Source organism: Mycobacterium sp. 1245852.3, assembly GCF_001669335.1.
Lineage (GTDB): Bacteria > Actinomycetota > Actinomycetes > Mycobacteriales > Mycobacteriaceae > Mycobacterium > Mycobacterium europaeum_A.
This window is the reverse complement of record NZ_LZLL01000518.1, coordinates 57,672-103,226: the sequence shown is the minus strand read 5'-3', so window position 1 is coordinate 103,226 and position 45,555 is coordinate 57,672. Positions and strand designations below refer to the sequence as shown.

General features: G+C 69.8%; 49 protein-coding genes (1 of these 49 cut by a window edge). 25 read left to right on the top strand and 24 right to left on the bottom strand.

From position 1 onward, the window contains the following. The 4 genes from A9W96_RS23725 to A9W96_RS23710 form a co-directional block, all read right to left on the bottom strand. Positions 1–659 (bottom strand): DUF222 domain-containing protein (locus A9W96_RS23725; protein WP_156765384.1); only part of this gene is annotated, 659 nt, incomplete at its 3' end. Positions 660–787: 128 nt separating this feature from the next. Further along, positions 788–1,024 (bottom strand): hypothetical protein, encoded by a 237-nt coding sequence (locus A9W96_RS23720; RefSeq protein ID WP_067143534.1) that lies wholly within the window; start codon positions 1,022–1,024, stop codon positions 788–790. A 50-nt stretch (positions 1,025–1,074) separates the two neighbouring features. Further along, on the bottom strand, positions 1,075–1,695 hold the full coding sequence (locus A9W96_RS23715) for a TetR/AcrR family transcriptional regulator (protein WP_066867971.1): 621 nt from the start codon (positions 1,693–1,695) through the stop codon (positions 1,075–1,077). Positions 1,696–1,703: 8 nt separating this feature from the next. Then, complete coding sequence (locus tag A9W96_RS23710) at positions 1,704–2,474, bottom strand: SDR family NAD(P)-dependent oxidoreductase (RefSeq protein WP_067143531.1); 771 nt, start codon at positions 2,472–2,474, stop codon at positions 1,704–1,706. Positions 2,475–2,538: 64 nt separating this feature from the next. On the opposite strand from A9W96_RS23710, the gene A9W96_RS23705 reads away from it, so the two are divergent. From A9W96_RS23705 to A9W96_RS23690, 4 genes are read left to right on the top strand one after another with little or no spacing between them, the layout of a single operon-like run. Beyond that, positions 2,539–3,783, top strand: coding sequence for an alkyl sulfatase dimerization domain-containing protein (locus tag A9W96_RS23705; protein WP_067143527.1), 1,245 nt, complete (start codon positions 2,539–2,541; stop codon positions 3,781–3,783). Further along, positions 3,780–4,529, top strand: a complete 750-nt coding sequence (locus A9W96_RS23700) for an SDR family NAD(P)-dependent oxidoreductase (protein ID WP_066867897.1) — start codon at positions 3,780–3,782, stop codon at positions 4,527–4,529. The genes A9W96_RS23705 and A9W96_RS23700 overlap by 4 nt, the downstream gene beginning before the upstream one ends. A 4-nt stretch (positions 4,530–4,533) precedes the next feature. Further along, complete coding sequence (locus A9W96_RS23695; protein WP_067143525.1) at positions 4,534–5,718, top strand: sulfotransferase; 1,185 nt, start codon at positions 4,534–4,536, stop codon at positions 5,716–5,718. Continuing rightward, on the top strand, positions 5,715–6,725 hold the full coding sequence (locus tag A9W96_RS23690) for a zinc-binding dehydrogenase (protein WP_066877294.1): 1,011 nt from the start codon (positions 5,715–5,717) through the stop codon (positions 6,723–6,725). The genes A9W96_RS23695 and A9W96_RS23690 overlap by 4 nt, the downstream gene beginning before the upstream one ends. On the opposite strand, the gene A9W96_RS23685 is transcribed toward A9W96_RS23690, so the two are convergent. Together A9W96_RS23685 and A9W96_RS23680 are read right to left on the bottom strand one after the other, a co-directional pair. Next, on the bottom strand, positions 6,712–7,197 hold the full coding sequence (locus A9W96_RS23685; protein WP_067143524.1) for an aminoacyl-tRNA deacylase: 486 nt from the start codon (positions 7,195–7,197) through the stop codon (positions 6,712–6,714). The genes A9W96_RS23690 and A9W96_RS23685 overlap by 14 nt on opposite strands. A gap of 17 nt (positions 7,198–7,214) precedes the next feature. Continuing rightward, positions 7,215–8,063, bottom strand: coding sequence for an NAD(P)-dependent oxidoreductase (locus tag A9W96_RS23680; protein ID WP_066867909.1), 849 nt, complete (start codon positions 8,061–8,063; stop codon positions 7,215–7,217). Between the two features lie 311 nt (positions 8,064–8,374). Between A9W96_RS23680 and A9W96_RS23675 the strand changes: the two genes are divergently transcribed. Further along, complete coding sequence (locus A9W96_RS23675; protein WP_067024138.1) at positions 8,375–9,037, top strand: sigma-70 family RNA polymerase sigma factor; 663 nt, start codon at positions 8,375–8,377, stop codon at positions 9,035–9,037. Then, complete coding sequence (gene rsrA, locus A9W96_RS23670) at positions 9,034–9,348, top strand: mycothiol system anti-sigma-R factor (RefSeq protein WP_066867915.1); 315 nt, start codon at positions 9,034–9,036, stop codon at positions 9,346–9,348. The genes A9W96_RS23675 and rsrA overlap by 4 nt, the downstream gene beginning before the upstream one ends. Before the next feature lie 7 nt (positions 9,349–9,355). On the opposite strand, the gene A9W96_RS33455 is transcribed toward rsrA, so the two are convergent. Beyond that, a complete protein-coding gene (locus A9W96_RS33455; protein ID WP_011728008.1) occupies positions 9,356–9,430 on the bottom strand; it encodes a 50S ribosomal protein bL37 in 75 nt (24 codons plus the stop codon). A 238-nt stretch (positions 9,431–9,668) separates the two neighbouring features. Here A9W96_RS33455 and A9W96_RS23665 point away from each other — a divergent pair, with 238 nt between their 5' ends. Continuing rightward, the gene (locus tag A9W96_RS23665) at positions 9,669–9,884 is read left to right on the top strand and encodes a biotin/lipoyl-binding carrier protein (RefSeq protein WP_066867974.1); all 216 of its coding nucleotides are present in this window, start codon (positions 9,669–9,671) and stop codon (positions 9,882–9,884) included. 50 nt (positions 9,885–9,934) lie between these two features. Further along, complete coding sequence (locus A9W96_RS23660; protein ID WP_066867918.1) at positions 9,935–11,434, top strand: sensor histidine kinase; 1,500 nt, start codon at positions 9,935–9,937, stop codon at positions 11,432–11,434. A gap of 92 nt (positions 11,435–11,526) precedes the next feature. On the opposite strand, the gene whiB1 is transcribed toward A9W96_RS23660, so the two are convergent. Together whiB1 and A9W96_RS23650 are read right to left on the bottom strand one after the other, a co-directional pair. Next, entirely contained in the window at positions 11,527–11,781 is a 255-nt protein-coding gene (whiB1, locus tag A9W96_RS23655; RefSeq protein ID WP_003874607.1) for a transcriptional regulator WhiB1, read from the bottom strand. A 283-nt stretch (positions 11,782–12,064) separates the two neighbouring features. Next, a complete protein-coding gene (locus A9W96_RS23650; RefSeq protein ID WP_066867921.1) occupies positions 12,065–13,030 on the bottom strand; it encodes a diacylglycerol kinase family protein in 966 nt (321 codons plus the stop codon). A 75-nt stretch (positions 13,031–13,105) separates the two neighbouring features. Here A9W96_RS23650 and A9W96_RS23645 point away from each other — a divergent pair, with 75 nt between their 5' ends. Further along, a complete protein-coding gene (locus A9W96_RS23645; RefSeq protein WP_066867923.1) occupies positions 13,106–13,537 on the top strand; it encodes a hypothetical protein in 432 nt (143 codons plus the stop codon). On the opposite strand, the gene A9W96_RS23640 is transcribed toward A9W96_RS23645, so the two are convergent. The 3 genes from A9W96_RS23640 to A9W96_RS23630 form a co-directional block, all read right to left on the bottom strand. Next, positions 13,489–13,971: a GNAT family N-acetyltransferase gene (locus tag A9W96_RS23640; protein WP_066867926.1), complete on the bottom strand. Its 483-nt coding sequence runs from the start codon at positions 13,969–13,971 to the stop codon at positions 13,489–13,491. The genes A9W96_RS23645 and A9W96_RS23640 overlap by 49 nt on opposite strands. Next, the gene (locus tag A9W96_RS23635; RefSeq protein WP_067143557.1) at positions 13,968–15,041 is read right to left on the bottom strand and encodes an isochorismate synthase MenF; all 1,074 of its coding nucleotides are present in this window, start codon (positions 15,039–15,041) and stop codon (positions 13,968–13,970) included. The genes A9W96_RS23640 and A9W96_RS23635 overlap by 4 nt, the downstream gene beginning before the upstream one ends. Before the next feature lie 110 nt (positions 15,042–15,151). Then, complete coding sequence (locus tag A9W96_RS23630) at positions 15,152–15,742, bottom strand: acid phosphatase (protein WP_066881602.1); 591 nt, start codon at positions 15,740–15,742, stop codon at positions 15,152–15,154. A gap of 133 nt (positions 15,743–15,875) precedes the next feature. On the opposite strand from A9W96_RS23630, the gene A9W96_RS23625 reads away from it, so the two are divergent. After that, positions 15,876–16,676, top strand: coding sequence for a ParA family protein (locus tag A9W96_RS23625; RefSeq protein ID WP_067143554.1), 801 nt, complete (start codon positions 15,876–15,878; stop codon positions 16,674–16,676). A 146-nt stretch (positions 16,677–16,822) separates the two neighbouring features. On the opposite strand, the gene A9W96_RS23620 is transcribed toward A9W96_RS23625, so the two are convergent. Both A9W96_RS23620 and A9W96_RS23615 read right to left on the bottom strand, forming a co-directional pair. Further along, positions 16,823–18,049: a hypothetical protein gene (locus A9W96_RS23620; RefSeq protein WP_067024147.1), complete on the bottom strand. Its 1,227-nt coding sequence runs from the start codon at positions 18,047–18,049 to the stop codon at positions 16,823–16,825. A gap of 18 nt (positions 18,050–18,067) precedes the next feature. Next, the gene (locus A9W96_RS23615; RefSeq protein ID WP_067143521.1) at positions 18,068–19,615 is read right to left on the bottom strand and encodes a DEAD/DEAH box helicase; all 1,548 of its coding nucleotides are present in this window, start codon (positions 19,613–19,615) and stop codon (positions 18,068–18,070) included. Between the two features lie 280 nt (positions 19,616–19,895). On the opposite strand from A9W96_RS23615, the gene A9W96_RS23610 reads away from it, so the two are divergent. Beyond that, positions 19,896–20,615, top strand: a complete 720-nt coding sequence (locus A9W96_RS23610) for a ferritin-like fold-containing protein (protein ID WP_066867935.1) — start codon at positions 19,896–19,898, stop codon at positions 20,613–20,615. A 19-nt stretch (positions 20,616–20,634) separates the two neighbouring features. Here the strand turns inward: A9W96_RS23610 and A9W96_RS23605 are convergent, their stop codons facing one another. Next, positions 20,635–21,354: an MmpS family transport accessory protein gene (locus A9W96_RS23605; protein ID WP_066881609.1), complete on the bottom strand. Its 720-nt coding sequence runs from the start codon at positions 21,352–21,354 to the stop codon at positions 20,635–20,637. A gap of 218 nt (positions 21,355–21,572) precedes the next feature. On the opposite strand from A9W96_RS23605, the gene A9W96_RS23600 reads away from it, so the two are divergent. Next, positions 21,573–21,833, top strand: coding sequence for a DUF3107 domain-containing protein (locus A9W96_RS23600; RefSeq protein ID WP_156748803.1), 261 nt, complete (start codon positions 21,573–21,575; stop codon positions 21,831–21,833). Here the strand turns inward: A9W96_RS23600 and A9W96_RS23595 are convergent. Further along, entirely contained in the window at positions 21,830–22,513 is a 684-nt protein-coding gene (locus tag A9W96_RS23595; RefSeq protein ID WP_066867944.1) for a TetR/AcrR family transcriptional regulator, read from the bottom strand. The genes A9W96_RS23600 and A9W96_RS23595 overlap by 4 nt on opposite strands. Before the next feature lie 95 nt (positions 22,514–22,608). Between A9W96_RS23595 and A9W96_RS23590 the strand changes: the two genes are divergently transcribed. After that, positions 22,609–23,748 (top strand): DUF3152 domain-containing protein, encoded by a 1,140-nt coding sequence (locus A9W96_RS23590; protein WP_067143551.1) that lies wholly within the window; start codon positions 22,609–22,611, stop codon positions 23,746–23,748. Here A9W96_RS23590 and A9W96_RS23585 read toward each other — a convergent pair. Continuing rightward, positions 23,720–24,115, bottom strand: a complete 396-nt coding sequence (locus A9W96_RS23585; protein WP_067143517.1) for a helix-turn-helix domain-containing protein — start codon at positions 24,113–24,115, stop codon at positions 23,720–23,722. The genes A9W96_RS23590 and A9W96_RS23585 overlap by 29 nt on opposite strands. 105 nt (positions 24,116–24,220) lie before the next feature. Here A9W96_RS23585 and A9W96_RS23580 point away from each other — a divergent pair, with 105 nt between their 5' ends. From A9W96_RS23580 to A9W96_RS31710, 3 genes are all read left to right on the top strand, one after another. Then, on the top strand, positions 24,221–24,589 hold the full coding sequence (locus A9W96_RS23580; RefSeq protein WP_066867950.1) for a DoxX family protein: 369 nt from the start codon (positions 24,221–24,223) through the stop codon (positions 24,587–24,589). A gap of 89 nt (positions 24,590–24,678) precedes the next feature. Further along, complete coding sequence (moeZ, locus tag A9W96_RS31715) at positions 24,679–25,863, top strand: adenylyltransferase/sulfurtransferase MoeZ (protein WP_067143514.1); 1,185 nt, start codon at positions 24,679–24,681, stop codon at positions 25,861–25,863. Between the two features lie 36 nt (positions 25,864–25,899). Continuing rightward, positions 25,900–26,754 (top strand): TIGR02569 family protein, encoded by an 855-nt coding sequence (locus A9W96_RS31710; protein WP_066867956.1) that lies wholly within the window; start codon positions 25,900–25,902, stop codon positions 26,752–26,754. Here A9W96_RS31710 and A9W96_RS23565 read toward each other — a convergent pair. Genes A9W96_RS23565 through A9W96_RS23555 form a run of 3 tightly spaced genes read right to left on the bottom strand, consistent with a single transcriptional unit; the run spans position 26,751 to position 28,102 of the window. After that, positions 26,751–27,059 (bottom strand): MGMT family protein, encoded by a 309-nt coding sequence (locus A9W96_RS23565; protein WP_067143511.1) that lies wholly within the window; start codon positions 27,057–27,059, stop codon positions 26,751–26,753. The genes A9W96_RS31710 and A9W96_RS23565 overlap by 4 nt on opposite strands. Positions 27,060–27,061: 2 nt before the next feature. Further along, complete coding sequence (locus A9W96_RS23560; RefSeq protein ID WP_067143508.1) at positions 27,062–27,847, bottom strand: alpha/beta fold hydrolase; 786 nt, start codon at positions 27,845–27,847, stop codon at positions 27,062–27,064. A 45-nt stretch (positions 27,848–27,892) separates the two neighbouring features. Further along, positions 27,893–28,102 carry a hypothetical protein gene (locus A9W96_RS23555; RefSeq protein WP_066867965.1) on the bottom strand — a complete coding sequence of 70 codons (210 nt, stop codon included), beginning with the start codon at positions 28,100–28,102 and terminating at the stop codon, positions 27,893–27,895. A gap of 117 nt (positions 28,103–28,219) precedes the next feature. On the opposite strand from A9W96_RS23555, the gene A9W96_RS23550 reads away from it, so the two are divergent. The 5 genes from A9W96_RS23550 to nudC all read left to right on the top strand — a co-directional run bounded on the left by A9W96_RS23550 (position 28,220) and on the right by nudC (position 37,636). Continuing rightward, positions 28,220–29,062, top strand: coding sequence for a DUF6159 family protein (locus tag A9W96_RS23550; protein WP_067143505.1), 843 nt, complete (start codon positions 28,220–28,222; stop codon positions 29,060–29,062). Between the two features lie 31 nt (positions 29,063–29,093). Further along, entirely contained in the window at positions 29,094–32,231 is a 3,138-nt protein-coding gene (locus A9W96_RS23545; RefSeq protein WP_067143502.1) for an ATP-dependent DNA helicase, read from the top strand. Continuing rightward, complete coding sequence (locus A9W96_RS23540; RefSeq protein ID WP_067143499.1) at positions 32,228–35,539, top strand: ATP-dependent DNA helicase; 3,312 nt, start codon at positions 32,228–32,230, stop codon at positions 35,537–35,539. Before A9W96_RS23545 ends, A9W96_RS23540 begins: the two co-directional genes overlap by 4 nt. A 94-nt stretch (positions 35,540–35,633) precedes the next feature. Then, positions 35,634–36,704 (top strand): TrkA family potassium uptake protein, encoded by a 1,071-nt coding sequence (locus tag A9W96_RS23535; protein WP_067143496.1) that lies wholly within the window; start codon positions 35,634–35,636, stop codon positions 36,702–36,704. Then, positions 36,704–37,636 (top strand): NAD(+) diphosphatase, encoded by a 933-nt coding sequence (gene nudC / locus A9W96_RS23530; protein ID WP_066871169.1) that lies wholly within the window; start codon positions 36,704–36,706, stop codon positions 37,634–37,636. Before A9W96_RS23535 ends, nudC begins: the two co-directional genes overlap by 1 nt. Before the next feature lie 6 nt (positions 37,637–37,642). Here nudC and mrx1 read toward each other — a convergent pair whose 3' ends face one another. Continuing rightward, positions 37,643–37,897 (bottom strand): mycoredoxin Mrx1, encoded by a 255-nt coding sequence (gene mrx1 / locus A9W96_RS23525; RefSeq protein WP_066871166.1) that lies wholly within the window; start codon positions 37,895–37,897, stop codon positions 37,643–37,645. A 373-nt stretch (positions 37,898–38,270) separates the two neighbouring features. Here mrx1 and A9W96_RS23520 point away from each other — a divergent pair, with 373 nt between their 5' ends. The 3 genes from A9W96_RS23520 (at position 38,271) to A9W96_RS23515 (ending at position 41,064) form a co-directional block, all read left to right on the top strand. Then, the gene (locus tag A9W96_RS23520) at positions 38,271–40,382 is read left to right on the top strand and encodes an ATP-dependent DNA helicase UvrD2 (RefSeq protein WP_197499616.1); all 2,112 of its coding nucleotides are present in this window, start codon (positions 38,271–38,273) and stop codon (positions 40,380–40,382) included. A 114-nt stretch (positions 40,383–40,496) separates the two neighbouring features. Then, positions 40,497–40,655: a hypothetical protein gene (locus A9W96_RS32330; protein WP_197497901.1), complete on the top strand. Its 159-nt coding sequence runs from the start codon at positions 40,497–40,499 to the stop codon at positions 40,653–40,655. Between the two features lie 145 nt (positions 40,656–40,800). Then, complete coding sequence (locus A9W96_RS23515) at positions 40,801–41,064, top strand: WhiB family transcriptional regulator (RefSeq protein WP_066871160.1); 264 nt, start codon at positions 40,801–40,803, stop codon at positions 41,062–41,064. Between the two features lie 10 nt (positions 41,065–41,074). On the opposite strand, the gene A9W96_RS23510 is transcribed toward A9W96_RS23515, so the two are convergent. The 3 genes from A9W96_RS23510 to A9W96_RS23500 all read right to left on the bottom strand — a co-directional run bounded on the left by A9W96_RS23510 (position 41,075) and on the right by A9W96_RS23500 (position 44,851). After that, positions 41,075–42,418, bottom strand: coding sequence for an AarF/ABC1/UbiB kinase family protein (locus A9W96_RS23510; protein ID WP_067022215.1), 1,344 nt, complete (start codon positions 42,416–42,418; stop codon positions 41,075–41,077). A 129-nt stretch (positions 42,419–42,547) separates the two neighbouring features. Then, positions 42,548–43,414: a cyclodehydratase gene (locus A9W96_RS23505; protein ID WP_067143490.1), complete on the bottom strand. Its 867-nt coding sequence runs from the start codon at positions 43,412–43,414 to the stop codon at positions 42,548–42,550. 36 nt (positions 43,415–43,450) lie between these two features. Continuing rightward, complete coding sequence (locus tag A9W96_RS23500) at positions 43,451–44,851, bottom strand: zinc-dependent metalloprotease (protein WP_197497899.1); 1,401 nt, start codon at positions 44,849–44,851, stop codon at positions 43,451–43,453. Positions 44,852–44,955: 104 nt separating this feature from the next. Here A9W96_RS23500 and A9W96_RS23495 point away from each other — a divergent pair, with 104 nt between their 5' ends. Beyond that, a protein-coding gene (locus A9W96_RS23495) for a PDZ domain-containing protein (protein ID WP_066871152.1) crosses the window boundary here: on the top strand, positions 44,956–45,555 show its 5' portion. It continues 423 nt past the right edge of the window; only the first 600 of its 1,023 coding nucleotides appear in the window; the start codon lies at positions 44,956–44,958; the stop codon falls past the right edge of the window.

Sequence of the window (45,555 nt, the reverse complement as noted above, 5' to 3'; positions counted from 1 at the left end):
AGGGTGGCGCGGGCTTCGGGGGTGAGCCAGCCGCGCAGCGCCGACATGCCGTCGGCCTGCTGATTGCCCAGGGTCAGGCCGCGTTGGCGGGCCCGGTCGTCGTCGGTGTAGGTGCCGTCGGGGTTGAGGCAGTCGGCCAGGGTGCGGGCCAGCCCGGCGAGTTGTTCGGGGCGAAACCGGCTGCCCTCGGCGGCCAATCGCGCTTCGGCCCGCTCGCGGGTCGGCATGTCGATCCAGCCGGGCAGCTGGTGGTAGAACTTGCGGATCACCGCCACCTGACCCGCACCCAGGGCGCCGTCGCGTTGTCCGGCGGCGGTAGCGGGCAGCATCGGGCCCAGCGGTTCGCCGGTCAGGCCGTGGCGTGGGCCCAGATCGCGTGCCTCGTTGAGGCGGCGGGCGGCTTCAGCGCGGCTGATCAGCGTCGCCTCGGCGATGGCGTGGACCACCGTGGCGCCGAGTTCCGGGGAGGGTGCTTGACGGGCCAGGGAATTGATCACGGGGTGCTCGACGGCTGGGATGCGCCGGCGCTGCTTTTCGCAGCGCGCCAACACCGCCAACTGTTGCCGGGGCTTCAGCGCATCGAGGTTCAGCGCGCAGACCCGATCCCAGGCGGCATCGAGCGCGTCGAACGCCGCCTCGACATCCTGCTCATCACTCACACCGCCAAACTAGCGAGGACCACCGACAAAAATCGGCGCCCAGAGACTACTGAAACCACAGTGGCACAAGTGATTTCGATATGCGTTTCCAGTATCCGAAATCGATGGACTCGACAAACGGCGCCGAATCAGTTGCTGAGCACCAACTTCCAGTTGCCGTTGACGTTACGGTCCGGAATGCACCAGAAGTTGTTCCAGTTGCCCGGGGTCGTGGCCTTCACGCCCGGCCCGGCGTTCTGGCACGCCTCCCGCGTGGGGTAGTTCCCCTCCGTCTGGATCGTGTCGGCGCCGCTGACGCCCACACCGATCGTCAGCAGCCCGGCCATCGCCAGCAGAGTCGCGGCGGCTAAACGCTTGATGTCCATCGGGCAACGGTATGCGGATCGACGGGCCGGGGAGTGGTTTTCGCCGGAACTCAACTTCGCTGGGCCGCGAGCGCCACCGCGGTGGCCACGGCCTCCAGCAGCCGGCCGAGTTGCTCGGCGTCCCCGACATTGCGGTCGCCGGCGGCCAGCCGGGTGAAGACACCGGCGATGAACGTGGTGACGGCGGTGGTCTGCGCGTCGAGCAGCGCCGGGTCGCGGGTGTCGGGCTGCAGGTGCGCGATGGCGTCGTGGGCCATGGCGTTGATCCGCGCGACGAACACCTGCGACGTCTCGGCCAGACCGGGATCGCGGGCGGCCCCGAGCAGCAGTTCGTGGCGCGCCCTGTTGAGCATCAACCCGTCCCCGCTGGCCTGAATCATGGTGAGCCGCGCCAAATGAGCGAACGGCGACAGCGGATCGACCGGCTCGTCGATCACCGACTGCAGGTTGGCCACATCGATCTCCGCGACGCGCTTGCCGACGCCGCGCAGCAGGGCGGCGCGGGTGCGGTAGTAGTACGACGTGGTGCCCTCGGGGACGCCGGCGACGCGGTCCACCTGACCGTGCGTCAGCCCGCGCGAGCCGTGCTCGGCCAGCACCCGGATGGCGGCATCGCACAGGTCGCGACGGCGTGCGTCGCCGTTGCGTCTGCGCGATCTGTCGGTGGCCATCTCCATCCTCAGCGCAGCACCGTGCCGCCGTCGATGTTGACGACCTGACCGTTGATCCATTCACCCTCGTCGGACAGCAGGAACGCGACCAACGCGGCGACGTCGCCCGGCTCGCCGACGCGGGGGCCGCGGATGCGCTTGAGTGCGGCGGCCTGTAGGTCCGGCCATTGCGGCACCGCACGGATGGTCTCGGTTGCGGTGAACCCGGGCGCGACCGCGTTGCACCGGATGTTGTCCTTGCCCCACCGCGAGGCGACGTGGCGGGTGAGCGCGCCGATCCCGGCCTTGGCGGTGGCATAGGCCGGGCGTGCGGGCTCGCCCTGGAACGCCGCCGCCGAGGACATGTTGACGATCGCCCCGCCGCCGCGTTTGAGCATTTCCGGGATCGCGCATTTCATGGCCGCCACATATCCGCGCAGGTTCACCGCCATCACCCGGTCCCACACGGCGAAGTCGATGTCGACGACGTCGGTGTCGGCGCGGATGGTGCCCATGTCGGCGCCCACGTTGAACAGCAGATCCACTCCGCCGTAAGTCGTTGCGGCGCAGTCGATCAGGGCGGTGACCGACGCCGGGTCGGCCAGGTCGAACGCCACGGAGGTCGCCGCCCCGCCGGCGGCGGCGATGCGCGCGGCCGTGCGCTGCGCGGCGTCGACGGCGACGTCACCGATCACCACCAGGCAGCCCTCCTCGCCCAGCCGGGCGGCCGTGGCCGCACCGAGGCCGGTGGCACCGCCGACGACGACGGCCACCTTGTCGGCCAGCCCGCGCAATGCCATGAGCGCCTCCTTCCCGAGACGAGGTTATTGACTTTACCTCTAGAACTGTAGAGGATCGCCAGTCATGGCAGGGATTCATCGCGAGCGCCCCGGGGCGAGCGACCTTTCGGCGGCGACGGACACCCCCGCGCAGGCCCTGGGCGACGGCGTCTGGATGTCGCCGGGCGTCTCCAATTCGTATGCGGTGGCTACCGACGACGGACGGGTCATCGTCAACGGCGGGCTGGTCTTCGAAGGACCGTTGCACCGCAACGCCTTTGCCGACGTGGCCGGCCCGACCCGGGCGATCGTCGTCACCCAGGGCCACGCCGACCACTGGGGCGGGGTGAACACGCTGCGCGACGCGGACACCCAAGTGGTGATGCATCGCAACTACCGGTACTGGCGCGACGACAACATGCTGCTGATGGGTTACCGCATGCCCAAGACGTCGTTCGCCTTCGGAAAGTTCTCCGACGCGGTGCTCGAGCACTTCAAGACCATCGACCCCGCCACCATCGACTTCTCGTTTCCCGAGCCGACCACCACCTTCGACCAGCGTCACACCCTCACGGTCGGCGGGCGCACGTTCGAACTGGCGTGGACGCCCGGCGGCGAGACCACCGACGCGCTGGTGGTGTGGCTGCCCGAGGATCGAATCCTGTTCACCGGCAACCTGTTCGGGCCGCTGTTCGGTCATGTGCCGAACCTGATGACCATCCGCGGCGACCGGTACCGCGACCCGATCCTCTACATCGAATCGCTGAACACCGTGCTGGACTACGGGCCGCGGCGGCTGATCACCGGCCACTTCGACCCCATCGAGGGCGCCGATCGCATCGCCGAGGAGGTCACCGCGATGCGGGACGGGATGCAGGCCGTGCACGACCGCACCGCCGAGCTGATGAACTCCGGCGCCGACATTCACACCGCGATGCGCGAGGTCAAGGTCCCCGAGCACCTCGACATCGGCGAAGGCTACGGCAAGACCTCTTGGAACGTGCGGGCGATCTGGGAGATGTACACCGGATGGTTCCGGCACCGCTCGACCACCGAACTATACGGCGTGCCACCGGATTCGGTGGCCGCCGACGTGGTCAGCGCCGCCGGCGCCGACGTGCTGGTGGACGCGGCGCGGGCTCACCTGACCGCCGGACGGCCGGTGCAGGCCATCCACCTCACCGACCTGATCCTGGCCGCCCAGCCGCTGCATGCCGGTGCGCGGGCGGCTGCCGCCGACGCCCACGAGGCGCTGCTGGCCGGCACCGACAACTTCTGGGAAAAGGCCTGGCTCACCAAGTCGATCAACGAATTGAGGACGACCGAATGAACACCGTCAACTTCGATTTCACCGGCGCCCACGTGCTGGTGACCGGTGGCACCAGTGGCATCGGCAACGCGATCGCCGCCGCGTTCGCCGACGCCGGGGCCGCCGTCACCGTGACCGGGACCCGCGGGTCGGCCGCGGAGTATTCCGAGACGGAGCTGAGCGCATTCACCTACCGTCAGTGCCAGATCCAGGATCCGAAATCCGTTGACGCGCTCGCTGATTCGCTGGGCGACCTGGACATCCTGGTCAACAACGCGGGCGGCCCCTATCCCGCGGGCGACGAATACGATCCGGACGGGTACGTCGCGTCGGTGACGCAGAACATGTTGGGCCCGATGCGGCTGACCATGCGCTGTCATGAGCGCCTCAAGTCCAGCCAGGCCCCCGGCGGCGCGAGCGTCGTCAGCGTCGTCTCGATGTCCGCGTTCCGCTCGGCGGTCTTCGTTCCGGGCTACGCCTCGTCGAAGATGGGCCTGATCGCCCTGACGATGAACCTGTCGCGCCGATGGGCCAATGACGGCATCCGGGTCAACGCCATCGCGCCCGGGCTCATCGACACCCGAATGACCCACCCCGCCATGGGGATTCCCGAGGTGATGGACGTCGAGATCGGCTTCCACACCCCGCTGGGCAGGCCCGGCACGCCCCAGGACTGCGCGGGTGCGGCGCTGTTCTTGTGTACCGATGCCGCCTCCTACATCACCGGCAGCACCATCGCCGTCGACGGCGGATACCTGACGGTCTAGAGCCATGAGCGACTTCGACAACCTCGCGACCGCCGACGACGTCTTCAAGCTGGCGGCGGGGCGCACCGGCCTCACCGAAATCGACTCGGACTCATGGCGCGCGGGACTGCAGCTCATCCTCGACGAGGTCAACACCTCGCCGGTGTTCACCCCGTTCGGGCGCGAACGGGTGCTCGACGACGCCACCAACGCGCTGGGGCGGCGCATGCAGGTGCACGGCTACATCCAGGCGCACCCCGAAGTGCTGGACGCGCCCGTCGAGCGGCCCCTGATCGTGCTCGGCATGCCCCGCACCGGAACCACGGTCATCAGCTACCTGCTCGACCAGGACCCGGCCCGGCGATCGCTGTTGCACTGGCAGTGCGTGGATCCCATACCACCCGCCGGCGTCGACACGCTGCGCACCGATCCGCGCTGCCTGGCCCTGCTGGAGGAGCAGCGCAAGATCCTCGAACTGGTGACACAGGCGAAAATGCCGCTGCCGCACTGGGAAGACGCCGACGGCCCGACCGAGGACATGTTCATCCACAACCAGGATTTCAAGGGCCTGTCCTGGGACTCGTTCCTGCCGACGGGCCGTTACGCGCGCTGGCTGTTCGACGAGGCCGACATGAGCAGCACCTACGAATACCAGAAGCGCTACCTGCAGGTGCTGCAGTCCACCGCGCCGGGCAACTGGAGTCTGAAGATGCCGTCGCACTCGGTGCACATCGAGGCGCTGCTGAAGGTGTTTCCCGACGCCCGGCTGATCTGGGCGCACCGCGATCCGTACAAGGCGACCGGGTCGCTGTGCAACCTGTGGCGGTTGCCGCAGAGCCTGGTGATGAACACCGAGCTGCTGGACCAGACCGAGATGGGCCGGCTCGCGATGTGGCAGATGCGCTACCACGTCGACCGCCCGCTGCGGGCGCGCGACCGCATCGGCGACGAGCGGTTCTTCCACATGTACTACCACGAGATGATGCGCGACCCGATGGACGTGATGCGGCGCATCTACGAGTGGGCCGATGAACCCCTGACCGCCGAAACCGAAGCCCGCATGCGCAATTGGCTCGCCGCGCACCCGCAGGATCGGTTCGCGCTCAACGCCTATCGCCTCGATGAGTACGGGTTGAGCGTCGAAGCGCTGGCGCCGGTCTTCGCCGAGTATCTCGACACCTTCGACATCGAGCTGGAGGGCACACCGTGAAAGCATCCGTGGTCACCGGACCGGGCAAAGCGGAGGTCCTCGACACCGAACGGCCCACCGTCGGGCCCCGCGACGTCCTGGTGCGGATGCGCGCCTGCGGCATCTGCGGTTCGGACGCGTTCTACATCACCATCGGCGGCATCCCGCCGCGCCAGGGGCACACCCCGCTCGGGCACGAGCCGGCCGGTGAGGTCGTCGAGGTCGGTGCGCAGGTGAGTGGGCTTACCGTCGGCGATCACGTCGTCATCAACCCGATGGCCGCGCCCAGCGGCATCATCGGCAACGGCGGGGCCAGCGGGGCACTCGCCGACTACCTGTTGATCGAAAACGCGGTTCGCGGAACGAGTCTCGAGGTGATCCCGGATCACATCCCGTGGGAGGTGGCCGCGCTCAACGAACCCATGGCCGTCGCGCGCCACGGCGCCAACCGCTGCCGGCCCAAACCGACGGACAAGGTCGTCGTGTTCGGGGCCGGGCCCATCGGGCTGGGCGCCGTGCTTGCCTTCAAATCCCTTGGCGTCTACCACGTCGTCGTTGTGGACCTGATCCCCGGGCGGCTGGACAAGGCGCTGCGGATCGGCGCCGACGCCGTCATCAACTCGGCCGACGAGGACGTGGTGGCGCGCCTGATCGAACTGCACGGCGAGGGCGAATCGATGTTTCCAGGCAAGGCCGGGACCGACATCTACCTCGACGCCGCCGGTGTGCCCGCCGTCGTCAACACCGCGCTGGCCGCCGCCCAGCGGGGCGCGACGCTGGGAATCGTTGGCGTGCACAAGGAACCGGTACCCGTCGAGTTCGTCAACGTGATGAGCAACGAGATCACCATCCTCGGCTCCATGGGCTACCCCGACGAGATCTTCGAGGTGACCAAGGATCTCGTCGCGAACTGGGAGAAATACGCGCTGATCGTCAGCCACACCATCCCGTTCGACAACGTCGGCGAGGCGCTCGAACTGGCGCACACCCCGGGGGCCGCGGACAAGGTCGTCGTCACGTTCGGCTGATGTCGGCGGTGACCGCGCCGGTGAGGCGGATCAGGTCCTGCGGCGCCACCGCGACCTCCCAGCCCCGACGGCCGGCACTGCAGAACACCCGCTCCCAGCGCAGCGCGCTGGAGTCCACGACCGTCGGCAGTCGCCGGCGCTGGCCGAACGGCGAGACCGCACCGACGACGTAACCGGTGCTCCGCTCGGCGACCGCAGTCTCGGCCATGGCCGCCTTGGCGACCCCCAGCGCCGCGGCGGCCGCCTTCAGCGACAGGCGCGCGGTCGCGGGCACGATCGCGACCGCCAATCCGTTCGGCACCGTGATGACGAGGGTCTTGTAGATCTGTCCCGGTTCGATGCCGGCCGCCGCGGTGAGCGCTTCGACCGCCTCGGCGCCGAACGACTGCGCCCGCGGATCGTGATCGAAGGTCAGAACCTGGTGCGCCACACCGGCTTTCACCAAAGCGGCGATGCCCGGTGTGGCGGCCACCTAATGCCTCAGGGCTGCTAGGGGCCGGTGTATCCCGGCGGGTTGACGCCATCCACCCAGAAGTCGACGCCCAGCTTCGAGCCAGGGATGCAGTCGTAGACCGAAAGGTCGGTGACGCCGGAATCCACCAGCACGTCCTCGCACAACAGCATGTTGCCGGTGAACTCCTTGGACGGCTTGTTGAGGACGACGTAGGCCGCGTCGGAGTAGATCTCGGGCTTGCGGGCGCGTCCCATCGCCTCGTCGCCGCCCAGCAGGTTCTGCACCGCGGCGGTGGCCACCAGCGTGCGCGGCCACAGCGTGTTCGAGGCGATGCCCTCCTCGCGCATCTCCTGCGCGATGCCCAACGCGCACAGCGTCATACCGAACTTGGCCATCATGTACGCCGTCGGCTTCAGCCACTCCTGGCCCAGCAGCACCGGCGGCGACAGCGTCAGGATGTGCGGGTTCTCCCGGCCTTTCAGGTGCGGGATACACGCCTGGGAAACGGCGTAGGTGCCGCGCACCTGGATGCCGTTCATCAGGTCGAACCGCTTCATCGGCACCTCGGTGATGGATCCCAGGTTGATCGCCGACGCATTGTTGACGCAGATGTCGATGCCGCCGAACTGCTCGACGGTCTTGGCCACGGCCGCCTCCACCGACTCCGGGTCGCGGACGTCCCCGACGATCGGCAGGGCCTGTCCGCCGGCTTCCTCGAGCTCCTTGGCCGCGGTGAACACCGTTCCCGGCAGCTTCGGGTGCGGCTCGGCGGTCTTGGCGATCAGCGCGATGTTGGCACCGTCCTGTGCCGCACGCTTGGCGATGGCCAGGCCGATACCGCGGCTGGCGCCGGAGATGAACATGGTCTTGCCGTTCAGGGACATGGCGTCACACTAACGCCACGCCCGAATCGGCCGGATCGGGGTCCGATCGGGTCGGCCGGCACCGCCACCGGGCCGATCGCGCTGCGGAAATAGCGGGGTCGCGCACGCTGTTGATCCAATCGGTCTCACATGCGGTGCAGCGGACCCGGACGGACGGTGTCGGGGTCAGCCTTTAGATTGGGAGGAGCAGCGTGGTGTCAACGGCGACGAGCCTGTTAGGCGAGGAGCTGTTGGCTGGCTTCCTTGCGAGTCCGGTGGCGCCTTCGGTGGCCTCCGGTGACACCGCCGCAGAAGGGACCGGGTTTATCGACATGGCCGACTCTGACGATGGCCGCGATGGCGTGACGGGGCCCGAGATTCCCGAGCCCGCAGCGCACGAAGAGACGGACGCGGAATTAACGGCGCGATTCGAACGCGACGCGATTCCCCTGCTCGACCAGCTGTACGGCGGCGCGTTGCGCATGACGCGCAATCCCGCCGACGCCGAGGACCTGCTGCAAGAGACCATGGTGAAGGCCTATGCGGGCTTCCGCTCGTTTCGGGCCGGCACCAATCTCAAGGCGTGGCTGTACCGGATCTTGACCAACACCTATATCAACAGCTACCGCAAGAAGCAGCGCCAGCCCGCGGAGTATCCGACCGAGGAGATCACCGACTGGCAGCTGGCCTCCAACGCCGAGCACTCGTCGACTGGGCTGCGCTCGGCCGAGGTCGAGGCCCTCGAGGCGCTGCCTGACTCGGAGATCAAAGAGGCGCTGGCGGCATTGCCGGAGGAATTCCGGATGGCGGTCTATTACGCCGACGTCGAAGGTTTCCCGTACAAGGAAATCGCCGAGATCATGGATACGCCCATTGGAACGGTAATGTCACGGCTGCACCGCGGCCGACGGCAGCTGCGCGGCCTATTGGCCGACGTCGCCAAGGAGCGGGGCTTCAACCGCGGTCAGCAGACGCACGAGGAGGTGTCGTCATGAGCGAGTTCTCCGGCCAGGGCGGGGCTTCGCCCGACGCCTGCCCCAACGATGAGTCCCATGGCAGCGTCGGCTGCGCGGAGGTGATCCGCCAGGTCTGGCTGCTGCTCGACGGTGAATGCGGCCCGGACACCCGCGAGCAGTTACGCAAGCACCTCGAGGCGTGCCCCGGCTGCTTCAAGCACTATGGGCTCGAAGAGCGGATCAAGGCGTTGATCGCCACCAAGTGCAGGGGCGAGAAGGCCCCCGAGGGATTGCGTGAGCGGTTACGGCTCGAGATCCGCCGCACCACGATCATCCGGGGTTCGCAGTAGCGTCCCTTTAGGCGTTGGGCCGCTTGCCGTGGTTGGCCTTGCTGTGCTTGCGGTCGCGCTTCTTCCGGCCACGTTTGGCCATGATGGAAAACCTCCGTGATTGCTTGTCAAACCAGGCGCCCGGCGCCCGTTGGCTTGTCCACCATTCTCTCATGGAACGTCCTGTGCAGTGTCTTCGCCCTCGTCGGGGCCTGTCGGGGGGCCGTGTGCCGCGGTCCCGACGGGTCCTGTGGTTCGATGTATCCGAGCCTGATGGGCCCGAGAGAACCGTGATGAACCAGCAGCCAGCCTGCGCGAAGGCCGAGACGAGTGGGGTGAAGATGGCGGAGGATGTGCGCGCCGAGATCGTGGCCAGCGTGCTCGAAGTCGTTGTCAACGAGGGTGACCAGATCGGCAAAGGCGACGTCGTGGTGCTGCTGGAGTCGATGAAGATGGAGATCCCCGTCCTGGCCGAGGTCGGCGGCACCGTCAGCAAGGTCAGCGTGTCGGTGGGCGACGTCATTCAGGCGGGCGACCTCATCGCGGTCATCAGCTAGCCGTCCGGCCCCTTCGATCAGCCGCCGGGGAACGACCCGGGGAGTAAGCAATGTCAACTCTCGGTGATCTGCTCGCCGAACACACGATGCTGCCGGGCAACGCGGTGGACCATCTGCACGCCGTGGTCGGGGAGTGGCAGCTGCTGGCCGATTTGTCCTTCGCCGACTACCTGATGTGGGTGCGGCGCGACGATGGCGTGCTGGTGTGTGTGGCGCAGTGCCGGCCGAACACCGCACCCACGGCGCTACTGACGGATGCGGTGGGCACCGCCGTGGCCTCCGACCGGCTGGCGCTGGTGGCCGAGACGTTCGCGTCGGGCACCGCGAAGCGGAATGACGCTGCGGGACAGGAAGATTCGTGGCTGCCGGGCACCCATGTCGAGGCGTCGCCGGTGCGCTACGGCGGCAAGGTGGTGGCGGTGCTGACCCACCATCAAACCGCGCTGGCCGCCGACCGTGCGTCGGGTCAGCTGGAGATCGCCTACCGCGAGTGCGCGACCGATCTGGTCCACATGCTCGCCGAGGGGACCTTCCCCGACGTCGGGGACGTGGTGATGTCGCGCTCGACCCCGCGGGCCGGCGACGGCTTCATCCGCCTCGACGTGCACGGCGTCGTCGCCTACGCCAGCCCCAACGCGCTGTCGGCGTATCACCGGATGGGCCTGACCACCGAGCTGGAAGGGCACAACCTCATCGAGGTCACCCGCCCGCTGATCTCCGACCCGTTCGAGGCGCAGGAGGTGGCCGAGCACGTGCGCGATCTGGTCGCCGGCGGGCGCAGCATGCGCATGGAGGTCGACGCCGGGGGAGCCACCGTGCTGCTGCGCACGCTGCCGTTGATGGTCGACGGGGCCAGCGCCGGCGCGGCGGTGCTGATCCGGGACGTCACCGAGGTCAAGCGCCGCGACCGGGCCCTGATCTCCAAGGACGCCACCATCCGGGAAATCCACCACCGGGTGAAGAACAACCTGCAGACCGTGGCGGCGCTGTTGCGTCTGCAGGCCCGCCGGACGGTCAACGCCGAGGGGCGCGAGGCCCTGATCGAGTCGGTGCGCCGGGTGTCGTCCATCGCCTTGGTGCACGACGCGCTGTCGATGTCGGTGGACGAGCAGGTCAACCTCGACGAGGTGATCGACCGGATCCTGCCGATCATGAATGACGTTGCGTCCGTGGACCGGCCGATCCGCATCAACCGGGTCGGCGACCTGGGCGTGCTGGACTCCGACCGGGCCACCGCGCTGATCATGGTGATCACCGAACTCGTGCAGAACGCGATAGAACACGCCTTCGACCCGGCGGTCGAGGAGGGCTCGGTGACGATCCGCGCCGAGCGTTCGGCGCGCTGGCTCGACGTGGTGGTGCACGACGACGGTCGCGGGCTGCCGGAGGGATTCAGCCTGGAGACCTCCGACAGCCTGGGGCTGCAGATCGTGCGGACCCTGGTGTCGGCCGAGCTGGACGGCACCCTGGGCATGCGTCAGGCGCCCGCCCGTGGCACCGATGTGGTGCTGAGGGTGCCGATCGGCCGGCGCACCCGTTTGCTGTTGTAGGCGCGCGTTTGCTGTTGTAGGCGCGCGGCGCACCCGCACGCAAAGGTGCGGCCCCGACTTTCGTCGAGGCCGCACTGTTTGCGTTATCTGGGTTAAACCCCGCTGCGGGCCTTGGTCCGGGCGTTGCGACGCTTCAGTGCGCGCCGCTCGTCTTCGCTCATGCCGCCCCAGACGCCCGAGTCCTGGCCCGTGTTCAGGGCCCAACCGAGGCACTCTGTGGTCACCGGGCACCGATTACAGACCAGTTTCGCGTCAGCGATCTGCGCGAGCGCCGGGCCGCTGTTCCCTACCGGGAAGAACAGCTCCGGGTCTTCGTCACGACAGACCGCCTTGTGGCGCCAATCCATACGTCTTTACTCCTCACTGAGTGCGCAGCAAGGCGCACGGCCATTTTCTTCGGCTGTTTAACGCGTGCAGAAGAAAAGGAGTCCGGACTCCTGCGTAAATTTCTGCATGCAACCTTTTGATCGTTTCACAGGCTCAACAGATGTCAATAGTGTGAGTTCGCTCGTGGGCTATCTCACTTTGATCAACTCGTAGCCAAGCCCTTACTCCGTTGTACTACACTCCATGGGCCACTTGACCGGTAATTTTCCCCACACCCGGGTCGCTGCATCGCATTACCGCAGCTCAGTGCCGTTTCTGTTGCGGAGGGGCGACCACCGCCAGCGCGTCCGGGACGGCTTTGAACGTCATGGTTTCGCGCACGCCGAGGTAATCGCCGTCGAACTGGCACGCGACCGCGCCCCCGGTCGAGGTAACTCGCACGCTCGGCAGGTCGTCCTCGGTGATGAGGTGCTTGAAGTTGAATGCGGGCCGTTTGGCGAACATCTGCCGCACGATTCGCAGGGTCGGGATCGGCTTCATGGTGGTAGGGGCGAACACCCCCAGGCCCGACTCGAAGCTGCAGCCGGGGTTGGTCCACACCGGCCGTTCGTTGGCGAACGTCCACGGGCTCGAGTTAGACACGAAGGCGAAGCTCACCCCGGTGATGGGTTCGCGGCCGGGAAGTTCGAGCGTCAGCATCGGGTCGCGGCGGGTGTAGGCCCAGACGGCGGGCACCGCGGCGCGGATGTAGCGCCATGCCGAAACTTTGCCGCCCTTGTTCCGCTCGGCCTCGACCGCGGCCACCACCTCGGCGTCGACGCCCATGCCGGTGTTGAACACCGCCCAGCGCTCGCCGCAGTCGATCAGGCCGATCCGCCGCCAGATGGCGCGCCGCTGGTAGTCGTCGAGCAGCTGGATCAGCTGGTTGGTGGCCGCGACCGGATCCGTGGAGATGCCCAGGGACCGCGCCAGCACATTGGCCGACCCGCCGGGAACCACGGCGACCGCGGGCACCGGTCCGCCGGGCAGCGGCCCGGGCGGGCCCAGCAGGCCGTTGACCACCCCGCTCACGGTGCCGTCGCCGCCGTGCACGACCACCAGGTCGGCACCGTCGGCCACGGCCTTCTGCGCGAGTTCGGTGCCGTGACCCCGATGGTTGGTGTGCTCGACGCTGAGCTGCAGGCGGCTTTTCAGCGCGTGGGCCAGCAGATCGCGCGCGGCCGGAGTGGTGGAAGTTGCTGTGGGATTGACGATCAGCACGGCCCGCATGAAGCACGAGCTTAGGCGGGCCGCCTAAGGCCACGCTGTGGGGGAACGGGCGGCCGCCCTGACTACGCTGACGCTGTGACGCCGCCAGCCACCCCGACCGCCGTTCGCCGCGCGGGCCTGATCGTTATGCTGCAGGGGGTTGCGGCGCTGATCGTGGCGGTGGTGTTGGTGGTTCGCGGGATCGCCGGAGCCGATCAGCAGGTGGTCAACGGCCTGGCGACGGCGGGCTGGTTCGTCCTGGTCGGTGCCGCCGTGATCGCCGCGGGCCGCGCGCTGATCCGCGGCAGGCGCTGGGGCCGCGGGCTGGCCGTGATCACCCAGCTGCTGCTGTTGCCGGTGGCCTGGTACCTGGCCGTCGGGTCACACCAACCGGGGTTCGGGATTCCGGCGGGCGGCGTGGCGCTGGTCGTGCTGGGATTGCTGTTCAGCCCCGCCGCCGTGCGCTGGGCCGCCGGCGCTCAGGGCGATTCCGCCAGTCGCGCCAACGACGCCCCGGACAGCCGGTAGGTCGTCCATTCGTTCTGCGGCTGCCCGCCGATCCCGTCGTAGAGCGTGATGGCGTCGGCGTTCCAGTTCAGCACCGCCCAGGACAGCCGCGTGTAGCCCCGCTGCACGCATTCGGCGGCCAGCGCGGCCAGCAGCGCGCGGGCCAGCCCGCGCCTGCGGAACTGCGGCCGCACGAACAGGTCTTCCAGGTAGATGCCCGCCACCCCGTCCCACGTGGAGAAGTTGACGAACCACAGCGCCATCGCCCCGATCTCGCCGTCCACCTCGGCCACATGCCCGTACACCGTCGGTGGGTCACCGAAAAGGGCTGCCGCGATTTGTGATTCGGTCACCGTGCACTGATCGACGGCGTGCTCGAATTCGGCCAGCGCGTAGATCATCTCGGTGATGGCGGCCGCGTCCCGCTGCGACGCCCGCCGGATGTTTGGGCTCATCGCTCGACTCCCAGGGCGTTGAGGATCGTGCCGAATTTCGTTGTCGTCTCGGCGACTTCGTCGTCGGGGTCGGACTCGGCGACGATACCGCCACCGGCCCGGGCCAGCGCGACGCGCCGGTCGGCCGACAGCTGCGCGCAGCGCAGCGACACCACCCAGCGGCCGTCGCCGCGGGCATCACACCAGCCCACCGCCCCGGCGTAGAACCCGCGGTCGCCCTCCAGTTCGGCGATCAGCCGCATCGCGGGCTTGGTCGGCACCCCGCCGACCGCCGGGGTGGGATGCAGAGCCAGCGCCAGATCGATTGCGGTCGTTGATGTTTCACGCAGTCGGCCGGCGATCGGCGTGCACAGGTGCCAGACCGCGGCGGTGCTGCTCAGCTGTGGTTCGGCCGCGATCGACAGCTCGTCGCACAGCGGTTCCAGGGCGGTCCTGATGGTCTCGATGACCAGCTGGTGCTCGTGCCGGTTCTTCGCCGAGGCGGCCAGCGCGGCGCCGTTGGCGGCGTCGGTGTCCGGGTCAGCGGCGCGCGGGGCCGAGCCGGCGAACGGCCGGCACTCGACATGGTCGCCGCGGCGCGCCACCAGGAGTTCGGGGCTGGCACCCACCAGCGCCGCACCGGCATACTCCTCGCCGGCGGCGCTCAAATCGACCAGGTAGCCGTAGGCCGCCGGGTCCGCGGCGATGAGCCGGCGCAGAATCACCCGGGCGTCCAACGGGGCGTCGGCGACCAGCCGCAGGGCCCGCGCCAGCACCACCTTGTGCAGCGGGTTGTCGTCCGCGGCGAGCTGCTCGCACGCCCGGCGGATCCGGTCCCGGTAGTCGGGCGGCGCCGGAATGGCTTGCGCCACCCGCACCGGCGGCAGCGCGCCGGCCGGCCAGTCCGGCGGCCCATCGGTGGCGGTCACCGCCTCGGGTGCCAGCAGCGCGGCGGGGCGCGTGACGTCAAAAGGTAACGCCCCCAACACAATCGGCGCCTCACCCGATCGCAGCGCGGCCTGCGCGGCGCCCACGTCGCGGTAGCGGTGCCGCACCCCGTCGGCAATGAGGGTCCGCGTCGGCCCGCACAGCGCGAACGGCGGCTCGTGATTGCGCTGCTCGACTCGCCCCTTAGCCGCTTCGCGGCTGGGGGGACCCCCGTCTCGCGCCGCCGCGCGGCGCGCATCGTCGTCTTCGCGATTCACTGACCGGTCAATCCGAGCGCCCGCAGCTGGCGCACCCCGTGTTCGAAACCGCAGACCGCGACCGACGCGGTGATCATGCCGAACCGGCTACCCTCCACGAGCGGCAGTTCGACCCAGCGGGTGATGACCGCGCGGGAGAAGTGACCGTGGCTGACGAAGACCACGTCGCGCGCTTGCATGTTCTCCAGCGCGGTCGCGACGGCGGCGTCGGCGCGCTCACTGACCTGCGCGACCGTCTCACCGGCCGGACAGCCGTGCGTCCACACCAGCCAATCGGGCACCGTCTCCTGGATCTGCTCCGTGGTCAGGCCCTCGTACGAGCCGTAGTCCCACTCGGCCAGCAGCTCGGTCACCTCGTCGACGGTCAGCCCGGCCAGCTGCGCGGTGGTCAGCGACCGCTGCCTCGGGCTGCTGATCACCAGCGGGTCAACGAGTTTGAGCTCGGCGAGCACCCCGCCGGCCAACTCGGCCTGCGTACGGCCGGCCTCGGTCAGCTCGACCTCGGTGCGGCCGGTGTGCTGGCCGGATTTCGACCACTCGGTCTCGCCGTGGCGCAGCAGCACCAGACGGTGATTGTGCAAGCCCATATCGACCGATTCTGCCGGACGACTCGCGGTGGTTGCTCAGGCCGGAGCGCACGGCGGGCGAACATGCCAGGATGGCACTGTAAACCGCACGCGACGAGGCAGGTGGGGAGACAGCGATGAGGTGGCGGCGCCGGTGAGTAAGACACGGGTATTGGCGGTGGCCAACCAAAAGGGCGGTGTCGCCAAGACGACCACGGTCGCGTCGCTAGGGGCGGCGTTGGTGGACGAGAACAAGCGGGTGCTGCTGGTCGACCTCGATCCGCAGGGCTGCCTGACCTTCTCGCTGGGGCAAGACCCCGACAAGCTGCCGGTGTCCGTGCACGAGGTGCTGCTCGGCGACGTCGAGCCCAACGCCGCCCTGGTCGAGACGGCCGAGGGAATGACGCTGATGCCGGCCAACATCGACCTGGCCGGCGCCGAAGCGATGCTGCTGATGCGGGCCGGCCGCGAATACGCGCTCAAGCGCGCGCTGGCCAAACTCGGCGACGACTTCGACGTGGTGATCATCGACTGCCCGCCGTCGCTGGGCGTGCTCACCCTCAACGGGCTGACCGCCGCCGACGAGGTCATCGTGCCGCTGCAATGCGAGACCCTCGCGCATCGCGGGGTCGGCCAGTTCCTGCGCACCGTCGCCGACGTCCAGCAGATCACCAACCCGGAGCTGCGCCTGCTCGGCGCCCTGCCGACGCTGTACGACTCGCGCACCACCCACACCCGCGACGTGCTGCTCGACGTCGCCGATCGCTACAGCCTGCCGGTGCTGGCCCCGCCGATCCCGCGGACCGTGCGGTTCGCCGAGGCCAGCGCCTCGGGCTCGTCGGTGATGGCCGGCCGCAAGAATAAGGGCGCGGTGGCCTACGGCGAGCTGGCGCAAGCGTTGCTCAAGCACTGGAAGAGCGGCAAGCCGCTGCCGACGTTCGCCGTCGAGGTGTAAGCGGCCGGGGTCAGCCCAGCGCGGCTTTGAGTGTGAGCTGACGGCGTTGAGTGTGCACTGGCGGCGGGCCCGATCGGCGTGTCGCCGCCGCGGATCCACACCGAAGGCCAACGATTCACACTCGACGGCAAGAGCCGCGGCCGCGGTCAGCCCAGCGCGACCAGCGTGTCGCCGCGCTGCTCGAGGACCCGGGACCCGATCACGGCCGGGAACACCGGTTTGCCGTCCGGCGGGACGCTTCTCGAGCGGTCGACCGGAATGTAGCGTTCGTTGGCGCCGCTGAGCGGGTCGTAGACGCCGATCGCGCCGGTGACCGGCACCAGTAGCCGGCCCGCCATCATCACGCCGGGCCCCAACGGCGCCGTCTTGTCGCCCGCGGCGATGGTGTAGCGCAGCGCCACGGTGTTCGCGTCGAAGACCATCAGCGAATCGCCGGTCCACCAGGTGATCAGGCTGCCGGGGTGGGAAACGGCCGACGTGCGCGACGGCGGCTTGGGCAGCGGGGTGCTCGACACGGTGGCGCCGGTTTCGTCGATCACGTCGACCCGGGGCTGCGGCGCCGGCAGGTACACCGCGGTGGTGTTCTCCGCGACGGCCAGCACCCGGGCGCCCGAATCCGGCGCGATGCCCGGCTCGGCGACCAGGTGTTGCTGCGGTTCGTCGTCGTCCTTGCCCGGGCGCAGCAGCACCAACCGCAGGTCGGCCTGGTTCGCGCAGCTCTCCAGCGCCGAGACCGCCTGCGAGCTGGCCGCGGCCGAGATCAGTCGGCAACCGGAGTGCAGTCCGCGCGTCGACGGCTTCACCCGCGCGTCGGTCTCGCCGTACACCAGCATCCGGACCATGTCCGAGCGCCACAGTTCCAGCCGGGTGTCACCGGCCGACAACACCGTCATGCCGTCGGAGGACAGCCGCACCCGCGGATCGGCGTAACCGCTGCGGGCCGGCCCCCGGCGACCGGTGGAGCCGTCCAGGGTGCTGACCTGCCCGCAGCCGCGCTCGTCGCGGTAGACCCCGACGGCGTAGCGGTACAACCAGGTGACCCCGCACAGGTCGATGTCGCGCGCGTAGCTCCAGCGGGACTGGCCGTTGTCGGGATCGCGCCCGTCGATCCGGCGGCCGGCACCCGTGACGACCTCCCCGCCCGCGACCACCGGGGCCGTGGTGGCCGGACTCGCGGCGCTCCACAGCTGCTTGAGGCCGGCCGGCACCTGCTTGGCCGGGGTCGGGTTGGGTGCGGGGACGGCCGCGGGTCGGCTGGTGGTGGCCCGGGCGTCGCTGGTCCACCAGATCAATGCCGCGACCGCGGCGACCGCGACCGCGATGGCCGCGGCGGCGAGCAGGTCGCCCTTGGTGCGACGCTCGGGTCTGACCATGCGGCGGTGCGGGTGTTGTTAGTTGCTCTGCGGGGCGGCGGCCGCGGTGGCGGCTTGGCCTTCGGCGGGCTTGCGACGCCGGCGGCGGCGCCGGGTGGAGCCGGCGTTGCCCGGGGGCGAGCCGGCCGGCGTTTCCGCGGCGGCGTCGCCGTTGCTGCTGGCCGCACCATTGCCCGACGGGTGCGCGGCGACGGGCTGGCCGCCGCGGGTGCGCCGCCGGGTGCCGGAGCGGCGCGCGGGCCTTTCCGAATTCTGCTCCGGCTTCGTGCCGTCGCGGTCGCCGCTGCGGCGCTGGCCCTGCGGCTTGCGGGCGGCGCCCACTCTGCCGGCGGCCTCGGCGGGGATGTTCAGCTCGGCGCGCAGATGCGGAGAGTTGGAGTAGGTCTCGGCGGGCTCGGGGGAATCCAGCCCCAGCGCCTTGTCGATCAGCGCCCAGCGGGGCAGCTCGTCCCAGTCCACCAGGGTGACCGCGATACCGGTCTTGCCGGCGCGGCCGGTGCGGCCGATGCGGTGCACGTAGGCCTGCTCGTCCTCGGGGATCTGGTAGTTGATGACGTGGGTGATGTCATCGATGTCGATGCCGCGGGCGGCGACGTCGGTGGCGACCAGCACGTCGATCTCCCCGGACCGGAAGGCCTTCAGCGCCTTCTCGCGGGCGACCTGCCCCAGATCGCCGTGCACCGCGCCCACCGCGAAACCGCGCTCGGCCAGCTCGTCGGCCACCTTTTGCGCGGTGCGCTTGGTGCGGGTGAAGATCATCGTCGCGCCGCGGCCCTCGGCCTGCAGCACGCGGCTGACCAGTTCGACCTTGTCCAGGGCGTGCGCCCGGTAGACGTACTGGACGGTGGTGTCGTGGGTGGCCGCCGAGTGCGGCGCTTCGGCCCGGATGTGGGTGGGTTGGTTCATGAAGGTGCGGGCCAGCGTGATGATCGGGTCCGGCATGGTCGCCGAGAACAGCATCGACTGCCGGTCGGTCGGGATCTGGCGCAGGATCCGCTCGATGTCGGGCAAAAAGCCGAGGTCGAGCATCTCGTCGGCCTCGTCGAGCACCAGCACCGACAGCCCGCCCAGTTGCAGGTGGTTCTGTTGGCTCAGGTCGAGCAGCCGGCCCGGGGTGCCCACCACGACGTCGGCGCCGGCGCGCAGCGCCTCGATCTGCGGTTCGTAGGGGCGACCGCCGTAGATCGGCACCACCGACAGCGGTCGGCCCTCATCGGCGGTCAGGTGCTTGGCCGCCAGTGTCAGGTCATCGGTGACCTGCAGGCACAGCTCCCGGGTGGGCACCACGATCAGCGCCCGCGGGGTGCCGTTGAGCGGGCGGGCGGCGGTGCCGGCGGTGATGCGCTGCAGCAGCGGCACGCCGAAGGCGAAGGTCTTGCCCATGCCGGTGCGGGCCTGGCCGATCAGATCGTCGCCGGCGAGCGCCATGGGCAGGGTCAGTTCTTGGATGGCGAAAGGGCTTTCGATCCCTTTTTCGGCGAGGGCGCGCACGATTTCGTCGCGGACGCCGAGTTGCGCAAATGTCGGTTGGGGGGTCGGTTCAGTTGTGCTGGTGGGTGCAGTCATGCGTGGGTAAGTAGCCTTTCGGTGACGTATCGGGTTGTGTCGGTATTTCTCTGTCGCGGTCACGCGCGCACGAGTTCCGACTCCGAATACGTCGCCGAGTCGCCGGCCCTGGCTCAGTCTGGGAGGGCCCAGTTAGGGCGGGCCAGCTGTGCACGCACATTTCGCCGATAGCGGCTTGAAAAACAAAATCTGGCATGAATACAGCCGCCATCTACTTACATGATAGCTGGTCGACAGCTGGCTCCCATTTCGCGCTACGTCAGCCGACTACAGTGTTGCCATGACCCGGCCCTCCTGCGAGCCCTCCGAAACCGATCTGGCCGACGACCGAATCGACGATTCACCCGCCCCGCGGTTGTCGGCCGATCACCCGGGTGTCAACGAGCTGTTCGCGGTCCTGGCCTACGGCGAGATCGCCGCGTTTTACCGGCTCACCGACGAGGCGCGGATGGCCCCTGACCTGCGCGGACGGATATCGATGGCGAGCATGGCCGCCGCCGAGATGCAGCACTACGAGCAGCTGCGCGACGCGCTGGAAAGCCGCGGCGTCGACGTGGTGTCGGCGATGTCGAAATACGTCTCTGCGCTGGAGAACTACCACCGGCTGACCATGCCCAGCACGTGGCTGGAGGCCTTGGTGAAAACGTATGTCGGCGACGCCCTGGCGGCCGATCTGTACCTGGAGATCGCCGACCGGCTGCCCGACGAGGTTGCCGACGTGGTGCGCGCGGCGCTGTCGGAAACGGGGCACTCGCAGTTCGTCGTCGCCGAGGTGCGCGCCGCCGTGACGTCCAGCGGCAAGCAGCGCAGCCGGCTGGCGCTGTGGTCACGCCGCCTGTTCGGCGAAGCGATCACCCAGGCCCAGTACCTGCTGGCCGACCACGACGAGCTGGTGGACCTGGTGATGGCCGGCGCCGGCGGGCTGGGCCAGCTCAACGCCTTCTTCGACCGGATGCAGCAGACGCACGACCGGCGCATGCACGAACTCGGCCTGAGCTGAGGCCATCAAACTCAGCTACTCAGCGCGCGCAGGTCGCCATGTTCGAGGTGTTGGCCGAGGCGATCACCCGCTGACCGGCGGCGTTGAAGATCGAGCAGCTGAGCCGACCGTAGAAGCTGGTCGCCACCACGGATTCCGTTTCCACACCCGGGTTCAGCACCACCACCTTCGACCAGGGCAGCGACACGTTGAACTCGGTCTGCGGCACGCCGCGCGCGTCGGTGTAGACGATGTTCACCAGGTCCAGCAGCTGCTTGGTTCCGTTCACGCTGTAGACGACGGTGCGCGGATCGACCGCGGCCGTCGGCGGTGCCGCGGCGAGCGGCGGCGCGACGGTGGGCGCGGCCGCCCCCGGCGGCGCGGTGGGCGCGGCGCTGGGCGTGGTGACCGTCGTGAAGGTTTCGGCCGGTAACTGCGCGGGGCCCGGGGACGAGCTGGGCGGCACGGACGCCTTGGTGGTCGCGGGTGCCGAGGTCACCGGGTGGGGAGCCGGGGCGCCCAGCGTGGCCTTGGTGGACGCGCTGTCGCCGCTGTTGATGATGACGGCGGTGGCGATGGCGCCCAGGGCGACCACCGCGCCGACGATCGCGGTGGCGGGGCGCCAGCGCGAGTCGGCGGGCCAGCCCGTCCAGTTGTAGTCGGCGTTCAGGTAGGGATCGGTATCGCAGGCGTCGTCAACGTCGTCGTCGTCGGGGTATGCCCGGATCCTGTCGTCAAGGTGCGGCAACGTGGTACCCATGGTGCCGAAGTTAGCCATGGGAAAACACGGATCGGGTATCGCGCGGGTGGGTGAGACAACCTGAGAGCGAATCGTTATCGGGCCGCGACCGGTTTCGCTGACCGCGAAGTGTGGGGATGCGACGAGGTGGGGGTCGGCCGCGTCCACTAGCCTGCTGCTGACAGGGCCGGGACTTCAAGAGCTGCGGAATGACTGCAAGACCCATGGAAGGGGTGACCGTGGAGGTCAAGATCGGTATCACGGATAGTCCGCGCGAGCTGGTCCTTGCCAGCGCCCAGACGCCCGCCGAGGTCGAAGATCTGGTCAGCGCCGCACTGAGCGATCCGTCGGGCCTGCTGCGGCTGAGCGACGAGCGGGGCCGCCGCTTCCTGATTCACACCGCCAAGATCGCCTACGTGGAGATCGGCGCCGCCGACGCGCGCCGGGTGGGCTTCGGGATCAGCGCCGAAACCGGCAAACACGCCGGCAAGGCGCGCTAGGAGCGGGTAAGCGGCACGTGTGACAGCCCGCCCCAGGCGAACTGCACGGTGCCGTCGACCGCGTCCGCCTTGGAGATCGGGCGGTCGGAATCCAGCCAGTACCTGGCGCAGTCGACGCTGATTCCGACCAGACCGACCGCGATCATCCGGGCCCGGTGCGGGTCCAGCCCCGAATCCTCGCTGATCAACGCGAACACCGCGTCGATGCAGGATTCGGTGGCGACGCGCACCTGGGCGGCCACTTCGGGTTCGGTGACGTAATCGTTCTCGAAGATCAGCCGGTAACCCTGACTGTCGTGCTCGATGAAATCGAAGAAGGCCTGCACCGCGGAGTGCAACCGGCGCCGGTTGTCGGTGGTGGTGCTCAGCGCCTGCTGAACACCCGAGACCAGGTTCTCCACGTGCCGCGCCAGCACCGCGAGGTACAGCTCGAGCTTGCTCGAGAAGTGTTGATACAGAACGGGTTTGCTAACTCCGGCGCGGTCGGCGATCTCGTCCATGCCGGCCGCGTGGTAGCCGCGGTCGACGAACACGTCGCTGGCCACGATGAGCAATTGGCCGCGCCGCTCGTCGCGGGGCAACCGGTTGCCTCGCCGGTTGGAAACCGCGGCCCCGTCCGGCCGACCGCGGTCAGCCGATCTGACGGCGCGCCGCGCCGGCACTTTGGCGAGTTCGCTCATCGAGTCCTCATCTGATTGTCGGCGGCCGGCCCTCTCGGAAAATGGGGGCCAACCGCTCGCAGCCCGTGGAAGAGACCTTACTACCCGACCGGTCGATGCGACCGTCATCGCCGTCGTCGCCGCTGGCAGAAGCGGTGTCGGACCGTGGATTCGGGCGCGCCACCGGCGGCGGCGGTGCCTGCCTGTGTAATCCTGGGGAAATGACGTCCCCGCGGCCCCCACGCGGCACCGGTCGCGTGCCGGTGCTACGCGACGAGTGGCGAGAGCCGCTGCGGGCGCTGCGCGACCCGATCGCGCGGGAAGCCGGACGACCCCGGGCCGACCGTGAACGGCCGCGACAATGGCGCAAGCAGACCTGGCTGGGCCGCTTCGTCTCCACCTACGGGTGGCGCGCGTACGCCCTGCCCGTCCTGGTGGTGCTCACCGCGGTGGTGATGTACCAGACGGTGACCGGCACCGGCGCCCCCATGCCGACGGCCAACAAACCCATCCAGAGCCCGCCGGCCATCGGCGCGGTGGGCACCACGATCATCGACGCCCCGCCGCGCGGGCTGGCCGCATTCGACGCCAACCTGCCGGCCGGGACCCTGCCGGACGGCGGCCCGTTCACTGAAGCGGGCGACAAGACCTGGCACGTCGTGCCGGGCACCACGCCACAGATCGGGCAGGGCACCGCCAAGGTGTTCAGGTACACCGTCGAAGTGGAGAACGGCATCGACCCGACGATGTTCGGCGGCGACGACGCCTTCGCCCAGATGGTCGACCAGACGCTGGCCAATCCGAAGGGCTGGACGCACAACCCGCAGTTCGCGTTCATCCGGATCGACGGAACCAGTGGGGCCAAACCCGACTTTCGGATCTCGCTGGTCTCGCCGGTGACGGTGCGCGAAGGGTGCGGCTACGAATTCCGGCTCGAAACCTCTTGCTACAACCCGGTATTCGGTGCCAACCGGGAGGCACGGGTGTTCATCAACGAAGCGCGCTGGGTACGGGGGGCCGTGCCGTTCGAAGGTGACATCGGCTCCTACCGGCAGTACGTGATCAACCACGAGGTCGGCCACGCCATCGGATACCTGCACCACGAGCCCTGCGAGCAGCAGAACGCCCTGGCGCCGGTGATGATGCAGCAGACGTTCTCTACGTCGAACAACGACGCCGCGCAGTTCGACCCCGACGTCGTCAAGGCCGACGGCAAGACCTGCCGGTTCAATCCCTGGCCGTACCCGATCGCCTGACCGACCGCCGCTTGCTACCGCTGCGGTTGGCATTGATCTCGTCGCGGTGCGCCATCGCCCACTCGGCGAGGGAGATCACCAGCGGTAGCAGCGTTCGCCCGAGCTCGGTCAACTCGTATTCCACTCGCGGCGGCACTTCGGCGTAGGCCGTGCGCTCGACCAGGCCGTCTTCGACCAGGTGTTTGAGCGTCACGGTGAGCATCCGCTGCGAAATGCCCGCCACGGCCTCCGTCAACCCGCCGAACCGCATCGGTCCGCCGCGCAGCGTGCCGATCACCAGCAGACTCCACTTGTCGCCGATGCGATCGAGCACCTCCCGGACCGCACCGCCCTCGGGTATCCGCGTCGTCTTTGTGATGTGCGTCATAGCGAAGTCTGCTTCCTGGATGCATACATCGGTGTGCCTTTTGTGGGTGCCCCATCGCTGACACACGATGTGGTTACACACAAATGGTAAGGATTGGGGACTGTCGTGAACATCGCACTGTGGACGGCGCAGGGCCTGCTCGCATTCGTCTATCTCGCCGCGGGCGGGCTCAAGATCATTCGACCGCGCGAGCAACTCGTGGCAACGGGCCGGCTCGACTGGATGAAGGACAACTCGGACGCGGCCGTGAAAGCCGTTGGCGCGGTCGAGATCCTCGGCGCGCTCGGTGTGATCCTGCCCGAGGCGACCGGCATCGCCCGCATCCTGACCCCGATCGCTGCGGTCGGCCTGGTCATCGTCCAGATCGGGGCACTGCGCGTCCACCTGACCCGTAACGAGCGGCAACCTTTGCCGATCAATGTGATTCTCCTGCTGCTCGCGGCCTTCGTCGCGATCGGCCGATTCGTGAGCTGAGCCAACCCGGCTCGCGCGTCGCCTGATTGCCGCCGGTCCGTCGGCCTGCTGAGATGGTGGGAGAACCCGATCGAGGAGATGTTTCGCAAGTGTCGACGCCGCTGCCGCCGCTGGTGGCGCCCGCAGACCACCTCAGCGGCGACGAGGTGGCCCGCTACAGCCGGCACCTGATCATTCCCGACCTGGGGCTCGACGGGCAGAAGCGCCTCAAGAACGCCCGGGTGCTGGTGATCGGGGCCGGTGGCCTCGGCGCGCCGACGCTGCTCTACCTGGCGGCCGCGGGCGTGGGCACGATCGGCATCGTCGATTTCGACGTGGTCGACGAGTCGAACCTGCAGCGCCAGATCATCCACGGGGTGGCCGACGTCGGACGGTCCAAGGCGCAGTCGGCGCGCGACTCCATCGCAGCGATCAACCCGTTGGTGGACGTGCGGCTGCACGAGTTCCGGCTGGATTCCACCAACGCCGTGGAGTTGTTCGGCCGCTATGACCTGGTCGTGGACGGCACCGACAACTTCGCCACCCGGTATCTGGCCAACGACGCGGCGGTGCTGGCGAAAAAGCCCTACGTGTGGGGATCGATCTACCGCTTCGAGGGCCAGGTCTCAGTGTGCTGGGAGGACGCCCCCAACGGACGCGGGCTCAACTATCGCGACCTGTACCCCGAGCCTCCGCCGGCCGGCTCCGTGCCGTCCTGTGCCGAGGGCGGCGTGCTGGGCATCGTCTGCGCCTCCATCGCCTCGGTGATGAGCACCGAAGTGATCAAACTCATTACCGGGATCGGCGAGTCGTTGCTGGGTCGGTTGATGATCTACGACGCGTTGGAGATGACCTACCGCACCATCGCGATCCGCCGGGACCCGTCGGATTCGTCGCGGCCAAAGATCACCGGGCTCGTCGACTACGAGCAACTGTGCGGCGTGGCGCCCGAGCTCTCGGCACAGGACGCTGCGTCGACCATCACGCCGCGCGAGCTGCGTGACTGGCTGGATTCGGGCAAGAAGCTGGCGCTGATCGACGTGCGTGAGCCGGTGGAGTTCGACATCGTGCACATCGACGGAGCCCAGCTGATCCCGCAGTCGTCGATCAATTCCGGTGAGGGCCTGGCAAAGCTGCCGCAGGACCGGCTGCCGGTGTTGTACTGCAAAACGGGGGTGCGGTCGGCCCAGGCGCTGGCGGTGGTGCGCAAGGCCGGTTTCGCCGACGCGGTGCATTTGCAGGGCGGGATCGTGGCGTGGGCGCAGCAGATGCAACCCGACATGGTCATGTACTGACCCGGAACGCCTGTTGGACTCGTTTAGAGTACCGGTGTGACAGTCGAGCCACCGCCGGATCATGTGCTGTCGGCGTTTGGTTTGGCCGGAGTTAAACCCGTCAATCTGGGCGCCAGCTGGGAGGGCGGCTGGCGGTGCGGCGAAGTCGTCTTGTCGCTGGTGGCCGACAACGCCCGCGCGGCGTGGTCCGCCCGGGTTCGCGAGACGCTGTTCGTCGACGGCGTTCGCCTGGCCCGGCCGGTGCGGTCCACCGACGGGCGCTACGTCGTATCCGGGTGGCGGGCGGACACCTTCGTGGCCGGGACGCCCGAGCCCCGCCATGACGAAGTCGTCTCGGCCGCGGTGCGCCTGCACGAGGCGACGGGCAAACTGGATCGGCCCCGCTTTCTGACCCAGGGGCCCACGGCGCCGTGGGGTGATGTCGACATCTTCATCGCCGCCGACCGCGCGGCGTGGGAGGAACGGCCGCTGGCCTCGGTGCCCCCGGGTGCGCGCTCCGCCCCCGCGACGGCGGACGCCGAGCGGTCGGTGGAGCTGCTCCAGCAGCTGGGCACCCTGCGCAAGCCGACCAAGAGCCCCAACCAGCTGGTCCACGGAGACCTTTACGGCACAGTGCTTTTCGTCGGTACCGCGGCGCCGGGAATCACCGACATCACCCCGTACTGGCGGCCCGCGTCGTGGGCGGCAGGTGTGGTCGTCATCGACGCGCTGTCCTGGGGAGAGGCCGACGACGGGCTCATCGAGCGCTGGAACGCCCTGCCCGAATGGCCGCAGATGTTGTTGCGGGCGTTGATGTTTCGCCTCGCGGTCCACGCGTTGCATCCGCGTTCCACCGCCGAGGCGTTCCCCGGCCTGGCCCGCACCGCGGCACTGGTCCGGCTGGTGCTCTAGCGTCCCCTCGGGAACTCGTAACGAACCTCGCGCAGCGCGATCTTGCCGTCGGTCGCCAGCACGCCTTCGGCGCGCAACAGCTCCAGCTGGCGGGTCGTCAGGTGTCGCGCCGGGCGACCGGACGCGGTGATCACCCGGTGCCAGGGCAGATCCGAGGAATCGGTCCGCATGATCCAGCCGACGATGCGCGGGCTGGAAAGCCCTGCGACAGTGGCGATGTCGCCGTAGGTGGCGACCCGCCCGGCTGGGATCGCGGCGACCAGCTCACGCACCCGCTCGACCTGCTCGTCGGTCACCGGCGCCACGGTCAGCCGGCTTCCAACAGCTCGCGGGTCAACGCGGCGACCTCGTCGGGCTTGGCGGAGGGCACCATGTGGTTGCAGTCGAAATCCAGCAGCCGGAAATCCGCTCCCAACCGCTCCGCCAGGGCGTCGATCAGTTGGTCGGTGACATAGGGCGGCGTGGTGCGCTTGGCCCGCACCAAAATGGTCGGGGTCTTCGCGGGCGGCAGCACGGTCTCGCGGGCCAGCTCGCTCCAGTACGACATCATCGCCGGCAGGCTCACCCGCCAGCCGTAGCGGCCGCCCGGCAGCGCGATCAGATGCTCGTCGATCTCGGCGTCCAGCAGGGCCGGTTCGACATCCGACCACGATCCGTGCACCTTTTCCAGGCGCGCTTCCTCGGCGTCGGGGTAGTCGGGCGAGGACAGCATCGCCTCGGCGATCTCGCGCATCCACTCGCCGTCCAGCCCGACCGCCGGGTCGAGCAGCAGCAGCCCCGCCACCCGATCCGGGCGGACGGCGGCCAGCTGCATCGCCAGCCCGCCGCCGAACGAGTGGCCGACGATCACCACCGGTGTGCCGGGCTGTTCGTCGAGCAGCGCGGCCAACGCCGCGACGTTGGCGTCGATGGTCCACGGCGCTGCCCATGAGGACCTGCCGTGACCCACAAGATCCGGTGCGGCGATACCGATCCCGGGCAGCAAGCCGGCTAAATGCTCCCAGCGCTGGCCGTGGCCGGTCAGCCCGTGCAATGCGAGGATCCGCACCGGACCCGGCGGGCCGTAGCGGTGTACATGCAACTTCGCGGTCACCAGTCGATGGTGCCAGCCACCGCGGTCGCGGGTTGCGGGCGGCCCCTAACGGTCGTCATCCTCCCGATCGTCGTCGGTGGAGACGATGTAGGCCTGCTCGATCACGTCGGCCTCGTTGGCTTCCCGGTCCGCGGCGGCGGCCACGTAATCGATGTCCAGACCGGTCTCGTCGTCAAAATCGACAGGCCGCCGTTGTTCCACCGCGTCGCCTTCCGGCGCCTCGTCGATGGGAAAGCCGCGTTCGTCGTCGTTCATGGTCTTGCACCCCTCCTCTCGTTGTCCGGCTGCTGCGGCCTCCAGGGTAAGAGTCGGCGGCGGCGTGGCCGGGTACGCTGACCGCTCGGTCACCTCGACGACCCAACGGGAGCAGTCATGGGCAGAATCAGGCGCGGTTGGGCGCTTTCGCAGCAGAGCTGGCAGGTCCTGAAAAAAGACCGGTCGCTCGTCTTCTTCCCGATCCTGTCCACCCTGTTCGCCGTCCTCGCCACGATCGCCATCTGGGCGCCGACGCTGTTGCTGCGCGGCGTGTTCGGCGGCCATCACGTGGACAACCAGGACCCCGCCTACTACATCGCGGGCGTGGCAACGGCATACGTGTCGACCTTCATCGCGATCTTCTTCAACGTCGCGCTCGCCGCCTGCGCGGTGCGCTCCATGCGCGGCGAGGACACCAGGGTCGGCGAGGGCATCGCCGCCGCGGCGCGCCGGATCGGTCCGATCCTGGGTTGGACGGTGGTGGCGACCACGGTCGGGCTGATCCTCAAGGCGCTCGAGGAGCGCCTACCGACCCTGGGCAGGCTCGCCGCGGACCTGGTCGGCGCGGCGTGGGCCGTCGCAACGTTTTTCGTCATCCCGGCGATCGCGCTCGAGGGCACCGGGCCGTTTCGGTCACTGCGCCGCTCGGTGGACACCATCAAGTCGCGCTGGGGTGAGAGCGCCGCCGGGGCGGCCACCATCGGGGTGGTCACGTTTCTGGTGACCCTGGTGGTCGTGGTGGGCGGCATGGTCGGCGGCATCGCGCTGATCGCGGCGCGTCTGGCGCCGCTGGGTCTGGTGGTGCTGGCCGCCACGTTCGCGGTCGCCGTGGTCATCTCGTTCTTCTCGACCGCGCTGAGCCAGATCTTCCGTGTCGCGGTCTACCAGTACGCGGTCACCGGGGAGACGGTGGGCGGGTTCGACCACCGGCTGCTGCAGTCCGCGTTCGTCGCGCGCTAGATCTGTCGGACCCTCGTGATGTCATGCCGTCATGGCCTACACGTGGGAGCCCGAAGCGCACACCGTCTTGGACCCGGGTGCGCGCGGTCAGCTGCGTATTCTCGGCGGGCCCGGCACCGGCAAGAGCAGTCTGCTGATCGACGCGGCGGTCGCCCAGATCGACGCCGGGGTCAACCCGGAATCGGTTCTGCTGCTTACCGGTTCCGGCCGGATCGGGATGGCCGAGCGCAGCGCGCTGACGACGGCGTTGCTGCGCGCGCGACCCGCCGGCCCCGGCCGGGCCGCGGTCAGCGAGCCGTTGGTGCGGACCGTGCACGGGTACGCGTACGCGGTCCTGCGACGCGCGGCCGAGCGGGCCGGTGAGGCGCCGCCGCGGCTGGTCACCAGCGCCGAACAGGACGCCATCATCCGGGAGTTGCTGGCCGGCGACCTCGAAGACGGGCCACGCGCGGCGACGGCCTGGCCGGCCCCGCTGCGCCCGGCGCTGAGTACCGCGGGATTCGCCGCCGAGCTGCGAAACCTGTTGGCGCGCTGCGCTGAACGCGGCGTGGACCCCCAGGAATTGGAGCGGTTGGGCCGTCGCTGCCGGCGGCCGGAATGGACCGCCGCCGGACAATTCGCCCGCCAGTACGAGCAGGTGATGCTGCTGCGCGCGGCGGTGGGCACGGCCGCGCCGGAGGCGACCACGCCCGCGTTGGGCGCCGCGGAGCTGGTGGGCGCCGCGCTGGAGGCGTTCGCCGTCGACCCCGAGCTGTTGTCCGCCGAACGCGGCCGGATCCGCGTCTTGTTGGTCGACGACGCCCAACAGCTGGACCCGCAGGCCGCCCGGCTGGTTCGGGTGCTCGCCGCGGGCGCCGAGCTTGCCCTGATCGCCGGCGATCCCAACCAGGCGGTGTTCGGCTTCCGGGGCGGTGAACCCGCCGGGCTGCTGGGCGGCGACGCGCCCTCGGTGATGCTGACCACGTCGCATCGCTGTACGCCCGCCGTGGCGCGCGCGGTCAGCGGTATCGCCGCCCGGCTACCCGGCGGCGGCGGCGGTCGGCGGATCGACGGCGCCGGGGCGGGGGAGGGCTCGGTGACGGTGCGGCTGGCCGCGTCGGCGCACGCCGAGGCGGCGACCATCGCCGACGCGCTGCGGCGCGCACACCTGATCGACGGCGTGCCCTGGTCACAGATGGCGGTCATCGTGCGGTCGGTGCCGCGGGCGGGTGCGCGCCTGCCGCGCGCCTTAGCCGCCGCCGGGGTGCCGGTGGCCGCGCCCGCCATCCCCGGCCCGTTGGCCGAGGAACCGGCCGCGCGGGCCCTGCTCACCGTGCTGCTGGCCACCGCCGACGGGCTGGACGGGCAGCAGGCGCTGGCGCTGCTGACCGGCCCCATCGGTCGGGTCGATCCGGTGTCGCTGCGCCAGCTGCGCCGAACGATGCAGCGCGCCAACCCCGATCGCCCCGCGGGCGACTTCGCCGAGCTGGTGGTCGACGCGCTGTCCGCCGGCGCCGTGCCGCCGGGGCCGCAGTTCGCCCCGCTGCGCAAGGTCCGCGGGGTGCTCGACGCGGCCGCGCGCTCGCACCGCGCCGGTGAAGACCCGCGCCACACCTTGTGGGCCGCCTGGCACCGGTCCGGGCTGCAGCGCCGCTGGCTGTCGGTCAGCGAGCGCGGCGGGCCCGCCGCGGCCCAGGCCACCCGGGACCTCGAGTCGGTGACCGCGCTGTTCGACGTCACCGACGACTACGTGTCGCGCACCTCGGGCGCATCGCTGCGCGGTCTGGTCGAGCACATCGCCGCGCTGGCGTTGCCGGGCGCCGTTCCCGAGCCGTTCGCCGCGGCCGAACAGGTCCAGGTGCTCAGCGCGCACGCCGCGCTGGGGCACGAATGGGATTTCGTGGTGATCGCCGGTCTGCAGGAAGGGTTGTGGCCCAATACCGTTCCGCGTGGCGGTGTGCTGAATACCCAGCGGTTGCTGGACGTGCTGGACGGGGTCGGCGCGGACGCGTCGGTGCGGGCACCGCTGCTGGCCGAGGAGCGCAGGCTGCTGGTCGCGGCGATGGGCCGGGCCCGCCGGCGGTTGCTGGTGACGGCCGTCGACAGCGACACCGGCGGGGCCGGCCACGAGGCCGCGCTGCCGTCGACCTTCTTCGCCGAAATCGCGCGGTGGGCCGACGGAGAACCGGATAACGCTGAGCTACAACCGGTCTCGGCTCCGCGGGTGTTGTCCGCGGCGGCGCTGGTCGGGCGGCTGCGCGGCGTGGTGTGCGCCCCCGACGGGGCGGTCGACGAGGCCGCCCGTGACTGCGCGGCAACACAATTGGCCCGGCTGGCCCGAGCCGGTGTGCCCGGCGCCGACCCGGCCGGGTGGCACGGCCTGACCCCGGTCAGCACCAGCGAACCGTTGCGGGGCAGCGGCGATGTGGTGACGTTGACGCCCTCAACCATGCAGACCCTCAACGACTGCCCGCTGCGCTGGCTCGCCGAGCGGCACGGCGGATCCAACCCGCGCGATGTGCGCTCGGCGATCGGATCGGTGGTGCACGCCCTGATCGCCCAACCGCACAAGAGCGAATCGGAATTGCTGGCCGAGCTGGACCGCGCCTGGGGGCACCTACCCTTTGGGGCGCAATGGCATTCGGCCAACGAGCTGGCTCGCCACCGGGCCATGCTGGAGGCGTTCATCGAGTGGCGGGCGCAGACCCGGGGCGCACTGACCGAGGTCGGCGTCGAGGTCGAGATCGACGGAACCGTGGCCACCGAGGGCGGCGGCGAGGTCCGGCTGCGCGGGCGGGTCGACCGGCTGGAACGCGATGCCGCCGGCCGGCTGGTCATCGTCGACATCAAAACCGGCAAGACGCCGGTCAGCAAGGACGACGCGCAACAGCACGCCCAGCTGGCCATGTATCAGCTGGCGGTGGCAGACGGATTGGTCGGCAATGGCACCGAGAACGTCGAACCCGGCGGTGCCCGGCTGGTTTACCTCGGCAAGACCGGGGCATCGGGAGTGGCCGAACGCGAACAGGATCCGCTGACCGCGGCCGGCGGCGACGAATGGCGCGAGGTCATCGCCCGGGCGGCCGACGCGACGTCCGGCCCGCAATTCATCGCGCGGCGCAACGACGGCTGCAGCCATTGCCCCGTCCGGGCGAACTGCCCGGCCCACGCCGACGGATCACAGCGATGACGCCACCGCGCTATTCCCCGGCCGAATTGGCCAAGGCGCTCGGGCTTTTCCCGCCGACCGACGAGCAGGCCGCCGTCATCGCCGCGCCGCCGGGGCCGCTGGTGGTCATCGCCGGGGCCGGCGCCGGCAAGACCGAAACCATGGCCGCGCGGGTGGTGTGGCTGATCGCCAACGGCTACGCCGATCCCGGTCAGGTGCTGGGATTGACCTTCACCCGCAAGGCCGCCGGTCAGCTGCTGCGCCGGGTCCGGTCCCGACTGGCCCGGCTGGCCGGCGTCGGGCTGGGGCCGCCGGGCGCCGCCGACGCATCCGTCGACACCGAGGGCGCGCCGACGGTCAGCACCTACCACGCCTTCGCGGGCTCGCTGCTGCGCGACTACGGGCTGCTGCTGCCCGTCGAGCCCGACACCCGGCTGCTCAGCGAAACCGAGTTGTGGCAACTGGCTTTCGACGTGGTGAACGCCTACCCCGGGCAGCTGCGCACCGACAAGTCCCCGGCGGCGGTCACCTCGATGGTGCTGCGGCTGTGGGGGCAGCTGGCCGAGCACCTGGTGGACACCGGCCAGCTGCGCGACACCCACCTGGAGCTGGAGCGGCTGATCCACTCCCTGCCCGCCGGCCCCTACCAACGCGACCGCGGCCCCAGCCAATGGCTGCTGCGGCTGCTGGCCACCCAGACCGAGCGCGCCGAACTGATGCCCCTGCTCGACGCCCTCGACGAACGCATGCGCGCCGCGAAGGTGATGGATTTCGGGTTGCAGATGGCGTCGGCGGCCAGGCTGGCGGCGACCTTCCCGCAAGTGGGCGAGGACCTGCGCAGCCGCTACCGGGTGGTACTGCTCGACGAATACCAGGACACCGGCCACGCCCAACGCATCGCGCTCTCAACGCTGTTCGGGGGTGGGGTCGACGACGGCCTGGCGCTCACGGCCGTCGGTGACCCCATCCAGTCGATCTACGGATGGCGCGGCGCGTCGGCGACCAACCTGCCCCGGTTCACCACCGACTTCCCCCGATCCGACGGCACCCCCGCGCCCATGTGCGAGTTGCGGACCAGCTGGCGCAATCCGCCGCGGGCCCTGCGGGTGGCCAACGCGGTGTCGGCGGAGGCGCGGCGGCGCTCGGTGGCCGTGCACGCGCTGCGCCCGCGCCCGGATGCCCCACCCGGCACGGTCCGTTGTGCGTTGCTGCCCGACGTGACGGCCGAGCGGGAGTGGATCGCCGAGCACCTCGACGCGCACTACCGGCGGGTCCGCGACGAGGGCGTCAGCCCGCCGACGGCCGCGGTGCTGGTGCGCCGCAACGCCGATGCCGCGCCCATCGCGGACGCGCTGCGCGCCCGCGGGATCCCGGTCGAGGTCGTCGGACTGGCGGGTCTGCTGGCCATCCCGGAGGTCGCCGAGGTGGTCGCCATGCTGCGGCTGGTCGCCGATCCGACGGCCGGCGCGGCGGCGATGCGGGTGCTCACGGGTTCGCGCTGGCGCCTGGGCGCGCGTGACCTCGCGGCGCTGTGGCAGCGCGCGCGTGTACTGGGCGGGGGTGTGCCCACCGGCGATCCCTGTTCGCCCGAGTCGATCGCGAGCGCGGCCGGCCCCGACGCGGACACCGTGTGCCTGGCCGACGCGATCACCGATCCCGGTGCGGCCGAGGCATATTCGGCCGCGGGGTATCAACGCATCACGGCGCTGGCCGCCGAACTGAGCGCCCTGCGCGCTCACCTCGGCCATCCGCTCGGGGACCTCGTCGCCGAGGTGCGCCGGGTGCTGGGCATCGACTGCGAGGTCCGGGCCGCGGCCGGGGTCGCGGCCGGCTGGGCCGGCAGCGAGCATCTGGACGCGTTCGCCGACGTCGTCGCCGCGTACGCCGAACGCACCGACGCCGTAACCGGGCCCGCGGACGGATCGGCGGCCACGTCGGTGACCGGCCTGCTGGCCTACTTGGACGTGGCCGAGTCGGTCGAAAACGGCTTGGCGCCGGCACCATTGGCGGTCGCCCGCGACCGCGTCCAAATCCTCACCGTGCACTCGGCGAAGGGGCTGGAATGGCAAGTGGTGGCGGTGGCCCACCTGTCCGGTGGCACCTTCCCGTCCACGGCGTCGAAGAGCACCTGGCTCACCGATGCCGGCGAGCTACCCCCGCTGTTGCGCGGCGACCGCGCCGCCGCGGGCGCCCTGGGCATCCCCGTGATGGACACCTCGGACGTCACCAACCGAAAGCAGCTGTCGGACAAGATCTCCGAGCACCGTCGCCAGCTCGAGCAGCGGCGTATCGACGAGGAGCGGCGGCTGCTCTACGTCGCCATCACCCGCGCAGAGGACACCCTGCTGGTGTCCGGGCACCACTGGGCGGCCACCGGCATCAAGCCGCGCGGCCCGTCGGACTTTTTGTGCGAGATCAAGGCCGTCATCGACGACGCGGCCGCGGCCGGCGACCCGTGCGGAACGGTGGAGCACTGGGCGCCGCCACCCGCCGACGGTGAGCCAAACCCACTGCGCGGCAACGTTATCGAGGCCGTATGGCCACCCGACCCCCTGGCCGAGCGACGCAACGACGTCGAGCGCGGGGCGGCGCTGGTGGCTCAGGCGCTGCGCGCCGGCGCGACCGAAACCGGGGTCGACGTGGACGGCTGGGCCGCCGATGTCGATGCCCTGCTGGCCGAGCGCGCCCGGTTGGTGCAGCCGCCGCCGCTCGCCCTGCCCGGCCAATTGTCGGTCAGTTCCCTGGTCGGCCTGGCGCGCGACCCGGCGGGCACGGCGCAGCGCCTGAGGCATCGGCTGCCGTCGCGTCCCGAACCGCATGCGTTGCTGGGCAATGCCTTTCACGCATGGGTGCAGAAGTTCTACGGCGCCGAGTGCCTGTTCGATCTCGGTGACCTGCCCGGCGCGGCGGATTCCGCCGTCGGCGACAGCGCGGAACTGGCCGCCTTGCAGCGGGCGTTCGCCGAATCGCCCTGGGCCGCAAGGACCCCCGTCGCCGTGGAGGTGCCGTTCGAAATGCCGATCGGTGACACGCTGGTGCGAGGGCGCATCGACGCGGTCTTCGCCGACCCCGATGGCGGGGCCACCGTGGTCGACTGGAAAACAGGTGAGCCGCCGCACGGGCCGGAGGCGATGCGGCAGGCCGCCGTCCAGCTCGCGGTGTATCGCTCGGCATGGGCGGCGCTGGCCGGCGTCCCCGAATCGTCGGTGCGCACCGCCTTCTATTACGTGCGCGCCGGCGCCACGGTGGTTCCCGACGAGCTGCCGAGCGACGCCGAGGTCGCCGACCTACTGTCGGATCCCGGCGGCGCCCGCCGCGTCGGCGTGTGACCTGCGCCGCCCGAGTATTGGGGACGCTGTGGCCGTGGTTACATAAGACCCGTGCGTGTCTCGTGCGCAGAAGTGCAGCCGGTGACGGGCCGCCGTGGGCAACGGTAGGTCCCGAAAGCTGAGCGGTCTGGACGAAACCCTGACCGCTCAGCGCGGTCACCAGCTGATCGGCGTGGTGCGCATCCCCGAGGACCATGCGAGCCCGATCCGCGTCATCACCCGTCGCCTGGCCATCGCGCTGGTGGTGCTGCTGGCCGCGGCGGTCATCGTCTACCTGGACCGCACCGGTTACCGCGACGTGCGCAACCAACCGCTGACGTTTCTGGACTGCGTGTACTTCTCCGCGGTCTCCCTGTCGACGACCGGTTACGGCGACATCACGCCGTACACCGAAACCGCGCGCCTGGTGCACACCCTGATCTTCACCGCGTTGCGGATCGCGTTCCTGGCCGTGCTGGTCGGCACCACGCTCGAAGTGCTCTCCGAGCGGTCTCGCCAAGGGTGGAAGATTCAGCGTTGGAGGAGCAGAGTGCGCAACCACACCATCGTGATCGGCTACGGCACCAAGGGAAAGACGGCGGTCGCCGCCATCCTCGGTGACGAGACCGCCCAGGCCGAGGTCGTTGTCGTGGACACCGATCGGGGCACGCTCGAGCACGCCGAGAGCGCGGGCCTGGTCACCCTGCACGGCGACGCCACCAAAGCCGATGTGCTGCGGCTGGCCGGCGCCCAGCACGCGGCGTCCATCGTGGTCGCCACCAGCCGCGACGACACCGCGGTGCTGGTGACGCTGACGGCGCGCGAACTGGCACCCAACGCCAAGATCGTCGCCTCGATCCGGGAGACCGAGAATCAGCACCTGCTGCAGCAGTCCGGCGCCGACTCGGTGGTGGTCTCCTCGGCCACCGCCGGCCGGCTCCTGGGGCTGGCCACCACCACGCCCAGCGTCGTGGACATGATCGAGGACCTGCTGACCCCCGACGCCGGGCTGGCCATCGCCGAGCGAGAAGTGGAGCAGACCGAAGTCGGCGGATCGCCGCGGCACCTGCGCGACATCGTGCTCGGAGTGGTGCGCGACGGCCACCTGCTGCGCATCGGCGCACCCGAGGTGGATGCGATCGAGGCCAACGACCGACTGCTCTACATCCGAAACGCCGACCACTGATGGCGATCGCGGACTTTCAGCTGCGCAGCGTCCCGTTGCTGTCGCGCGTCGGCGCCGACCGCGCCGATCAGCTGCGCACCGATGTCGAGGCCGCCACCGCCGGCTGGGCGGAGGCGGCGCTGCTGCGGGTGGATTCGCGCAACCAGGTGCTGGCCGCCAACGGCCGGGTGGTGCTCGGCGCGGCCGCCGAAATCGGCGACAAGCCGCCGTCGGAGGCGGTGTTCCTGGGGCGCCTGGAGGACGGCCGGCACGTGTGGGGCATCCGCGGCGCGCTGCAGGCCCCCGACGATCCCGGCGCGCACGCCGAGGTGGTGAACCTGCGCAGCCTGGGCCCGATCTTCGACGACACCAGCAGCCAGCTGGTGTCCGCGGCCGTCGCGCTGCTGAACTGGCATGAGAAGGCCCGTTTCAGCCCCGAGGACGGGTCGCCGACGCGGCCGGCCCGGGCGGGTTGGGCACGAATCAACCCGGTGACCGGTCGCGAGGAGTTCCCGCGCATCGACCCGGCGGTGATCTGCCTGGTCCACGACGGCGGTGACCGCGCGGTGCTGGCCCGCCAGGCGGTGTGGCCGGAGCGGATGTTCTCGCTGCTGGCCGGATTCGTCGAGGCCGGTGAGTCTTTCGAGGTGTGCGTCGCCCGCGAGATCCGCGAGGAGATCGGGCTGACCGTCCGCGACGTGCGCTACCTGGGCAGTCAGCCGTGGCCGTTCCCGCGCTCGCTGATGGTCGGTTTCCACGCCGTCGCCGACCCGGCCGAAGAGTTCTCCTTCAACGACGGCGAGATCGCCGAGGCGGCCTGGTTCACCCGCGACGAGGTGCGCGCCGCGCTCGCGGCTGGGGACTGGTCCAGCTCGTCTGAGTCGAAACTGCTGCTGCCGGGGTCGATCTCGATCGCCCGCGTGATCATCGAATCCTGGGCCGCGATCGACTGAGCGGGCCTAGCTCCCGGTCTGGGCCAGCTTCGCCTTCACCTCGGCGGCGCTCGGGTTGGTCAGCGTCGACCCGTCGGCGAACTTGACCGTCGGGACCGTCCTGTTGCCGCCGTTGACCGAGCTGACGAAATCAGCGGCCGCCGCGTCGTGCTCGATGTCGACCGCCTCGTAGGGAATTCCGTTGGACTTGAGCACCGTCATGAGCCGGTGGCAGTAACCACACCAGGAGGTCGTGTAGACGGTGAGCGGGGCAGAGGTCATAGCTGGTTAACGTAGCCCGGCGACGATGCATTCCGCGACGCGGGATGCGGAGGAGTGGGCGATTGGGTGTAGCCCGGCGACGATGCATTCCGCGACGCGGGATGCGGAGGAGTGGGCGATTGGGTGTAGCCCGGCGACGATGCATTCCGCGACGCGGGATGCGGAGGAGTGGGCGATCGGGTGTAGCCCGGCGACGATGCATTCCGCGACGCGGGATGCGGAGGAGTGGGCGATTGGGTGTAGCCCGGCGACAATGCATTCCGTGCCGGGGGTACCGCGGAATCCGGCGACTCGCCGGGGCGACACGCCAGGCCGCCGATCAAGGTGTGGCGATGCGCCGGGTTTGTCGGCGACCGCTGCCAAGATGGACGCCATGCCAACGGTCGCCGATCCCTTGACAGCCGGGCTGGACGACGAGCAGCGCGAAGCCGTGCTGGCTCCCCGCGGCCCGGTCTGCGTGCTCGCCGGCGCCGGCACGGGAAAGACGCGCACCATCACGCACCGCATCGCCCAGTTGATCGCCAGTGGTCATGTCGCGGCGGGCCAGGTGCTGGCCGTCACGTTCACCCAGCGGGCGGCGGGGGAGATGCGCTCGAGGCTGCGGATGATCGATGCCGCGGCGGGCGAGGACACCACCGTCGGCGCGGTCTCGGCCCTGACGTTCCACGCGGCCGCCCACCGACAGCTGCGGTATTTCTGGCCGCGGGTGGTCGGCGACACCGGCTGGCAGCTGCTGGACAGCAAATTCGCCGTCGTCGCCCGGGCGGCCGCCCGCGCCCGGATCAACGCGAGCACCGACGACGTGCGCGACTTGGCCGGCGAGATCGAGTGGGCCAAGGCGTCGCTGATCGGGCCGGAGGAATACCCGGCCGCGGTGGCCGCCGCCGCGCGCGACATTCCGCTGGACGCCGCGCGGGTCGCCACCGTCTACGCCGCCTACGAAGCGCTCAAATCCCGCGGCGACAACGTCACCCTGCTCGATTTCGACGACCTGCTGCTGCACACCGCCGCCGCGATCGAAAATGATCCCGCCGTGGCCGAGGAGTTCCGGGATCGCTACCGCTGCTTCGTGGTCGACGAGTACCAGGACGTCACGCCATTGCAGCAGCGGGTGCTGACGGCGTGGCTGGGCGATCGCGACGACCTGACCGTGGTGGGCGACGCCAACCAGACCATCTACTCGTTCACCGGGGCCTCGCCGCGGTTCCTGCTCGACTTCTCCCGCAGGTTCCCCGACGCCACGGTGGTGCGCCTGGAGCGCGACTACCGCTCCACCCCGCAGGTGGTGTCGTTGGCCAACCAGGTGATCGCCTCGGCGCGCGGCCGCGTCGCGGGCAGCAAGCTGCACCTGGTGGGCCAGCGCGCGCCGGGCCCGGCGCCGTCGTTCTCCGAGCATCCCGACGAACCGGCCGAGGCCGCCGCGGTCGCCAAATCGATCAAGCGGCTCATCGAATCCGGCACCCCGCCGTCGGAGATCGCGGTGCTGTACCGGGTCAACGCGCAATCGGAGATCTACGAGGAGGCGCTGACCGAGGCCGGCATCGCCTATCAGGTTCGCGGTGGCGAGGGGTTCTTCAACCGCCAGGAGATCAAGCAGGCCATGCTGGCGCTGCACCGGGCGGCCGAGCGCGGCTCTGAGCATGGCCCAGCGGGCCCGTTGCCCGACATGGTGCGCGCGGTGCTGGAACCGCTGGGGCTGACGGCGGAGGAACCGGTGGGCACCCGGGCCCGCGAGCGCTGGGAAGCGCTGACCGCCTTGGCAGAGCTGGTGGACGACGAAGTCGCCCAGCGTCCGCAGCTCGACTTGCCCGGGCTGATAGCCGAACTCCGGATGCGCGCCGACGCCCGGCACGCACCGGTGGTGCAAGGCGTCGCGCTGGCGTCGCTGCACGCGGCCAAGGGGCTCGAGTGGGACGCGGTGTTCCTGGTCGGGTTGGCCGACGGCACGCTGCCCATCTCGCACGCGTTGGCGCACGGCGCAGAAAGCGAAGCGGTCGAGGAGGAACGCCGGCTGCTCTACGTCGGAATCACCAGGGCCAGAACGCATTTGGCGCTCAGCTGGGCGCTGGCCCGCAGCCCGGGCGGGCGCCAGGGGCGCAAGCCGTCGCGGTTCCTCAACGGCATCGCACCCCAGGCGCGGGCCGACGCGGCGCCCAACAAGTCTCGGCGCACCCGCGGCACCGCGACCCGCTGCCGGATCTGCAACAACAACCTGACCACCCCGGCGGCCGTCATGCTGCGGCGCTGCGAGACCTGCGCCGCCGACATCGACGAGGACCTGTTGCTGCGGCTCAAGGCTTGGCGGCTCGACATCGCCAAGGAGCAGAAGGTGCCCGCCTACGTCGTCTTCACCGACAACACGCTGATCGCCATCGCCGAGCTACTGCCCGACGACGAAGAGGCGCTGATCGCGATCCCGGGCATCGGCGCACGCAAACTGGAACAGTACGGGCCCGACGTGCTGGAGCTGGTCCGCGGCCGTTGACCGGTAAACCCGCAGGTCAGAAAATCGGTTGTGGTCATCGGCGCTGACCGTTTACCCTCGAAGCGCACAACTCGACACCACGGAAGTCGGCATTACGGGAAGGGGGTGGCCACGATGATCAACGACGCTTTCGGTGTAGGCGTGGCCCGCGCGGCGTTCGACGCTGCCACCACCCATGCCGCACACGCCGCCTCGGCGGCCGCGCGTAAGCATCGCGCCGCCGCCGCGACCGACGCGTCCGTACAAGTCGGGGGCCCACCGAAGGCAAGCTAAGCACCAGCCCGGTTTTCTCCCCAGATGGCCACGGACCCGAAGTCACCAGGATCCGTGGCCATAGTTGTTCCGCAGACAACTTCCTGACCTGGTCCGGATCACTCCCCACGGACGCCAACCCAGATCAGGAAGTAGGTGGTAGGACATGTCGGCACCGACAGTCCCCAGACAATCCCTGCCGTGTCACGTCGGAGATCCCGACCTGTGGTTCGCCGACACCCCGGCCGATCTCGAGCGGGCCAAGACGCTGTGCACCGGCTGCCCGGTCCGCCGCCAGTGCCTGGCGGCCGCACTGGAACGGGCCGAGCCCTGGGGCGTGTGGGGCGGCGAGATCATCGACCGCGGCTCGGTCCTGAGCTTCAAACGGCCCCGTGGACGCCCGCGTAAAGACGACGGAGCCGCCGCCTAGGGCGCAGCGGCTAGATGACCGCGTTGTCGGGTTCGGCGAAACCGGGCACCAGTTCTTCGGACAGCGCCTTGATCGGCACGTGGGCGTCGAGCTGACACAGGATCGCAGCCACCGACATGATCACCCGCATCGGGATCACCAGCTTGGGCGGCAGATCCATCTGCCGGGCCGTGCGGATCTGCGACACCGACCGATCGATCTCGATGGCGGACATCTTCTGCAGCCACTTGCGGGTGTAGTGGAAGACCTCGACCTCGACGGGTTCGACGTACTGGCGCAGCATGTCGTCGATGTCGCGCACCGACACCTGCTGGCCCTTCTGGATGAAGCCGGCCTTCTCCATCGTCGGCAACAACTCGTCGTAGTTCTTGTCGCGGGCCAACCGGATGCTCATACCGAGCTCGATCGGCAGGCCGTCGGGCAGCGCGGCCACGGCGCCGAAGTCGATCACGCCCATGCGGTCGTCGGGCAGCAGCATGAAGTTGCCGGGGTGGGCGTCACCGTGCAGCATCCCCAGCCGACGCGGCGCGTCGAAGGTGAGCTCGAGCAGGCGGGTGCCCATCAAGTCGCGCTGCTCGACCGTGCCGTGCCGGATGATCTCGGCCATCGGGGTGCCCTGCATCCACTCCTGGATCACCACCTTCGGCGCGCTGGCCACGATGCGTGGCACCGCGAAGTGTGGGTGGTCCTGGTACGCCTTGGCGAAGGCGCGCTGATTCTCGGCCTCCAGCCGATAGTCCAGTTCCATCTCGGTGCGCTCGATCAGCTCGTCCACCACGCCCTGCACGTCGGCGCCCGGTGCGAGCTGCTTGAACACCCCGACCAGGCGCTGCATGGTCTTGAGGTCGGCCCGCAGTGCCTCGTCGGCGCCGGGGTACTGGATCTTGACCGCCACCTCGCGGCCGTCGGACCACACGCCCTTGTGGACCTGGCCGATGCTGGCCGACGCCACCGGGGTGTCGTCGAACGAGCTGAACCGTTCGCGCCACTTGGTGCCCAGCTGGGCATCGAGCACCCGGTGCACCTTGGCGGCGGGCAGCGGCGGGGCGTCCTTCTGCAGCTTGGTCAGCGCTTCGCGGTACGGCTCGCCGAATTCCTCGGGGACCGCGGCCTCGAGCACCGACAGCGCCTGGCCCACCTTCATTGCGCCGCCCTTGAGTTCACCCAGCACGGTGAACAGCTGGTGGGCGGCCTTTTCCAGGATCTCGGCCTGGACCTCGTCCCTGGACTTTCCGGTCAGCCGCTTACCGAATCCGATCGCTGCCCGGCCGGCGAACCCGACGGGAATGCTGGCCAGCTTCGCGTTGCGCGCAGCGCGGCCCCTTTTGATGTCTGCCACGTATCCATCATCCATGATGGCCACCGCGATGTGGAGATAAGCCGACAACGGCCGTTGTCACATTGTGTAAACGCAGGTCAGGGTGCCAATCGGCCGTCGTTCGCGGCCCGCAAGGCCAAGCGCCACAACGGAAGTAGGCGTGATTCAGCATGAGCACAGCGGGTGTTTGACCCAGTGCCGCGTGACGATCGCGCCGGAGTGCACATCGAATTCCAGGGTCGCGTTCAGCGTCTGGGGTGGGTCGGGATCGGCCGCCGCCTCCCGTCGGTGCACGGCCGCGATCACCCGGTTCACCTGAGCCAGCGCCAGCGCCGCCGTCGCCAGCACGGTGGCCCGATCGGCGATCCCGACGGTTTCGCGCAGCTGCGCGCAGATCGCCGGCCAGGCGGCGTCGCGGTCCCGGCGGTGCAGGTCCGCGCAGCCCAGGCAGCTGGTCACCCCGGGGATCACCAGCGGACCCACCAGCCCGATGCCGTCGCGCACCCGCACCAACAGGTGGGCGACGCCCTGGCTGTGCAGATCGCGCACCATGCGCGGGTCGGCGACGAGGAAGTCCGACAGCACCACCAGATCGACGTCGTGGGCCGACACCGCGGCGTGCGGTTGGCTGCTGTGCGCGATCCGCGCGCCCGAACAGCGCAAGGTCTCCACCAGCAGCTCCGAGAGCGGCCCGCGGCCGTGGATCCGCACCGAGGCCGCCCGCTCGCGCGGCCGCCCGCATTCGGTGGCCACGCCGGCACCGACCAACTGCGCGACCAGGTTTCGCAGACCGTCGGCGTCGGTCAGCCCGCGGTCGAGCGCGCGGCGCTGCAACTCCGAGAGCGGGGTCGGCGACCACATCGACCGCAACAGGGTGGCCAGCTCGGCGGCGGCCAGGCCGCCCGGCGGGCGGACCAGCACCGCGCGCCGCGGATCCCAGCCCACCTGGACCGCGCCGTCGGGCCGCAGCAGGACCGGCAGCGCTGGGTCCAGCGCGTAGGTGGAAAGCGTGGCCGGGCGCCGCTGCGTCACGGCGTCACTGTGTCACGCGCGCGGCGATGGTCCCGCTCAGTTATCCACAGAGCCGCCGTCGGGCGGGCCGTCGGGGCCTTGGCCCTCGCGCTCGAGTTTGGCGATGGCCTCGTCGATGCCGCTGGTGTCGCCGCCGATGACCCGGTCGATGAAGCCCGCCGGCTCGTCGAGGTCCCCGGCGTCGGGCAGCAGATCGGGGTGTTGCCAGATGCCGTCGCGGGTGTCGACCCCGGCGGCCTCGGTCAGGCGCTCCCAGAACGCCGCGGCCTCACGCATCTTGCGGGGCCGCAGCTCCAGCCCGACCAGCGTGGCAAAGGTCTGCTCGGCAGGGCCGCTGCTGGCCCGGCGGCGCCGCATCGTCTCGCCCAGCGCGGCCGCACCAGGGATCCGGTCGCCCAGCGCCCCGGCCACCACCACCTGCACCCAGCCCTCGATGAGGGCGAGCAGTGTCTCCAGCCGTTCGAGCGCCTGCGTCTGGGCCGGCGTGGCCTTGGGCTCGAAAACGCCCTGCCCGAGCAGGTTTTCGATGGCCGCCGGATCCGACAGCGACGCCGGATTGAAGTCGCGCGCCAGTTCCTCGATTCCGGACATGTCGATCTGCATGCCCATGGCGTAGGCCTCGACGGCGCCGAGCAGTTGGCTCGACAGCCACGGCACGTGACTGAACAGCCGGTGGTGGGCGGCCTCCCGCGCGGCCAGGAAGGTCAGGACCTCGCTGCGCGGCCGCTCCAGTCCGGTGGCGAACGATTCGACGGCGTCGGGCATTACCGCGGCAATTCCCTTGGGCCCCAAGGGTAGACCGATGTCGGTGGAGGTCAGCACCTCGCGGGACAGTCGGCCCAGCGCCTGTCCGAGCTGCGAGCCGAACGCCATGCCACCCATCTGCGACATCATCTGCAGCAGCGGGCCGGCCATGCTCTTGGCCTCCTCGGGCAGCGACGCCGCCCACACCGTCGAAATCTGTTGTGCCATCGGGTCGCACAGCCGCTTCCAGGTCTCCAAGGTGTTCTCGACCCAGTCGCCGGGCGTCCAGCCCACCGCCTTGGTGGTGCCCGCCGGCAGCGCCGTGGCCCCGTCCAGCCAGGTTTCGGCCAGATGCACCGCGTCGGCGATCGCCGAGTTGGTGGTGTCCGGGATCGGCGCCACAAAGCCGATCGAATTCGTCGCGACGCGGCGCGCCAAGTCGTAGTTCACCGGCCCGGAGCCGGTTCCGGCGGGCCCGACAGTGCCCGCGCTGGAAAACATCTGGCCGAGTTGGGTGAAGATCTGCCCCAAGTCGCCCATGCCGAATTCACCGCTCATGCCGAAGGCGGCGAACGGGTCAGACGGGTTCGAGCCCGATTCGGGATCTTTCTTCCCGCGTTTGTCGGGGTCGTCTCCAGAGTCTCCCGAGGAGAACCCGAAAGGCAGGTCAGCCATACCCTCAACGGTACTCACCGCTAGGTCAGGCGGCGCGACCTCGGGTCAGCTTGTAGCTGAACCAGGCTGACCCGACGTCGTGGCTGAACACCGCGCGGCACCCGCCGTCTAGTCTGATCGGCGTGAACAGGCGCATCCTGACCTTGGTGGTCGCGCTGGTGCCGATCGTGGTGTTCGGCGTGTTGCTGGCCGTGGTGACGGTGCCGTTCGTGTCGCTGGGGCCCGGCCCCACCTTCGACACGCTCGGCGAGGTCGACGGCAAGCAGGTGGTGGCGATCGAGGGCACCCAGACGCATCCGACTACCGGGCACCTCAATATGACGACGGTGTCCCAGCGCGACGACCTGACGCTGGGCGAGGCGCTGACGCTGTGGCTTTCGGACACCGAGCAGCTGGTACCGCGCGACCTGATCTATCCGCCCGGTAAGTCGCGCGAGGAGGTCGACAAGGCCAACAACGCCGACTTCAAGCAATCCGAGGACAGCGCCGCCTATGCCGCCCTGGGTTACCTCAAGTACCCGGCGGCGGTCACCGTCGCCAAGGTCCCCGAGCCGGGCCCCTCGGCGGGCAAGCTGAAGACCGGTGACGCCATCGACGCGGTCAACGGCGTCCCGGTGGCCACCGTCGAGGAGTTCACCGGGTTGCTGAAGAACACCAAGCCCGGCCAGGTCGTGACGATCGATTACCGCCGCAAGAACGAGCCGGCCGGTGTGGCGCAGATC

Bases quoted from the DNA above. Each gene is read 5' to 3' on its own strand.
- A9W96_RS23720 (WP_067143534.1), bottom strand. From the start codon at position 1,024: ATGGACATCAAGCGTTTAGCCGCCGCGACTCTGCTGGCGATGGCCGGG.
- A9W96_RS23715 (WP_066867971.1), bottom strand. From the start codon at position 1,695: ATGGCCACCGACAGATCGCGCAGACGCAACGGCGACGCACGCCGTCGC.
- A9W96_RS23710 (WP_067143531.1), bottom strand. From the start codon at position 2,474: ATGGCATTGCGCGGGCTGGCCGACAAGGTGGCCGTCGTCGTCGGCGGT.
- A9W96_RS23705 (WP_067143527.1), top strand. From the start codon at position 2,539: ATGGCAGGGATTCATCGCGAGCGCCCCGGGGCGAGCGACCTTTCGGCG.
- A9W96_RS23700 (WP_066867897.1), top strand. From the start codon at position 3,780: ATGAACACCGTCAACTTCGATTTCACCGGCGCCCACGTGCTGGTGACC.
- A9W96_RS23695 (WP_067143525.1), top strand. From the start codon at position 4,534: ATGAGCGACTTCGACAACCTCGCGACCGCCGACGACGTCTTCAAGCTG.
- A9W96_RS23680 (WP_066867909.1), bottom strand. From the start codon at position 8,063: ATGTCCCTGAACGGCAAGACCATGTTCATCTCCGGCGCCAGCCGCGGT.
- A9W96_RS23675 (WP_067024138.1), top strand. From the start codon at position 8,375: ATGGCCGACTCTGACGATGGCCGCGATGGCGTGACGGGGCCCGAGATT.
- rsrA (WP_066867915.1), top strand. From the start codon at position 9,034: ATGAGCGAGTTCTCCGGCCAGGGCGGGGCTTCGCCCGACGCCTGCCCC.
- A9W96_RS23665 (WP_066867974.1), top strand. From the start codon at position 9,669: ATGGCGGAGGATGTGCGCGCCGAGATCGTGGCCAGCGTGCTCGAAGTC.
- A9W96_RS23660 (WP_066867918.1), top strand. From the start codon at position 9,935: ATGTCAACTCTCGGTGATCTGCTCGCCGAACACACGATGCTGCCGGGC.
- whiB1 (WP_003874607.1), bottom strand. From the start codon at position 11,781: ATGGATTGGCGCCACAAGGCGGTCTGTCGTGACGAAGACCCGGAGCTG.
- A9W96_RS23650 (WP_066867921.1), bottom strand. From the start codon at position 13,030: ATGCGGGCCGTGCTGATCGTCAATCCCACAGCAACTTCCACCACTCCG.
- A9W96_RS23640 (WP_066867926.1), bottom strand. From the start codon at position 13,971: ATGAGCCCAAACATCCGGCGGGCGTCGCAGCGGGACGCGGCCGCCATC.
- A9W96_RS23630 (WP_066881602.1), bottom strand. From the start codon at position 15,742: ATGGGCTTGCACAATCACCGTCTGGTGCTGCTGCGCCACGGCGAGACC.
- A9W96_RS23620 (WP_067024147.1), bottom strand. From the start codon at position 18,049: ATGGTCAGACCCGAGCGTCGCACCAAGGGCGACCTGCTCGCCGCCGCG.
- A9W96_RS23615 (WP_067143521.1), bottom strand. From the start codon at position 19,615: ATGACTGCACCCACCAGCACAACTGAACCGACCCCCCAACCGACATTT.
- A9W96_RS23610 (WP_066867935.1), top strand. From the start codon at position 19,896: ATGACCCGGCCCTCCTGCGAGCCCTCCGAAACCGATCTGGCCGACGAC.
- A9W96_RS23605 (WP_066881609.1), bottom strand. From the start codon at position 21,354: ATGGGTACCACGTTGCCGCACCTTGACGACAGGATCCGGGCATACCCC.
- A9W96_RS23595 (WP_066867944.1), bottom strand. From the start codon at position 22,513: ATGAGCGAACTCGCCAAAGTGCCGGCGCGGCGCGCCGTCAGATCGGCT.
- A9W96_RS23590 (WP_067143551.1), top strand. From the start codon at position 22,609: ATGCGACCGTCATCGCCGTCGTCGCCGCTGGCAGAAGCGGTGTCGGAC.
- A9W96_RS23585 (WP_067143517.1), bottom strand. From the start codon at position 24,115: ATGACGCACATCACAAAGACGACGCGGATACCCGAGGGCGGTGCGGTC.
- A9W96_RS23555 (WP_066867965.1), bottom strand. From the start codon at position 28,102: ATGAACGACGACGAACGCGGCTTTCCCATCGACGAGGCGCCGGAAGGC.
- A9W96_RS23550 (WP_067143505.1), top strand. From the start codon at position 28,220: ATGGGCAGAATCAGGCGCGGTTGGGCGCTTTCGCAGCAGAGCTGGCAG.
- A9W96_RS23545 (WP_067143502.1), top strand. From the start codon at position 29,094: ATGGCCTACACGTGGGAGCCCGAAGCGCACACCGTCTTGGACCCGGGT.
- A9W96_RS23540 (WP_067143499.1), top strand. From the start codon at position 32,228: ATGACGCCACCGCGCTATTCCCCGGCCGAATTGGCCAAGGCGCTCGGG.
- nudC (WP_066871169.1), top strand. From the start codon at position 36,704: ATGGCGATCGCGGACTTTCAGCTGCGCAGCGTCCCGTTGCTGTCGCGC.
- mrx1 (WP_066871166.1), bottom strand. From the start codon at position 37,897: ATGACCTCTGCCCCGCTCACCGTCTACACGACCTCCTGGTGTGGTTAC.
- A9W96_RS23520 (WP_197499616.1), top strand. From the start codon at position 38,271: ATGCCAACGGTCGCCGATCCCTTGACAGCCGGGCTGGACGACGAGCAG.
- A9W96_RS32330 (WP_197497901.1), top strand. From the start codon at position 40,497: ATGATCAACGACGCTTTCGGTGTAGGCGTGGCCCGCGCGGCGTTCGAC.
- A9W96_RS23515 (WP_066871160.1), top strand. From the start codon at position 40,801: ATGTCGGCACCGACAGTCCCCAGACAATCCCTGCCGTGTCACGTCGGA.
- A9W96_RS23510 (WP_067022215.1), bottom strand. From the start codon at position 42,418: ATGGATGATGGATACGTGGCAGACATCAAAAGGGGCCGCGCTGCGCGC.